This window comes from Sphaerisporangium sp. NPDC051011 (assembly GCF_040653595.1).
Classification (GTDB): Bacteria; Actinomycetota; Actinomycetes; order Streptosporangiales; family Streptosporangiaceae; genus Sphaerisporangium.
In genome coordinates this window covers 57,260-114,930 of sequence record NZ_JBFAGG010000014.1, presented here as the reverse complement: position 1 = coordinate 114,930, position 57,671 = coordinate 57,260, and the positions used below count along the sequence as shown (strand labels likewise).

The window sequence follows — 57,671 nt, the reverse complement described above, 5'->3', positions numbered from 1 at the left end:
TTGCCCGGCCCGGGGATGGAGATGTCGGGGGCCAGCACGGGCCCGTTGGGCGTGGACGGGGGGAAGCTGTACGCGCGCCAGGTTCCCGACCCGTCCACGTATCCCTGCTGGCCGGTGGAGTTGCGGGCGATGACATAGATGTACGTCGCGTCGCCGCGGCCGGAGTTGTTGGTGACGGTGAAGGGCAACTGCGTGACGGCGGCGTCGGCCGCCCGCTGGCCCGAGGCGATGAGAACCGCCTGGGCCAGCATCATGACGGCGGCCAGAAGGCGCCACCGCCGGGACGATACGTGCATACCTCGGCTCCTCTGGGACCTGCGCACCCGGCCGCCGTCCTCGCCGCGCAAGGCGGCGGGACAACGGCGGGGGCATCGGGGTGGGGGGTGAAGGGAGCGGGTGCGGCACGGCCGACTTCACCGGCCGTGCCGTCGAGCTGTCAGCCTCGGCGCCACTTCTGGTTGGCGCCGCCGTGGCACTCCCACTGGATCAGGGGGGCGCGGTCGTTCGGGTTCCAGCCGCCGATGTCGACGCACTTGTTGGACTGAGGATTGACCAGGTCACCCGCGCCCGACAGGACGAACTGCTGCGCGCCCGTGCCGTTGCACGTCGCGATCTGGATCGCGGCGCCGTTGTCGCGGGATCCCCAGGCCACGTCCATGCACAGGTTGTTCTGCGAGCGGAGCGTGCCGCCGGTGAACGTCCACTTCTGCGCGATGGTGCCGTTGCAGGTGTACATCTGCAACTGCTTGCCGTCGCTGAAGTTCGCGTCGGGCACGTCGATGCACTTGTTGTTGAGGCTGCTGATCAGCGAACTGGTGCTCCCGCCGGTGGTCGTCAGGGTGAGGCCGTACGCGCCGAGGATCTCGTTGACCGGCTGGTAGACGGTGATGCCGCCGCTGGAGCAGTTGCCGGCGACGCCGGAGGTGACGCCCTGGGCCTGGTCCCCGGATATGAACGCGCCGCCCGAGTCGCCGGGTTCGGCGCAGGCCGAGGTCTGGGTGAGCTCGTAGACGAGCTGCCCGGAGTAGTTGACGGTCACGTTCTTGGACTGGACCACGCCGCAGCGCCAGCCCGTGGTGCGCCCGGACCGGCAGATCGACGCCCCGACCGGCGCCTCCTGCGAGCCGGCCACCGAGACGACGCCGCCGCCGTAGTTGTTGACCCAGGGGCGCGGCGTCCAGTTGCTGTTGGTCCGCACCCAGGCGTAGTCGTTGCCGGGGAAGGAAGAACCGGCGAAGGTGCCCTGGCTGACATTGTTGTTGCCCAGGGTGGGGCTCCCGGTCTGGCCGCAGTGGCCGGCGGTGACGAAGCCGCCGTTGTCCACCGAGAACCCGACCGAGCACAGGGTGTTGCCGTTGATGACGTACTGGTCGCCGCCGCGGAGGTCGTACACGGGACGGAGCGCCTCCCCGATGGAGATCCGCACCGCGCCGCGGTCGAGGTTCCCGGCCTTGACCAGGCGCTCGGCGGCGGCGGTGTCGGCCGCCGACACCACGATGGCGTTGGCCGCCGGGTCGGCGTACCAGCGGTAGACGTCCGTGCCGGCCGCGCCGGCGGCCCGGTCGAGCGCCGCCTTCGCCTCCGTCAGCTGCTTCTCGGTGCGTTGCACCGTCACGGGCAGCGCGCCGGCCGCGCTGACGAGGGCGGCGTCGCGGGTGTCGAGCACGCCCACCTTGAGCCGCTGCTGGGCCGCATCGTACCAGGCGCCGGCGAACCGGTCGGCCAGTCGCGTGCGCAGCCCCTTCTCGACGATGGCCGCGGCCGCCTCGTGGGCCTGGCGGATGTCCGCCTGCGCGGGGGTGAGGTTGAGGTCGCGTTGGAGGGCCTGCTGCTGGGTCACCGCCGAGGCGGCCGGGTCGGGGGAGGGGGCGGCGTAGGCGGTTACGGAGGGGAGGAGCGCGACGGCGAACACCGCCGCGCCGGTCAGCACGGTGAGTCTCACGACGATCCTTAGGGGGGGGTGGGATTGGCGTGAGAGCGCTCTCAATAAAGAAACTTTACAGTTCTACGAACGTCCGTCAACCCCTGAAAATCATCGAGATGCCGCCATGACCTGCCGGTTCGCCCGGCCGTCCAAGAATCGCCAGGTAGGAGACGGCGAGACTCTTACCGAAAACCGCGGCCCGTCCACGCGCAAATCGATTGCACTCCCGACAGCGCCTCCCGATCCGGGCACGCGGCGCGCGTCCGCCCCCGGCGGATGAGCCCGAGCCTGCGGCAACGGCGTGTGACGGCGCGTGTGCGCGGATGCTCGACGGCGGCCGAGCTGAAGCCGAGCCGTCACACGCTCGCTCACACACCGGTGCCGCAGAGTCGATGTCACGGGGGCCACCGGACGTGCCAGGGGCGGCGTGGAGCGCCGGCGGGTCTCGGCGGCCGTCGAGGCGCGATTACGCCAGGCCGCGGCCATGCTGCCGGCATCGGGGTCCGGTGAAGCACAAGCAAATGATCACGCACAGGGGGATGGGGACCTTGACCGCACAACCCGCGCAGACCGCGCGTCTCGCCGTGGACGACCTGAGAGAGGAGTTATCGAAGCCGATATTCAACCATGTACTGAAGACCTTCGTGGGGGAGGGGAAGCTCGACTACGAGCTGTACCTGAAGACCTCCGACCTGTTCACCCTGCAGTCCGGCACGGACGAACTCAGCTGCTCCGAGGAGCTGATGTTCCAGATCGTGCACCAGGTGCAGGAAATGTGGCTGAAGCTGCTGACGCACGAACTCACCGAACTGGTCGGGGAACTGGACGGAGACGCCCTGTGGGACGCGTCCGCCCGTCTTGAGCGGATCATCCGGATCAGCCACTGCCTGGGCGGCGAGTTGCACGTGCTGGACACGCTGACGCCCGACACCTACCAGACCATCAGACGGCACCTCGGCAACGGCAGCGGCCAGGAGTCCCCGGGATTCAACCGGGTGCGCGTGGCCGCCGAATACGTGGCCGAGACGATCGACCGGCTCGTCGACCGCCGCGGGACCTCGATCTACGACGTCTACGCGGTGCCGGACCCGGCGCGGCTCGACCTCAAGCGCGTGCTCGAGTGCCTCGTGGACGTCGACCAGGCCTATCAGACGTGGCTCTTCAACCACTTCATGCTGGTCCGCCGGACGATCGGCGTCAGCAGGGGCACGGCGGCGCTCGACGGGGTCTCCACGCAGATCCTGGCCGGCCGGATGACGCAGCCGCTCTTCCGCCGGCTCTGGAAGGTCCGGGAGCAGATGACCGCCACCTGGAACCGCGGCGGCGGGTACGCGCCGGGGGCGGAACGGACCACGCGGACGGGGCTGTGATGGACCAGACGACGCTGCGCGCGCAGTTCCCACTGCTGGAGAAATGTCTCTACCTGAACAGCAACTCGACCGGAGCGGTGCCCCGGGGCGTCGAGACGGTCCTGCGGCGATATTGGGAGACGCTGGCCGGCTGGCGGGACGAGGCATGGTCCGGCTGGCTGGAGCAGATGTACGCCTACGCCGACGCCGTGGCCGGTTTCATCGGCGCGCCCGCCGGCTCGGTCGTCACCGACCTCAACCTCAGCACTCTTCTCGCACGCGTGGCGACCTGCCTCGATTTCCGGGGCGGGCGCCCCAAGGTGATCACGACCGACCTGGAGTTCCCGACGGTTCCGTTCCTGTGGCGCGGTTTCGCCCGCTACGGGGCCGAGCTGGAGGTCGTGCACGTCGAGGGCCATGACGTGAGCGCGCTGGAGGCCGCCATCGACGAGCGCACCACGTGCGTCTGCGTCTCGCACGGCGCCTACGCCACAGGGGCGGTCCTCGACCTGGAACGGATCACCGCGCGTGCGCACGCGGCCGGAGCGTACGTCATCGTGGACGCCTACCAGACCGTGGGCACCGTTCCGCTGGACGTCACCGCCCTCGGCGTCGACTTCCTCCTGGGCGGCGCGCACAAGTGGATGTGCGGGGCGTCCACCGCGTTCCTCTACGTGCGCCCCGACCTTCTCCCCGAGCTCCGGCCCGCGGCGACCGGCTGGCTCGCGGGGGAGGACCCGACCGGTTTCGGCCCGGTGGCAGGGTGGGCCCCGGACGCCCGCCGCCTGGCCGGGGGCACGCCCATGCCCCTCGGGCCGATGATCTCCCGGGTCGGGCTCGACCTGCTGACCCTCGTGGGCATCGACGCGATCAGGCGCCACTCGCTGGCCTGCACCGACCGCGTCCTGGAGCGCGCCGACGCCGCCGGCATCCAGGTGCTCACGCCGCGCGACCCCGGCGGACGCGGAGGCGTCGTCTGCCTGCGCTTCCCGGGAGCCGAGCAGGTCAAGAAGGCGCTGGCGGACCGCGGCGCCGTGTGCAGCTGGCGCGGCTCCCTGCGGGTCGCGCCGCACATCTACAACACGATCGAGGAGGTCGACGCGTTCATGGACGCCGTCGAGGCCGAGAGGAGGCGGGCCCGCAGATGACCGGTACGACGTTGTCGCCGCGGGCGCTCATGAGCCTCCTCGCCAACGGCGCCAAGGCCGTGGACGTCGTGCGCACCGCGCTCGACCTCGGCCTGATCGACGCTCTGGAGGAGGGCGAGACCTGTGTGGCCGAGCTCGGCGCCCGGTTGGGCGTCGTCCCCGGGCGCCTGTACAAGCTCCTGGACTGCCTGGAGAGCCTCGGCATGGTCCGCGGCGAGGCCACCGGTGACGACTTCGCCCTGACCCGCTACCGGGCCGTGCCGGGCCTGCGTGAGGCGGCGGGCGTCGCCGGCCCGGGTTCGCTGGAGCTCGACCGCGACCGCTACCCGTGGCGGCTGTTGCACGGCAGGCTCACGGACGTGCTCCGCGGGGAGACCTCGATTCCCGAGGATGACTTCGCCTGGCCGCCGAAGGGACCCGAGCAACTGGCCGGCTTCGAACGCAGCATGGCGGCGGGCCTCGCCCCGTTCGTCCAGACGTTCGCCGCGCACGCGGCGCTGCTGTGGAACGCTCCCGCGCCGCGCCTGCTCGACGTCGGGGGCGGCGACGGCACGCTCGCCGCCCACCTGCTGGCGGGGTCCCCGGGACTGCGCGTGGACGTCTACAACCTGCCGGAGGCGGAGCCGCTGGTCGGCCGCACCCGGTGCGAAAGCCCGCACGGACACCGGCTCGGGTTCGTCGGCGGCGACTTCCTCGGCGAAGCCCTCCCGGCCGGGTACGACGCCATGTCGTTCGTCCGGGTCCTGCACGACTGGCCGGTCCCCACGGCGGGCGCGCTGCTCCGCAAGGCCCACGACGCCCTCCGGCCCGGCGGCCGGATCCTGATATGCGAGGAGTTCCGCACCCCCGAACGGCTCGCCGCCCAGTTCTTCTGGTCGTACTTCCTCATGGGCGTCGACGCGTGCGTCAGCCGCCTCTACGACGTCGAACACTACGTACGCCTTCTGCGGCGGACCGGCTTCGGAGACGTCACCGTGCTCCCCGGCCCGGTCGAGCTCATCGTCGCGACGAAGGACGCACGGCCCCTCGAACCGGTGGCGGAGTCCACCACGAATCCGTCCCGACGCCCGCACATGCTGGAGGAAAGGTGACCTGTGACATCCCGTTACGCACGCTGGCGGAGGGCTTCGCCGGGGAGGTGATCCTGCCCGGGGACGACGGCTACGAGTCGGCCCGCCGCGTGTGGAACAGGTCGATCGACCGCAGACCGGCCGTGGTCGCCCGCTGCCGCACGGCGGACGACGCCCGCTCCGCGCTGGCCGTCGCCCGTGACGCCGGCCTGGAGATCGCCGTCCGCGGCGGCGGGCACAGCTTCCCCGGCTTCTCCACCACCGAGGGCGGGCTCGTCCTGGACCTCGGCCCGATGAAGCGCATCGTCGTCGACCCGGCGAGCCGGACGGCCAAGGTCGGCCCCGGGGTGCGGTGGGGCGAGCTCACCACGGCCGCCGCGCGGTACGGCCTCGCGCCGGTCGGCGGGCACGTGGCCGACGTCGGGACCTACCTTTGCGGAACTGGAGGCATGCACTACCTGGACCCGTCAGCATTCAGGAACCACTCGATCGAGATCCTCCCCTTCCAGGCACCCACGTCGGGCATCTGGATGCGTGCCCGCGAGTTGAGCGCCCTACATGCTCTGATGCTTGTCGGGCCGCATGTCGTGCAGCAAGAGCTGGCGGCGTTACGGGCACGAGTCCGGGAGGGGATCCCTCTACAGTAGCCCCTCCGGTCTACCTGCCCACCGTGGCGACGGTCTGATTAGCCACCCTGCCTTGCTCTGGTGCAGACGGAGGTGACTGCGGTCGGCTGTGACGTGGGTTGTTACTTGTGCCGGTTGCTTATCGGGTAAGCGTTGAAGGGTGGGAGCGCGGTGCTTGACCACGACGGAGCGGCACGGGTGGGTGAACGAACCTCAGCCGGTCTGGTTAAGAAGGACAGCGCTGCCGACATGGCGTCGGCTGGGATGAGCACGCGAACGCGTCTGTTGCGCGAATTCGTGTCCCGGGTACTGATGAAACTCGACCTCACCACCCGGGTTCAGGCGGTCGTCTTCGCCTACGAGAGCGGCCTCGTCCGGCCCGGCGACCACGACCGCCCTTGAGCCCGAGGCGGGCGGCTATCAGGCGTCATTCGCGCCAGGCGTCAGGAATTAATGGGCGCCGAAGGCGTACTTCAGCGGGGGGATCACGGCCTGGGCGTTGGCGCCGCTGAACCATAGGCCGATCATGAAGGCGGCTGTCGCTTCGAGCAGTGCCGCGCGTTCGAGGGCGCCTCCGTCGATCGGCTCGCATCCGAGGCCGGTCACCAGGGTTCGGACGAGCGCGAGCGCGTCCGGGTCGTCCCCGCAGAGCGGCACCGCCAGCTTGACGCCGTCGAAGACGGGTGGCGTCATGCGCCAGACGTCCTCGTGGCACAGGTTGAACGCCTTGACGACGTGCGCGCGCGTCGCCGCCGCGACGCGTTCGGCCATCGAGGGACCTCCGGCCGTTTTCAAGGTGAGTTTCTCCGGCACGACCGGGTTGGTGCAGTCGACCAGCACGCGCCCCTGTAGCGTGCCGTCGGCCGCGCCGGCCGCGGCCAGGACGTCCTGGACGCCGTCGTCGCGGATGGCGAGTAACACGGCGTCGCCGAAGGTCGCCGCCTCGCGGAACGTGCCGACCCGGGCGGCGGGACCGATTCGCTCGGCGAGGGCCGCGGCCTTCTCCGGGGCCCGCCCGCTGACCATCAGTTCGTGGCCCGCACGGGCCCACTGGGTTCCGAGAGCGTCCGCCATCCGGCCCGCCCCGAGGATGCCGATGCGCATCCGTCCTCCTTCGCTCGACAAGGTGTAGGACGAAGGTAGACATTCCGATGGGTACCGTTCGGTGCCCGACGGGGGAGCGATCCTGGAGGCTCGGTGGACGACCGTTCCGCGGTGAGCGAGATGTTCCTCGCCGACTGCCAAGCGCGGCTCGCGTTCGACCTGATCGCCAACACGTGGAACGCCGTCGTGCTGTGGGGGCTGCGGGACGGGCCGCGCCGCCCCGGTGACCTGCGCGAGCGCATCGGCGGCATCAGCGCCAAGGTGCTGACCGAGACGCTGCGCCGCCTCGAGTACAACGGCCTCGTCTCCCGCCGCGCCTACGCCGAGGCGCCGCCGCGGGTGGAGTACGAGCTGACCGGCCTCGGCCGCACGCTGCTGGGCCCCATCGAAGCCTTCGGGGAGTGGGCTTTCGAGCACGGCGATGAGGTTCTCCAAGCACAGGACCGCGCCGACGCGGCCCTGCCCACCTTCTCCGCCGACTGATGTGCCGCCGCCTGGACGGAGAGGTTATGCGTCCGGCTGGGGTATCCGGCCGTAGGTGACGGCTTCGCGAACGAGCGGCGGCACTTTCTCGACGAGCTCTTGATCGGGCCACGCTCCCAGCGCGTCGTTGACGGTGGAGAACGCCGTCCGGAACGCGATGAAGGTCGTCGCCTCGAAAATCTCCCGATCGCTGAAGCCGGCCTGGCGCAGCCTGTCGATGTCGGCCTGGCTCGTGGCGTTGGGGTCGAGGACGACCTGACGGGACCAGCGCGCCAGCGCGGCCTCCCGATCGGACAGGTTCGCGTCACCGCCGCGCAGCACCGTGGCGGCGGTCTCCTCGTCGCTCAGCTCGGCCAGCCTGGCGCCCCATGCCAACGAGCAGTAGGCGTCGCCGCGGGCGGCGGCGGTGGCGGCGACCATCACGGCCACCTCGCGGGTCGACAGGCTCGAATCGGCCGCGAGCTCGGCGCGCAGGTTCTGGAAGGACGTGAGCACGTCAGGACGCCAGCACCAGACACGCGTGAGGTTGTTGACGTAGCCGTCGGAGGTGACATCGGCCTCGTAGGCGGCCGTCACGGAGGGGTCGTCGGAGGGCGGGTCTGCAAGGAACGCAGCGGGACGTTTCATGAGCGTTAGTGTGTCCAACCCCAAGGCCACGCGCCATACCGGGCGGAACCCGGCGCTGCGGAGGGCGAGGCTAGGTGGAGGCGCGGAGGTAGGCGAGGGCGGCGAGGACTCGGCGGTGGTCTTCGTCGGTGGCGGGGAGGCCGAGTTTGGACAGGATGGAGCCGATGTGGGTTTCCACGGTTCGGTCGGTCAGCCAGAGGCGGCGGGCCACCGCCTTCTGGCACCGTGGCGCGTCCTACTGCCTGGAGATGGCGGCGGCCTGGCCGGCGGACGACGAGAACCCGCGCAGGCACGTCGACTGGGCCGACCGGTTGTGGGAGGCGACACGGCCGTGGGCGGTCGGGGCCGAGGTCAACCACCTCGCCGACGAAGGGCCCGAGGGGGTTCGCCGGGCCTACGGCGGCAACTACTACCGGCTGGCCCGGCTCAAGCGGATCTGGGATCCCCAGAACGTCTTCCGGCTGAACCAGAACGTCCCACCGGCGGCCGCCCGCGGAGCCGGCGCGTCACACCGTCACGGCCGGCCTCCAGCGGGGCCTTGGCCAGTGGGCCCGTCACCCGGCCGGACGACCGGGTGACGGGCCCACCGTCTCACTACGTCAGGCCGGTCAGTTCGCCATGTCCGGGAGGATATCTCCGCTGTTGGCGGTGATCCCCTCGGCGGACGCCTCGCCGCCCAGGCGGACGATCAGGGCGTCCGCGTCCCGGACCAGCACCGCCCGGGCCGCCGGGTCGGCCACGCCGGTCGCCCTGTCCCGGAACTTGCCCAGGTGGTGGAGCGCCTGGTCGGTGTGGCCCTTCTCGGCGCTGCTACGTGCCGACTCCAGGAAGTTGCGGAGCTGGCTCCCGAGCGGGCCCTGGACGTCGAACCTGTCGAGCAGGGTCGCGACATCGCCGAACGACGTGGTCACCCTCAGGTTCCGCGTCTGCTCGGTCGTGTTGCCCGCCTTGTCCTTGGCGGTCACCTTGAGGGTGTGCGTGCCGAGCGCGACGGACGTGAGGTCGAGCGCCGTGCCGAGCTGCAGTTCCTTGCCGTTGAGCGTGGCGGTCACGGTGTCGATCCCCGAGCCCGCGTCCTTACCCTCGGCGGTGACGGTGATCTGGGCGCTGTCGCCGTACTTCCCGTCGGCGTTCAGCCCGCCGACGGTCAGCACGGGCTTGGTGGCGTCCAGCTTCAGCGTGACGTTCTTGGCGTCCTCCTGGTTGCCCGCCTTGTCCTTGGACCGGAAGGACACCGTGTGGGTGCCGTCGCCGCCGACCGTGAACGGCCGGGTGTAGGCGGTCCACTGGCCGCCGTCCACCTTGTACTCCGTCGTGGCGACCCCGGAACCCTCGTCGGTGGCCGAGAGGGTGACCGTCACCGGCGCGGTGTACCAGCCGGTGGGCCGCTCCGCCGGGTCCAGGGCGGCCTTGGTCACCGGCGCCTTGGTGTCCTTCGGGACGCGGACGAGCGTGAAGTCGTCCACGTCGAAGTCCGACCCGGTGAACACCAGGTAGAGCCTGGCGCTCCCGGAGGGCACGTTGGTCAGCGGCGTGTAGGCGTCGGCGTAGGTCTCCCATCCGCCGGTGTTCGGAACGGTGATGGTGCCGAGCACGGGCCCGGACGGGGAGCCGGTGCGGATCTCGAAGCCGCCGGACGGGGTGGGTGAGGCCACCCGCGCCGTGAAGCCGATGACGCCGGTGAGGTCCACGTCGTCGTAGGCCGCCCAGTCGCCGGGGTTGACGAAGCCGAGAACCGTGCCGCCGTGCGCCGGGGTGTGCCAGTAAGGCTGCACCCCGTTGGCGTCGGTCCAGGCCTCGGCCTGGACGGTGACGTCACCGGTCGCGGCGCCGAGTTCCTTGATCCGGATGTTCCGGAACGCCACCTCGTCGCCGTCGCCGTGGTTCTGGATGCCGATGTACCCCTGCTGCAGGGACCGGACGGGGTCGGTGTTGGTGAAGTCGTTGATCTTCACGCCGTTGAGGATGACCTGCAGGCGCTCGCCCTCCACCCGGATCTCGTAGGTGTTCCACTGCCCCGGCGGGTTGAGCGCGGCGTCGCGGGCCGCGAGATCCGCGGACTTGAAGCCGTAGACCGCGCCCGTGGTCTTCTCGGGCGCGTCCGTGGCGTCGATCTGGATCTCGTAGCCGTTGTTCACCGCCGACCACGGGTCGTCGGAGGCGGGGAAGCCGACGAAGACACCGGAGTTGTCGTCGCCGCGCATCTTCCAGTCCATCTTCAGCGAGTAGGAGTTGTACTCCTTCGCCTTGTACCACAGCATGCCGAGGCCGCCCTGCGAGGTGAGGGTGCCGTCGGCGTTGGTGAAGCCGCCGGGTCCGGCCTGCGACCAGCCCGTGGTGGAGCCGTTGTAGATCGTGGTGTAGCCGGTCTCGGGACGGCAGTCCGCCTTGACGTCGCCCACCGCGTAGCTGATGCCGCCGAGCAGGTGCCTGCGGAACTCCGGTTCGGCGAAGGAAGCCGCGGTGTGCCCGCCGCCGGTGTAGAACGACCGTCCGCCCTGGTAGGTCTTGCACCAGGCGATGGGGTGGTCCTTACCCATGCCGCCGCCGGAGTAGGACGACTCGTCGAGAGTGGCGAGCACATGGGCGGTGGTGCGGGCGTTGGTGCGGAAGTCGTACCACTCGTCGGTGCGGTTCCAGGTGGGCCCGAGGTGGGCGGTGGCCGCGTGGGCCCGGTCCTCGACCTTGACGGTGGCCGGCTGGATCGCCGGGTGGGAGGCGAACCACGCCCCGACCAGGCCGCCGTAGAACGGCCAGTCGTACTCGGTGTCCGCCGCGGCGTGCACGCCGGCGTAGCCGCCGCCGGCCTTGATGTAGGACTCGAACGCGGCCTGCTGAGCGTCGTTGAGCACGTCGCCGGTGGTGCTGAGGAAGACCACCGCCTTGTACTTGGCGAGGTTGGCGGTGGTGAAGGCGCCCGGGTCCTCGGTCGCGGTGACCTTGAAGCCGAGGTCCTTGATCGCCTGGATGCCGGCCGGGATCGAGTCGTGCCGGAAACCGGCCGTACGCGAGAAGACCAGGACCTCGGCGCCGCCGGTGCCGCTGGACGGCATCGTCCACTTCTGCGCGGCGCTGCCGTCACAGGTCTTGATGACCATCTGCCCGGCGTTCGAGCCGTCGAGGCACTTGCCCGACTGCGGGTTCTTCAGCGTGCCGTCCTCGCCGATGGTCCACACCTGCGCGCCGACGCCGGCGACGCAGTCCCAGATCTGCACCCGGGTGCCGTCGGCGGTACGGCCGCCGTCGACGTCCAGGCACTTGTTGAGCGACCGGATCGTGGATCCGTTGACGCTCCAGACCTGGGCTCCGGTGTCGTTGCAGGTGTAGAGCTGCACCTTGGTGCCGTTGGCCGGGTCGGCGTTCGAGACGTCGAGGCACTGCCCGCCGGTGCCGGTGATGGGGCCGATGACGGGGCCGCCGCTCGGCGGCGCGGCCGTCAGCGTGAAGTCGTCCACGTCGAAGAGCGCGCCGTCGTTGCCCTTGAAGTACAGGTAGAGCTGCGTCATCCCGGCCGGAGCGATCGACAGCGGCGCGGAGACGTCGACGAACGTCTCCCAGCTGGGGGTCACCGGCACGCTCAGCTTGCCCAGCACAGGGCCGGTCGCGGAGTCCGCGCGTACCAGGATGGTGCCGCCCTTCCCGCCGGAGGAGACGCGGGCGGTGATCCCCCTGGCGCCGGTCAGGTCGTACGGCTTGAACGCGATCCAGTCGCCGTTGTTGATGTCCCCGACGGTCCTGCCGCCGTGCGCGGTCGACTTGCCGATGGGGTTGACCCCGAACGAGGTCGAGTAGTGCTCGGCCTGCCGGTGCCGCGGCTGGAGGATGTGCTGGGCGTGCGTGGTCAGGCCGCCCTTGTCGGTGTACTCGGCGTCGAACACCGCGAAGATGTTCGCGGCCTCGTCGTGCTCGCCGTCGAGCGGGATGGTCAGCGCGCCCGAGCAGCCGTTCCTGGAGGTGATCTGGTGGCCGTGGCTGTCGTGGCCGAGCACGTAGGTCAACGTGACCTTCGCGCAGTCGATGGCGCCGTCCTCCGCGTCGGTCACCTTGATCGTGTAGGGGACGGTGTCACCCCACTGGAACAACCCACCGTTGCCGGGCGTCTCCACGGCCACGGCGGGCGCCGTGTTGCCCGCGTTGATCACTACGCTCGCGGTGCCGGTGTTGCCGGCGGGGTCGCTCACGGTGAGCTTCGCGCTGTACCGGCCCTCGGTCGTGTACGTCTTGACCGGGTTCGGCTCGGTGGAGGTGGTGCCGTCCCCGAAGTCCCAGGCGTAGGTCAGCGCGGCCCCCTCCGGGTCGGCGGAGCCGGCCGAGGAGAACGTCACGGTCAGCGGGATCTTGCCCGAGGTCTTGTCGGCCTTGGCGGCGGCGATCGGTGAACGGTCGCGGCCCTTGATGTACTCGTAGCGGTACAACGCGGAGTTCGCGTCGCCGCCGAAGTAGCCCGAGCCGTAGTCGAGGACGTACAGCGCGCCGTCGGGGCCGAACGCCAGGTCCATGATCTGGGTGCCGGTCCACGGGAAGTTGCCGATGGCGCCGGGCGTCCCGTCGGCGTTGATGGCGATCGGCTTGATCCAGCGGCGGCCGAACTCAGCGGCGAAGAACTGGCCGTCCAGGTCCTGGGGGAACTTGACCGCGGACTTCAGGTCGGGGTCGTAGTGGTAGACCGGCCCGGCCATCGGGGACTCCGAGCCGCCGCCGAACTCCGGCGGGGAGCCGGCGTCACCGCCGTACCTGATCCAGGCGGGCTGGGCGGGCGGCAACCGGCGCAGGCCGGTGTTGCGGAACGAGTCGTTGGTCGGCCCGCCGGCGCAGTCGTACTTCGGCCCCGAGGGTCCGGAGGGGAAGGTGAAGCGGTTGTAGGTCTCGGCGGGCGTGTTCGTCCCCGTGCAGTACGGCCAGCCGTAGTTGCCGGGGCCGGTGACCCGGTTGAACTCGACCTGGCCGCTCGGCCCGCGGTTCGGGTCGCTGCTGTTCGAGTCGGGGCCGTAGTCGCCCACGTAGACGATGCCGGTCGGCTTGTCGACGGTCAGCCGGAACGGGTTGCGGAAGCCCATGGCGTAGATCTCGGGCCTGGTGTTCGCGGTGCCCGGCGGGAACAGGTTGCCCTGCGGAATGTCGTAGGTCCCGTCCGGCTTGACCTTGATCCGCAGGATCTTGCCGCGCAGGTCGTTGGTGTTCGCCGAGGAGCGCTGGGCGTCGTAGGAGGGGTTGCGGTCGGTCCGCTCGTCGATCGGCGAGTAACCCGCCGAGTCGAACGGGTTGCTGTCGTCGCCGGTGCTCAGGTAGAGGTTGCCCGCGGCGTCGAAGTCCATGTCACCGCCCACGTGACAGCAGATGCCCCGGTCGGCCGCCACGTCGAGCACCTTGACCTCGCTGCTCATGTCGAGCGTCCAGTCGGGCTTGACCGTGAACCTGGAGAGCCGGTTCACCCCCTTCCACGCGGAGAAGTCCGTGGCGGTGAGCGGGGCGTCGCCGCTGGGGGTGTTGAGGCGAGGCGCGTAGTAGAGGTAGATGAACCGGTTGGTGGTGAAGCCGGGGTCGGCGGCGACTCCCTGGAGCCCCTCCTCGTCGTGGGAGTAGACGTTCAGGACGCCCACCATGGTGGTGTCGCCGCGCGCGTCGGTGCGCCGCAGCGTCCCGTCGCGTGAGGTGTGCAGCACCGACAGGTCGGGCAGCACGGACATGGACATCGGCTCGCCCATGTCGGCGGCCCCTTTGGCCATCTCCACGCGCTGGTAGTCGGCGGGGTCGACGGCCGCCGCCTGGGCGGGGGTGGCCAGCACGGTCAGGCCTGAGAGGGGAATGAGTAAGGCGCAGATCTGCGCGATCCATCTGCTGGTGCGAGCGGTCAGCCGCCTGGGGGGCATGGCGGACCTTCCTTTCCTGTGGTGCCTTACGGCCCGGCGTTGGATCGGCCGGGCCGAGTGCGACGAGCCTCGGGTCCGCACGGGGCGGCCCAGGCGGGTCACGGCCGGGCGGCGGTGCCGTGCCGCCCGCGCGGAGGCCGGTCTGATCCGGCCTCCGTCCGCCGTCCGTGACGTGGGTCGTCTCCGCTCATCCGGAAGTCGCTGGTGGGATGGGCTTTCGCTTCACAGCTCCTCCATAGAGGCGGTGATTGCCCAGAACATAAGGCACTTTTGGTGAGATGTGAAGATATTTAGCCGCAAGCCATCGAAACTTCTGTCACTGGCGACGAAAGTCTGATCATCGTGTGCGCCGCTGTCACGGGATGACGGGGTAGGAGCGCCTGGTGGGGGGCTCGCGGAAATATGGGGGCATCGCCCCCATGTGGGGGCTGCGCGAAGGTCGCCATACTTAACGCCTGTGACCCTAACGAGCCCCCCCGCCGTCGCGCCACCCGGAGCCCGGGACGCGACGCGTCCCTCCGTCCGGGCGGCCGTGCACGGCGCGGCTCGTGAAACGGAGCGTCCCGTCGCCGGAGCCGGCGTGTTGGAGGCCGTTGTGGACATGCCCGGCGTCTCCCCGGTGCGGGACGCGACCCTGTCGGACGCGGTGCTGCCGCTCGTCCGGCAGGCGGTGGAGCAACTGGCCGGCGCGGCTCCGCTGGACGGCGGGCCCGTGCCCGCCTCGGTCCGGGAGCGCTTCGCGGCCGACCTGACGGCCCGGCTCACGCGCATCGCCGCCCGGATCCTGGTGTTCGAGCTGAACGCCCGGCGAGTGCGGGGGGACCTGTCCGGCGCCACGCCGGCCGAGCGGTTCGCGGACTTCGTCCGCCGGATCGGCACGGACGAGGGCCTCGCCGGGCTGCTGGGGGAGTACCCGGTTCTCGGTCGCCTGCTGCGCCAGGCGGCCGACCAGGCGGTGGAGGCGGGGCTGGAACTCCTGGCCCGCTTCGCCGCGGACCGCGAGGATCTCCGGGAGTTGCTGGGGGGCGCCCCCGGAGGCCTGGTGGAGTTCTCCGCGGCCGGCGACACCCATCTCCGTGGGCGCGCCGTCACCGTGGTGACGCTGACCGGCGGCGCGAAGGTCGTCTACCGGCCGCGGCCGGTCGAGGCGCACCTGCGCTTCGCCGAGGTGCTCGGCCGGCTCAACGAACGCGTCCCCGGCCTCGGCCTGCGCACCCCGCGCGCGTTGCGGCGGGAGGGCTACGGCTGGACCGAGTTCGTGCCGGCCGGGCCGTGCGCGGACGCGGCCGAGGTCGAGCGGTTCTATGTGCGCGCCGGTGCGCTGCTGGCCCTGCTGTACGCGATGAACGCCCTCGACGTGCACTACGAGAACCTCATCGCCTGCGGGGCACAGCCGGTGCTGGTCGACGTCGAGACGCTGTTCCACCCGGCGCTGCCCGCGGAGGCGTCCGCGGACCCGGCGCTGAACGCCCTGCGGGACTCGGTGCAGCGCACCGCGTTGCTGCCGAAGATGATGGTCGGCGAGCAGGGCGCGCTGGACGTCTCCGGACTGGGCGGGGACAAGGACGGGGTGTACCCGTTCCTGTCCGCGCAGTGGGAGGAGGCCGGGACGGACACGATGCGGCTGGTGCGCGGCGTCGCCCGTTTCACCGGGGCGGCCAACCGCCCCACGCTGGACGGGGTGGACGCCGACCCGGCCGACCACGTGCCGAGCCTGCTGGCCGGTTTCCGCCGGGCCTACGACGCCATCGCGGCCGGGCGCGAGGAACTGCTGCGCGGGCCGCTGGCGCGGTTCGGCCAGGCCGAGATCCGGGTGCTGCTCCGGCCCACCCGCTTCTACGGGGAACTGCTCATCGAGTCGACGCACCCGGACGTGATGCGGTCCGCCGCCGACCGGGACGGGGTGTTCGACCTGCTGGACGCCGTGTCGGCCGGCGACCCCGCGCGGTCGGCGGCGGTGCCGTCGGAACGGGCCGAGCTGTGGGCGGGGGACATCCCGTACTTCAGCGCGACCCCGGGGGAGCGGGAGATCCGCGCCGGTGACGGCGCGGTGCTGCCGTGGCGTCCGGAGCGGAGCGGGCTGGACCTCGTGGCCGCCAAGCTGGCCCGGCTGGGCGCCGCCGACCGGGAGAACCAGGAATGGATCATCGAGGCGTCGATGGCGGCGCGGGTGGCGAGCGGGCGGCACGCGCCCGGCGAGCCGTCCGCGGCGCCGCTGCCGGTCACGGTGCCGCACCCGGAGGCCCTCGTGGCCGCCGCGCGGGGCATCGCGGACCGGCTGTGCGCCACCGCGCACCGCGACGGCGACACCGTCAACTGGCTGGGGCTGGAGCCCGGGGAGGACGGCCGGTGGACGATCATGCCGCTCGGGGCGGGGCTGGCCGGCGGGTATCTCGGCGTCGCGCTGTTCCTCGCGCAGGCGAGCCGTGCCACCGGGATCTCCCGCTATCTGGACTTCGCCCGGATGGCGGTGCGGCCCCTGCCGGGGCTGCTGGAGCGGATCGCCGCGCACGAGGTCCTGCTGCACGCCGTCGGCTGCGGAGGGTTCGGCGGCCTCGGCGGCATCGCCTACGGCGCCTCCCAGCTCGGCGTGCTGCTGGACGACGCCGAGGTGGCGAGCTGGGTGGAGCCCGCGGTCGAGGCCGCAGGCCTGGCGGTGACCGACCGGTCGCCGCTGGACGTCCACGACGGCCTGGCCGGGTGCCTGGCCGCGATGCTCGCCGTCCGTCAAGGCACGGGGTCGGCCGCGGCCGGTCGTGTGGCGGCGGCGTGCGCGGAGCGCCTGGCGGCGGCGGTGCCTTCGGCGGCGGACCTGCCGCCGGGGTTCGCCTTCGGCGCCGCGGGTGTGGGGTGGGCGCTCGTCAGGCAGGGGCCGAGCCAGGACGGCGCCCGCCTGCTCATCGAAGCCGCCGTACGGGCGGAGGAGGGGGACACCTGGTGCCATGGCCGGGCGGGAGTGCGCCTGGCCCTGTCCGATGCCGCCCTGTCTGGCGCAACCCTGTCCGACGCCGCCCTGCCGGGGGATGCGGCGGCGTCCTTGGTCTCCGACGTCCCGCTGGGGGGGCACGGCCTGTGCCACGGCGAGACAGGACGTCTGGAGGCGCTGAGCGCCCTGGCCCGGCGAGGCGACCCCGCCGCGCAGCGGTCACTGCGCCGCCACGCGGGCAGGCTGCTGGCCTCGCTGGACACTCATGGAGCGCGGTGCGGCACTCCCCGCCACGCGCCGACACCGGGCCTGCTGGACGGCCTGGCCGGTATCGGCCACGGCCTGCTCAGGCTGGCCCTACCCGAGAAGACATCGTCGGTGCTGCTGTTGCAGGCCGTTGGAGAAGGAGAGAACCGTGGAGTCTGAGAACCGTTTCACCGCCGAGGAATCCGTCGCGTCGCCGAACCCGGCCGGTGCCATTCTGATCAGGCTGGCCGGGGTGTCCCCGGTGACCCGCGCGCTGGTGCTGGCCGGGCTGACGGCCGGGGCGACGATCGCGTTCGGCTCGCCGGACACCGCGGCGCACGCGGTGCTGGCCGCGGGCGGGGACGACACCGTCAACCCCGTCACCATCAGCACCTGCTGAAACGCCGCATTTCGCCGGCACCCCTGAGGTGCCAATAAATCGTGACATGACGGCAGTTAATCTGTCGTCATGTCATTCACCTCCCCCGTTCTCGTCGGGCGCGAGCGGGAAATCGAGCAACTCGACCGGCGCCTGGCCGCCGCGCGAGAAGGCCGAGGTGGCGCGGTATTCCTGCTCGGCGACCCGGGAATAGGCAAGTCCCGCCTTTCCGCGGAGTGCGAGTACCGCGCGTTCGACGCCGGGATGACCGCGTTACGCGGACGGGGCGGAGGCGTCAGCGCGGACATCCCGTTCAAACCCCTGTGCGAGGCGCTGCTCTCCTACACCAGGACCAAGGAGCCGCCGGACGACCCGGCCCTGGCGCCCTACCTGCCCGCACTGACCAAGCTGGTCCCCGAGTGGCGGCGGGCGGGGGTCGCCGACCACCTGGAGTCGGTGATGGTGCTCGCCGAGGCCGTCCTGCGGCTGCTGGCCGCCATCGGCCGGGACGGCGGCTGCCTGCTCGTCCTGGAGGACCTGCACGAGGCGGACGCCGACACGCTCGCCGTCGTCGAGTACCTGGCCGACAACCTCCCCGGCGTGCCCGCCTTCCTGCTGGCCAACATGCGCAGCCACGCCGGGCCGGCCCGGTCCGTCGCCGAGGCCAGCGCGCAGCGGCGCACCGCGGCCCTGATCGACCTCGCACCCCTGCCGCCCGAGCAGCTCGTCCGGCTCACCGCCGCCTGCCTGGACACATCCCCCGACGACCTGCCCGAGCAACTGCTCACCCGTTTGGAACGTGACACGGCAGGCGTCCCGTTCGTCGTCGAGGAACTGCTCGCCGCCATGGCGGGCGTCGGCGCCCTGGAGCGCGACGGCCGTCGATGGCTGCTGAACGGCGACCCCGCGATCGACGTGCCCACCACGCTCGTGCGCAGCATCACCCTGCGCGCCGCGCAGCTCAGCGACACCGCCCAGGAACTGCTGCACACGGCGGCGGTCTTCGGCTCCCGCTTCCCGATCCCGGTCATCCAGGAGGCCACCGGCCTGGACGACCGCGAGGTCATGGACTTCCTGCGCGCCGGGACGGGCGCGCGGCTCATCCTGCCGGACGACTCCGCCAGCGACTGGTACGCCTTCCGCCACGCGCTGATGGCCGAGGCCCTGCGCTCCTCGCTGATCCCCGCCGAGCGCGCGATGATCGCGCGCCGCGCCGCCGACGCCCTGGAGCGCCTGCACCCCGGGCTGCCCGGCGAGTGGTGCCAGATCGCGGCCACCCTGCGCCTGACCGCCGGGGACGCCCTCGGCGCGGCCGGCCTGCTCGCCGGCGCCGGCCGCCGCCTGCTGGACGACGGCGCCGCCGACCTGGCCGTCATGCTGCTCGAACGCGCCTACGCCATGCTCGGCCAGGCCCCCGCCGACCTGCGGGCGAGCACCCTGCAGGGCCTGCTGCACGCGCTGACCGAGAGCGGCCAGGCCGACCGCGCCTTCGCCCTGGCCAAGGACCTCCCGATCACCGGCGACCTCGCGATGACGATCCCGCTCGAGATCGACCTGCGCACCAAGCTGGCCTGGGTCGCCGCAGAGATCGGCGGCACCGCCGACGGCCTCGCGCACGTCGCGTCCGTCCGCAGGCTCCTGCGGATCAGCCCGGACGAGGCCCGCACCGCGGCCATCGACGTGATCGAGGCCCAGCTCATCGTCCCCGACCACGGGGTGCTCCAGCAGAGCCCCCAGCGGATGGCCGCCGCCGAGGCCCTCGTGCGGCACGCCGCGGAGGTCGCCGAGCGCGTCCCACTGCCCGAGGTGGCCTGCCAGGCGTGGGAGCGGATGGCGCTGTACTCCCGGACCCGCGGGTTCGACGAGCCGGACCGCTGCCTGACCCGGGTGGTGTCCATCGCCGAGGCCCACGGCCTGAAGCTGTGGAAGCTGCGCGCGATGCTGCGCCTGGCCGCCAACCGCGCCCTGCGCACCGGAGAACGGCAGCCGCTGGAGGAGGTCGGCAGGGCGGCGGCGCGGGCGGGCGCGATCAGCCTCGTCCACGCCACCCAGGCGTCGCTGGTCATGACGGCGGTCCTGCGCGGCGAGTACGGCGACGCCCACGAGATCGCCGTCCCGTGCGTCGAGTCCACGATCCGGTTGGGCCACACCGCCTACACCCAGTACATCCTGCTCGCCCAGGCCACGCTCGCCGCCCACCAGGCCAGGCGCGCCGACATGGACCGCGCTCTGGAGCGGTTCCGCAGGTGGGGCGGGGAGAGCAGCCTGCACATGCCAGTGGTGTACGGCCTGTGCCAGGCGATGTGCGCGCTGCTGGAGGAGGACCGCGACCTGTGTGGCGAGATGCTGACCAAGGCGCGGGAGTGGGAGGACGACAACCCGACCATCTACTACATCACCGGCAGGTACGGGCTCGGCGTCCTCATGGAGGTGCTGGCCGGGCGGGCGGGCGCCGCCGAGTGCGACGCCGCGGAGACCACCTCGGCCGCCGAACTGGAGTGGAACCGCACCTTCCTCCACCTGGCCAGGGCCGTGCTGCTGGGCCGCCAGGGCGACCCGGACGGCGCGCTCGCCGCGTTCGGCAGGGCCGCCGACGCCGCCCGTCCCTTCCCCCTCGCCCACCACCTGGGACTCCGGCTCGTCGCGGAAGCCGCCCTGGCGGACGGCTGGGGAGAGCCCCTGGTCTGGCTGCGCACCGCCGAGGAGTACTTCCACCAGGCGGGCATCCCCGCCGTGACCGGGGCCTGCCGGGCGATGCTGCGCGGGGCCGGCGCCGCCGTGGCGCAGCGCCGCAGCGGACGGGAACAGGTGCCGAGCCTGCTGCGCGGCAAGGGCGTCAGCGTGCGCGAGTACCAGGTGTTCGCCCTGCTCGCCGAGCGGCGCAGCAACGTCGACATCGGCAAGCGGCTGTTCATCTCGCCCCGCACCGTGGAGAAGCACGTCGCGAGCCTGCTGCAGAAACTGGCCCTGCCCGACCGGAACGCCCTGTACGAGCACGCGGCCGAGCTGATGCGCCCGAGCTGATGCGCCCGAGCTGAAGTGACGCGTCCAGCCGGATGCGGCCGATGCCCCCATGACGCCGTCGGCGCCCCTATGACGCTCAGGTAAGCCCGCGCAAATATGGGGGCGCCGCCCGCATGTGGCGAAAGCCGCCGATCGGCAGAGTTCTTGCCATGAGCGGAGACGGAATCACCCCAGGAGCGGCCCCCGGGCTCGACGCGGCGTGGTGGGCCGGCGGCCTCACCCTGGCGGAGCGGCTGGACCGGACCGGCGGAGACATCCCCGCCGCCCGGTCGCCGGAGTCGGTCGGCGAGACCGCGCGCTGGCGGCTGCGGGAGTGGCAGAGCGCTCACGGGCTGCTGAAGACCGGGCAGTTCGACCGGCGGCTCGCCGCGGCCGGGCTGACCCTCGACGAACTGGCCGCGCTGCTGGACGAGGAGCCCGCCGCGCTGGCGGGCCGCGTCGCCCGGCCGGACTGGGCCGCGCACGCCACCGAGGCGATCGCCGTGGCGCACACGGTGCCGGCAGAGACCGGCGAGGGTTTCGCGGCCATCATGGCGCCGTTCGCCGAGGGCGCGCTGCGGCGCCTGGCCGGCGCGCTGGACGACTGCGGCCCCGCCGTCGACGCGGACGGCCTGCTCGCGGCCTGGGGCGTCGAGCTCCGGCAGCGGCTCGCGTCGCTGGCGTCGCGCACACTGGTGCTGGAGCTCAACGTCATGCGCGTCTCGAAGCGGCTTTCCGGGGAGACCCCCGAGGAGCGGTTCGCGGACTTCGTCCGGTGGTACGGGCGGCCCGGCGCGCTCGCCGCCCTGTGCGAGGAGTACCCGGTGCTGGCCCGGCTGCTCGCCGAGACGACCGGCCGGTTCGCGGACGGCCGGAGCGAGATGCTCGCCCGCTACGCGCAGGACCGTCCCGAGATCGTGCGGACGCTGCTGGGCGGCGCCGACCCCGGCCCGCTGACCGCCGTCACGGGCGGCGGCGACACCCACCAGGGCGGGCGCGCGGTCAGCGTCCTGGCCTTCGAAAGCGGCGCGCAGACGGTCTACAAGCCGCGCTCGCAGGCCGTCCACCGGCACTTCAACGACGCCCTGGCCTGGCTCAACGCGCGCGTGACAGGCCTGGACCTCACCCGGCTGACCGTCCTCGACCGCGGGCCGTACGGCTGGGTCGAGTTCGCGCCCCACCTGCCCTGCCAGGACCGGGAGCAGGTCGCCCGCTACTACCACCGGCTCGGCGCGCTGCTCGCGCTGCTGCACGCCCTGGACGGCTCCGACTTCCACTGCGAGAACCTGATCGCCTGCGGCGAGCAGCCCGTGCTGGTCGACCTGGAGGCCCTGCTGCACCCGCTGGTGCCCGGCGCGGGGATCGAGCGCCTCCTGGACGACCCGGCGGCCATGGCCCTGGAGTCGTCGGTGAGCCGCAGCGGCCTGCTGCCCGAACTGATGGTCGGCGAGAACGGCGTGATCGACCTGTCCGGCATGGGCGGCGACAAGGACGCCGTGCTGCCGATGAAGACCCCGTCCTGGACCGGACAGGGCACCGACGAGATGCGGCTGGTCCGCGACCACGTGGCATTCCCCGGCGTGCGCAACCGCCCGCGCCTGGGCGACGAGGAAGCCGACCCCGCCGACCACCTCGACGACCTGCTGGCCGGCTTCGGCCGCGGCTACGAGGCCATCGTCGCCGACGGCCCCTCCCTGGTCCGGCTGCTGACCACGTTCTCCGCCGACGAGATCCGCGTCGTCCCGCGCGCCACCCGCACGTACGGCAAGCTGATGATGGAGTCCACCCACCCGGACGTGCTCCGCCACGGCCTGGACCGCGACCGCGTCCTCGACTACCTGTGGGCCATCACCCGCGGCGACCGCTCCCGCGAGCGGCTGATCGCCTACGAGGTCGAGGACCTCTGGGCGGGCGACATCCCGATCTTCACCACCCGGCCCGGCAGCCGCGACCTGTGGACCTCCGGCGGCGTCCGCGTCCCGGACGTCCTGCCCGAGCCCAGCCTGAGCCGCGCCGTCCGCAAGGTCCTCGGCGCGGGCCCCGCCGACCGCGCGCGCCAGGAATGGGTCATCCGGGCGTCCATGGTCACCCGCGACCGCTCCGGCCTCGCCGGCGTCGCCGTCGGCACTGTTCCGTCACCCGCCGCCGTCCCCTCCGCCACGGACGGGCCGGACCAGGCACGGCTGGTCGCCGCCGCCCGGGACATCGCCGACCTCGTCGACCGCCTCGCCTGCGCCTCCGGCCCCGGCGGGCGCGTCAACTGGCTCGGGCTGGAGCTGGTCGAGGAGAAGTACTGGTCGCCCCAGCCGCTGGGCTGGAGCCTGTACGGCGGCTACACGGGTGTGGCGCTGTTCCTGGCGCAGTGCGCCGCCGTCACCGGCGAGGAGCGGTACGCCGACCTGGCCCGCCGCGCGGCCGTCCCGCTTCCACGGCTGGTCGAGGACCCGCCCGAGGAGGGCGTCATGGGCGCCTTCACCGGACTCGGCGGCGTCGCCTACGCCCTGGTCCACATGGCCGATCTGCTGGACGACCCGAGCCTCGCGCGGCCGGTCGAGGGCCTGGTCGAGCTGTGCGCGAAGGCGGCCGGCCAGGACGAGGCGCTGGACGTCATCGGCGGCGCCGCCGGCACCCTCGCCACGATGCTCGCGATCCACCGGGCCACCGGGTCACCCGCCGCCTGGCGTACCGCGGAGGCGTGCGCCGAGCGCCTGCTGACCACCGCGGCCCCCGCCGGAGCCGGAGTCGCCTGGCACACGCCTCTCAGCGACGACCTGCCGCTCACCGGCTTCTCCCACGGCGCCGGCGGCATCGGCTGGGCGCTGCGCCGCTACGCCGAGGCGGGCGGCGACCCGCGCGCCCGCGACACGGCCCTGGCCGCCTTCGCCTACGAGAGCGAGCACTACCGGCCCGACCTGCGGGGCTGGCCCGACTACCGGCAGGGACACGGCGCCGACGACACGCTCCACGCCTGGTGCCACGGAGCCCCCGGCATCGGCCTGTCGCGCGCCGGCGGCCCGGCGTCCGAGGACCTCGACCGCGCGCTCGCCGCCGAACTGGAGCGCGGGCCGATGGCCAACCACAGCCTCTGCCACGGCGAGCTGGGCAACCTCGAACCGCTCCTCCACCTGCGCGACCGGCCGGAGGCGGCGCAGCTGCTGGCGGCCCGCACGGCCCACCTCCTGGACGACCTGGCCCGCCGCGGCCCCCGCTGGGGCGCGCCCGGCGCGGCCCCCACGCCCGGCCTGATGAACGGGCTGGCCGGCATCGGGCACGGCCTGCTCCGGCTCGCCCTGCCCGAGCGCGTCCCGTCCGTCCTGCTCCTCGACGCGCCCCTCGGGAGTGACCGCTGATGGCCAGGGTCCCGCTACGACACCAGCTCACCTCCACCGAATGCGCTGCGGCCTGCCTGGCCATGATCGCCAGCTTCCACGGCCGGGACACCCGGGTCGCCGAGTGCCGGGAGATGCTCGGCATCGGACGAGACGGCGTGTCCGCCGCCCACCTGATCGCCGCCGCCCCCCGCATGGGCCTGCACGCCCGGACCGAGCGGACCGAGCGCCTCGGCCCCGTCGAGGAGCCGGCCATCGCCTACCTGGCCGACCACCACTTCGTCGTCGTGGAGAAGGTCACCACGCGGCGCGTCCGCGTGGCCGACCCGGGCGGCGGCCGCCAGTGGCAGAGCAGGGAGGACTTCGACCGGCGCTTCGGCGGCGTGCTGATCCACGTGTCGCCCGGCCCGGAGTTCGTCCCCCGGCGCACCCCCATGCGGGAGTGGCTGATGCTCCGCTACCTGAAGGACTTCGTCGCGATGCCCGGCAGCCGAGGCCTGCTCGCCGCCGTGCTGGCCACCGCGACCGTGCTGAAGCTGCTGGCCCTGGTGCTGCCGCTCGCCACCCAGCAGGTCGTGGACACCTTCGCCCCCGACCGGCGGACGGACATCCTGCCGATGTTCGCCGCCGTCGTGCTCGGCACCACCGTCCTCGCCTGGCTGACGACCCTGCTCAGGGAGAAGGCGGTGCTCGCCCTGCGCATCCGGGCCGAGGCGACGCTCGGGCGGCAGCTCATCCGCCACATGCTGCGGCTGCCGCTGTCGTTCTTCATCCAGCGCCGCAGGGGAGACCTGCTCGCCCGGCTCGGCAGTGTCTCCACCACGCGCGAGACCGTCACGCAACGGCTGATGATGCTCGTGCTGGACGCCGCCCTCCTGACCGGCTACCTGATCGGCCTGGCCCTGCTCGCCCCCGGCTACGTGCCGGTCGTCCTCGCCCTGGGCGCCGCCCACGTGCTGCTGGTCGTACGGGTCTCGCCGCGGGTCGCGGCCGTCTACCAGCGGGAGCTGTCGGCCAAGGCCGAGGAGCAGAGCTACCTCACCGAGACCCTGGAGGCCGTGGTCCCGGTCAAGGCCAACGGCGTCGAGGGGCGGGCCGAACAGCACTGGGGGCGGCTGTTCGACACCTATCGCGGCGCCCTGGTCGTCCGCGGCCGGATCACCGCCGGCCTCGAAGCACTCCACCAGGCCCTCGCCACCGCGGCCCCGCTGCTCCTGCTGCTGACCGGGCTGGCGCTCGTCCTGAACGGCGGCATGACGCTCGGCACCGCGCTCGCCGCCAGTACCGTAGCCCTCGCCGTCCTCGCCCCGCTCCAGTCGCTGGCCGGCGCGGGCCAGAGCTACCCGATGCTGCGCAGCCAGATCGAGCGGGTCTACGACATCGTCGACGCCGACGAGGAACCCGCCGGCCACGTACGGCTCCCCGCGCACACCGCGAGCGGCATCGAGGTCGAACGGCTGGTCTTCCACTACCAGGCCGACGCCCCTCCGGTGCTCGACGACCTCACCTTCGCCGTCCCGCCCGGCGCCAAGCTCGGCATCGTCGGCCGCACCGGCTCCGGCAAGAGCACCATCGCGCTGCTGATCCTCGGCCTGCTGCGCCCCACCGCCGGGACGGTGCGCCACGACGGGCACGACCTGGACGACCTCGACGTCCACGACCTGCGGTCACGCTGCGGCGCCGTCCTGCAGGACCTCAACCTGTTCAACGGCACGATCAGGGACAACCTGACGCTCGGCCGCGAGGACGCCACCGAGGCCGAGGTCGTGCGCGCCGCCCGCGTCGCCGGGCTGCACGACGACGTGGTCGCCATGCCCATGGGGTACGGCACCCTCGTCGGCGAGGCCGGCGCCGCGCTGTCGGCCGGGCAGCGCCAGCGGGTCGCCCTGGCCCGCGCCCTCGTCCACAAGCCCCGCCTGCTGATCCTGGACGAGGCCACAAGCCACCTCGACCCCGAGACCGAGCGTCGCGTGGACGCGGCGCTGTCCGGGCTCGAGGTCACGCGGATCGTCATCTCGCACCGGCTGAGCGCGATCCGCGACGCCCACCAGATCCTCGTGCTCGACCGCGGCCGCATCGTCGAGCGCGGCACGCACGAGGAGCTCGTCGCACGAGAGGGGACCTACCGAGAGCTGTTCGCGCACGACGCGGCGCCCCGGCAGCGCGCCGAGGCACTGAACGCGTGAGGCGCGCCGGGTCCCGCCGGCGCGCCCCATGGACCGAGTCCGATCACGATCCACCAAATCTCAATCCAAGAGGAGAGTACGTCATGTCCGACAACGAGCTCATTCGTCAGTGGAAGAACCCGCAGGCCCGTACCGCCGAGATCGCGCACCCCGCCGGGGACATCGCCCTGGACGACGCCCGCGTGGTCGGCGGCCGTCCGCCGGTGACCGAGTACGCCTTCTCCCTGGGCTGCTGCCCCACCGACATGTTCTGCGGCGGCGGTTTCTGAGCCTCGGCCGCTTACGCAAAGGAGTTCGCGAAATGTCTGACAACGAGCTGATCCGTCAGTGGAAGAACCCGCAGGCCCGTACCGCCGACCTCGTCCACCCGGCAGGGGAGATCAGCCTGGACGAGCTGGTCGGCGGCCGTCCCCCGGCGACGGAGGGCATCGCCTCCTGGGGCTGCTGCCCCACCGGCGTGTACTGCGGCTGACCCGCGTACACCAGGGAGATGTCCGACAACGAGCTGATCCGTCAGTGGAAGGACCCCCGGGTCCGTACCGCCGACCTGGTCCACCCCGCCGGTGAGATCGACCTCGACGAGCACCTCGCCCGTGTCGTCGGGGGCATGCCGCAGGAGACCTGGCCTCCGGTGATCTCGCACAAGTGCTGCACCGTGGACCTCTGCTAGGCCCGGACCGGCCGGTCCGCGGGAAATGGCCCGCCCGGCCGCCGCGCCGGCCGGTCCGACCCGAGCGCCACGAATCTCAACGAAGCCCAACTCGAAACTCGACCAAGGAGCATGTGATGTCCGACAACGAGCTGATCCGTCAGTGGAAGAACCCGCAGGCCCGTACCGCCGAGATCGCCCACCCCGCCGGGGAGATCAGCCTGGACGAGCTGGTCGGCGGACGGCCGCCGCAGACGGAGTCCTTCATCAGCATCGGCTGCTGCAACACCAGCACGCTCGCCTGCCCTGTGTAGTCCCGGTGTAGTCCCGTCCCGGCGGCAGGAGCGCTTCGGCCCGGTCCGGCCGGGCCGGAGCGCCCACCACCGAAATCTCATCGAACCCGCATCTAGCCAAGGAGTCGCGAAATGTCCGACAACGAGCTGATTCGTCAGTGGAAGAACCCGCAGGCCCGCACTGCGGAGATCGCCCACCCCGCCGGGGAGATCGCCCTGGACGAGCTGGTCGGCGGCCGCCCGCCGGCCACCGAGGGCGCCTTCACCTGGGGCTGCTGCCAGCCGAGCTGGAGCCTCTGCTTCTAGTACGCCCTGACGCCTCCGGCGCCGGCATACGGCGACGAAGCCGATGAACCCTGGCACGGAAACCCGGCAGAAGAACCCCGTGGCCACCGCACAGCCCGTGCGGTGGCCGCTTTCTTTCACCCGGTGCGTGAGCGGTCCCGCCCTCTGTCGGCTCCGGTGATCGAAAGCGGACTAAAGCGCAAGCGCATGTCGTAAACCTTGGCCGATGCGCATCATCGTTTGGAGGGTGAGGTCCCCCAGGTCACGTCGTAGATCCATAAGTAGGCGAGGTCGCGGGCGACGACATCGTTGGTGCCCTAGGCTCGCTTCAGGCCGGTCTGTAGCGCGCTTTCGCCCCTGGGGCCGGCTGTGGTGCGCGTCTCGCTGTCACCTGCTCGCGAACGTCGATGCCGTAGGTCTGGATCTTGCGGTAGATCGTCGCTCGCGAGATACCCAGGAGGGTCGCCGCCCTGGCTTTGTCGCCGGCTGCTTCGATCAGCGCGCGGGCGATGGCGTCACGCTCGACCGCTTCCAATGAAGTCAGGATCCGGCGCGTGATCGCGTGGCACCGCTCGGGCAGGTCACCGACCTGGATCTGCCCTGCACGGCGTCTGAGCAGGGCGGCCCCGAGCACACGGTCGAGTTCGGCGACGTTCCCCGGCCATGCCATGCGCAGCAGCACTTGCATCGCCTCTCCTGAGCAGGTCACACGCCGTTCGCGTTGCCGTCGCTGGAGTAGTGCGGGAACGAGCTCGCGAAGGTCGTCAATGTGGTGACGCAGGGGCGGCACGGCCACGGTAACCGGGAAGAAGTCCTGAAGCTCCAGCACCGCGGCACTGGTCTCGTCCGTCGCGGTCGCGGTCACCCATGCCCCGGATCCCGCGACCCCGGCCTCCTCTTCCAGCGTCAGGGTGAGCAGCCGTGTGGTGGCGTGATCCAAGCGATCGACATGACGCAGGATGACGGTCGCACAAGGCTCGCGCAGGTGGGAGCGGAGCAGGTCCAGCCAAGCGGGAACGTCCGCCTCGCAGTCGGAGGCGTCCAGCACCGCTACGTGAGACGAGGAGAAGCAGCGGCGGTGGGCGGCTTCCGCGATCGCCAGCTTTCCCACTCCGGGCTCACCGAGAAGCAGCGTCCAGGTACGCGCGCGGCATCGGGTCTCGACCTGCTGGCAGACGTTGAGCCAGGAGGGATGCCGGCCGGCCAGGCCGCCCCAGGGAGCCTCAGGCCGTGGCGGAACACGGATGCTCTGGCCCGGTTCGTCGTTGAGATTGATCTCGATCACCGCCCCCGCGGCGACCGTGCCCACCTCGATCGGCCGGTAGCGTACCCGCGCCACCTGCCCGCTGGACAGGACGATGCTGTCCACCGTGTCTCGTCGCGAATCCAGGAGCTCGAGCGCGCGGTCGCGGAGCGTTACCTGGTCGTTCGGCTGAAGAAGGCGTGCGGCGGCTGGGTTGGTGATGACGAGCTGGTCGCTCACGGTCACGACGGGTCTGCCGGCCCTTCTCGTCGCGGAGAGGAACTCGGCCAGCAGCGCCCGCTCCCGCTCGGTGCTGTCCTCCAGTAAGCGGTGCGCGATGTCGGCCGCGGCCTCCTGGACGAGTGCGGTCATCAGCGGGCTGGCGTGAGCGGAGCGGCAGGTGAGGTCGATGACCCCTTCGACGCGGCCGCTGAGCGGATGCCGGATGGGCGCCGCCGCGCACGACATCCCCTGCAGACGGGCGGAGTAGTGTTCGGCGCCGAAAACGTGGGAGGCCCGCTTGTCCTCCAGTGCCGTGCCGATGCCGTTGGTCCCCACATATTCCTCGGCGTAACTGAATCCGACGGCCAGACGGATGCGGTCGAGGAGCTTGTTGAGCGACTCCTCTCCCGCTCTGCGCGCGATCACGCGCCCACGCGCGTCGGTGAGGATCACGGTCATCGGTGTTCCGGTCAGTGCCGACTCGAGCCGGTCCAGGGCAGGCCGCGCCGCCAGGCTGAGGGCTGTGCCGGGATCCACGTCCGGCCGGTACGGGGGATCCAGCTTGTCCACATCCACGCCGAAGAACTGGGAACGGCGCCAAGAGACCTCGATTGGTTCGCGTATGCGCCCACCAGTGAAGTCGCCTGCTTCGATGAAGCGTTCTCGTGCTTGGGCGATCAGCCTCGAGGCACCCATTACCGACATCGCCTCCCTGGAGCGCCGGACCAAGGATTCAAAATGTGACACCGAAGTTACGCCGAGGCTACGCCCTGGTTGACCCCAACGGTAGAGGGAGTGCCGTCACCCTGCCCGTCTCAAGATGAGACGCCGCGTCGTCTCCGTCTCCGCTGTCATGGCCGTGTCGTGATTCCGACCGGAAAGCAGGGAGACGACGTGAGCCGACAGAGTCTCACCAAGGCGCACCAGAAGATCACCGAGCTCTCCTGGGAGCCGACCTTCGCGACGCCAGCCACGCGTTTCGCCACCGACTACAGGTTCGACAAGTCCCCCAAGAAGGACCCGCTCAAGCAGGTCCTGCGGTCCTACTTCCCGATGGAGGAGGAGAAGGACAACCGCGTGTTCGGGGCGATGGACGGGGCCATACGCGGCAACATGTTCCGCCAGGTCCAGCAGCGGTGGATGGAGTGGCAGAAGCTGTTCCTGTCCATCATCCCGTTCCCGGAGATCTCGGCGGCGCGGGCCATGCCCATGGCCATCGGGGCGGTGCCGAACCCCGAGATCCACAACGGCCTGGCCGTACAGATGATCGACGAGGTCCGGCACTCGACGATCCAGATGAACCTCAAGCGGCTGTACATGAACCACTACATCGACCCGGCCGGCTTCGATATCAGCGAGAAGGCCTTCGCCAACTGCTACGCGGGCACCATCGGGCGGCAGTTCGGTGAGGGGTTCATCACCGGAGACGCGATCACCGCGGCCAACGTCTATCTGACCCTGGTCGCCGAGACCGCGTTCACCAACACGCTGTTCGTCGCGATGCCGTCGGAGGCGTCGGCCAACGGCGACTACCTGCTGCCCACGGTGTTCCACTCGGTGCAGTCGGACGAGTCGCGGCACATCAGCAACGGCTACTCGATCCTGCTGATGGCACTGGCCGACGAGGAGAACCGGCAGCTTCTGGAGCGCGACCTGCGCTACGCCTGGTGGAACAACCACTGCGTGGTCGACGCGGCCATCGGCACCTTCATCGAGTACGGCACGAAGGACCGCCGCAAGGACCGCGACAGCTACGCCGAGATGTGGCGGCGGTGGATCTACGACGACTACTACCGCAGCTACCTCATCCCGCTGGAGAAGTACGGCCTGAAGATCCCGCACGAACTGGTCGAGGAGGCCTGGAACCGGATCTACAACAAGGGCTACGTCCACAAAGTCGCGCAGTTCTTCGCCACGGGGTGGCCGGTGAACTTCTGGCGGATCGACGGGATGACCGACGATGACTTCGAGTGGTTCGAGCACAAGTACCCCGGTTGGTACAACCAGTACGGCCGGTGGTGGGAGGCCTACAACCGGCTGCGCTACCCGGGGCGGAACAAGCCGATCGCCTTCGAGGAGGTCGGATACCAGTACCCGCACCGCTGCTGGACCTGCATGGTGCCCTGCCTCATCCGCGAAGACATGATCGCCGACGAGGTCGACGGCCAGTGGCGCACCTACTGTTCGGAGACCTGCCACTGGACCGACAGCGTGGCCTTCCGGCCCACCTACGAGGGCCGGGACACGCCGTCCATGGGCCGGCTGACCGGCAAGCGCGAGTGGGAGACCCTCTACCACGGCTGGGACCTCGCCGACATCATCAAGGACCTCGGCTACGTCCGCGACGACGGGAAGACGCTCGTCCCGCAGCCGCATGTGGATCTCGATGACCCGAAGAAGCTCTGGACCCTCGACGACGTCCGCGGCCTGCCGTTCCCGAGCCCGAACGTCACGCTCAACGAGATGACCCCCGAGCAGCGCGCGGCGCATCTCGCCGAGTATCGCGCGAACCCCAACGTAACGCGGGTCTGACCCGGAGGCGGGGGCGCGGAACCGTCGCGGGATCTGCCGCGCCCCCGGTCAGGAAGCCCACGAGGGAGAAGACCACATGGGAGACAAGCACCGGGTCCGGTTCGAGCCGGTCGATGTGGAGATCGAAGTCGAGGAGGAGGAGACCATCCTCGACGCGGCCTTCCGCCAGGGCGTCATGCTGATGCACGGCTGCAAGGAGGGTCAGTGCTCGTCGTGCAAGTCCTTCCTGCTCGACGGCGACCTGCAGATGGACCGCTACTCCACGTTCGCGCTCGCGGACTACGAAAGCGAGGAGGGCTATGTCCTGCTGTGCAAGGCGCACGCCTACAGCGACCTCCAGATCGAGCTGATCAACTACGACGAAGAGATGATCCACGCCGGGGTGCCCCCCAGGCTGGTGGACACCGAGGTCGCTGAAATCACCCCCCTCACCCACGACATCACCGCTCTGCGGCTGGTGCCGGCGGAAGAGGTGCCGTTCACCCCCGGGCAGTACGTCGACGTCCGGATCCCCGGCGCCGACGAGTGGCGTTCGTTCTCCATGGCGAATGTCGGGAGAGACCACCTCGACTTCATCATCAAGTGCTATCCCGGTGGAAGGTTCTCCGGACTGCTGCGGGAAGGCCTTCGCCCGGGTGACACGCTCCAGGTGAAGGGCCCGTACGGCACGTTCACCCTGCGGGAGAAGTCGGACAGGGACATCGTCTTCGTCGGCGGCGGCGCCGGCATGGCGCCGATCCTCTCCCTGCTCACCCAGATGCGCGAACAGGGCATCCGGCGTGGAGCGCGGTACTACTACGGGGCCCGTACGGCGCGCGACCTGTTCCACCTGGACCTCATGGCGGGGTTCGAGAGCGACCTGCCGGGCTTCAGGTTCGTGCCCGTGTTGTCGGAGGAGGGCGGCGGGCTGGTCACCGAGGCGCTGGACCGGGCCGAAGACGACCTGTCCGAGGCCGACGCCTACCTGTGCGGACCTCCGCCAATGATCGACGCGGCGATCCCCGTGCTGGAAGGCAAGGGCGTGCCGCGCGAGCGCATCTACTTCGACAAGTTCACCACCACCGCGGGATCGCAGTGACGGCCCGCGGCCGTACCGAGCAGAACAGGAGCACAGCCGTGGCGACTCCTACCGAGCAAACGTCCCGCAGAAGCTTCCCCAAGCCGGAGCTCACCGACGCCGAGGCCGGGGCGTTGACCTTCCCCAGTTCCACCAGCCGGGCGTTCAACTACTTCAAGCCGAAGAAGCTGCGCGCGTCGATGTACGAGGACGTCACCTTCGACGTGCAGCCCGACCCTGACAGGCACCTCACCCAGGGCTGGATCTACTCCTTCGCCAACGGCGACGCCGGCTACCCCCAGGACTGGACGGCGCTGCGGTCCGGCAATTGGCACGCCTTCCTCGACCCGAACGAGGAATGGGAGCAGACGATCTACCGCAACAACTCGAGCATCGTGCGGCAGACCCAGCTCAACCTCGACAACGCGCGCCGGGCCGGTGCCTACCGTGCGTGGACGCGGAGCTGGACCACGTTCGTCGAACGGCACGTGGGCGCCTGGATGCACGCCGAGAACGGGCTCGGCATGCACGTGTTCGTGTCGACCCAGCGGTCTGCCCCCACCAACATGATCAACACCGCGCTCGCCGTCAACGGCACGCACAAGCTGCGCTTCGCGCAGGACCTCGCCCTCTACAACCTCGAGCTGAGCGAGAACCTCCCGGACTTCGACGGGACGGCGCACCGCGACGTCTGGCACACCGACCCGATCTGGCAGGGGGTGCGGGAGAACGTCGAGCGGCTGACGGCGATCGAGGACTGGGCCGAGGCCGTCTTCGCCACCAATTTCGTTTTCGAGCCCCTCGTGGGCGAGTTGTTCCGCAGCCATCTGGTGATGCAGATCTCCGCCAGGAACGGCGACTACGCCACGCCGACCGTCATGGGGACGGGCGAGCATGACTACGACCGCGACCTGCGCGCGTCCCGCACGCTCTTCTCGCTGCTGCTGCGCGACGAGCGGTACGGCGCGGCCAACGCCGAGGTGGTCGCCGGCTGGCTGACCCGGTGGGTGCCCGTGAGCCTCGACGCGACGCGGCGGCTCCAGCCGCTCTGGTCGCAGCCGGCGGAGAAGGTGCTGCGCTTCGAAGAGTCCCTTGACCGGGCCAAGGACCGTCTCCGCGGCCTGCTGTCCGACCTTGGTCTGAACGAGCCGAAGGAGCTGAACCAGTGAGTGCGTTCGGTGCGGCGAACCCGACGTCGTCCAACAGGTGCGGCGTCACGCTGATGAACAACCAGAACGGCCACGTCGTGGCGGACGTGATGCGCGGCAAGCCCGGCGTCACGGTCAGCGAGTACCCCTCCATGATCCGGGTGGACGGCGAGGGGAAGATCGAGTTCGACTTCGACGAGATCTCCGACGCCATCGGCTTCGAGTTCGGCCCCGCCGACTTCGAGGAGATCATGTCCACCCACTATGGCCGCATGGTGCATCTCGACGACCGCACCTTCCTGTTCGCCAACCCCGAGGACGCGGCGGAGTACATCGACTTCGACCTGCGCCCGGTCCAGTGAGGAGCCCGGCATGTATCACAAGGACGGCGTGAGCTACTACGTGGTGGACGGCCACGTCCACTACTGGAACGCCAGCCCGGAGAACCGCAACCGGTACGGCGAGGGCTTCATCGAGTGCTTCTACAACTACCAGACGAGCCTCAGCCCGGCCGAGTGGGTCTGGCCGTTAGAGAAGTTCTGCAAGTACACCGAGGAGGACCTGATCCACGACCTGTTCGAAACGGGCTACGTGGACATGGCCATTTTCCAGCCGACCTACCTGCGCGACTTCTACCCGGGCGAGGGCTTCAACACGACCGAGCGCAACGCCGTAGTGAAGGAGCGGCACCCGGACCGGTTCGTGCTGAACGGTTCCTTCGACCCGCGCGACGGCGACGAGGGCCTGCGTGTGCTGGAGCAGAAGGCCGAGCGCTACGGGCTCAAGGGCGTCAAGCTCTACACGGCCGAGTGGAAGGGGGACTCCAAGGGGTACAAGCTCTCCGATCCCGAGGCGTACCGCTACCTGGAGAAGTGCCGAGAGCTCGGCATCGTCAACATCCACGTGCACAAGGGCCCGACGATCTGGCCGCTGAACCGCGACGCCTTCGACGTCGCCGACATCGACGATGTGGCCACCGCCTTCCCTGACCTGAACTTCATCGTCGAGCATGTGGGGCTGCCCCGCCTGGAGGACTTCTGCTGGATCGCCAAGCAGGAGCCCAACGTGTACGGCGGGCTCGCGGTGGCGATGCCGTTCATCCACTCCCGGCCCCGCTACTTCGCCCAGATCATCGGCGAACTGCTCTACTGGCTCGGCGAGGACAGGCTCGTGTTCGGCAGCGACTACGCGATCTGGAGCCCGCGCTGGCTCGTGGAGCAGTTCGTCGACTTCCAGATCCCGGAGGACATGCAGGGCGAGTACGGCACGCTCAGCGTCGAGGCCAAGAAGCGGATCCTCGGCCTCAACGCCGCCCGCCTGTACGACCTCAAGGTCCCCGCCGAAGCGCAGCTCGACTCCGTGCCGGCGGGAGCCGCGCCCGGGGGCCGATCGTGATCAGCCGCCAGGCTGCCTGGGCGGCGCTCGGCCAGGTCCGCGACCCGGAACTGGACGAGCCCATCACCGACCTGGGGTTTGTGCGGATGCTCCGCGTGGACGGCGGCGCCGTCCACGCGGAGCTTCGGCTCCCGACGTACTTCTGCGCGCCCAACTTCGTCTTCATGATGGTCGGCGACGCGGACGCCGCGCTTCGGGCACTGCCCGGAGTCACCGAAGTGCGGGTCGATCTCGCCGACCACTTCACCGCGGGCGAGATCAGCGAGGGGGTGGGCCACGGGTTCGAGGCGACGTTCCCCGGCCTGACCGACGGGGACCTGACCGAACTGCGGAGCGTCTTCCGGCGCAAGGCCTTCGTCGCGGCGCAGGGCCGCCTCTGCCGTGATCTGCTCACCCAGGGGTGGACCACGGCCGACCTGACCGGCCTCAGGCTCGGCGACCTGCCTCCTTCCGCCCTCGTGGCCGCGTACGAGCGGGCCCGCGCCGCGATCGGCCTGCCGGCCGGTCCCGACGCGTGGATGCTCACCGATCCGGACGGGGGCAGGGTCCCCGCCGAGCGCGTCGACCAATACCTCCGCTTCGCCAACGCCCTTCGGGTGAGTGCCGAGGCCAACGCCGAACATTGCCGGGCGCTGCTGGCCGCCCGCTACTCAGATGATCTAGGAGGTGCCGCTTGAAGGCCGTAAGACTGCATGGTTACCACCGAATCCCCCAGGTGGAGGAGGTGCCGGAACCGGAGATCACCGGCCCGCTCGACGTCGTCGTACGTATCGGGGGCGCGGGCCTGTGCCGTACGGACCTGCACATCGTCGAGGGGCAGTGGCGCGAGAAGTCCGGCGTCGCCCTGCCGTACACGCTGGGGCACGAAAACGCCGGATGGGTGCACGCGGTCGGGCCCGCCGTCGACAACCTGGCGGTGGGCGACCCGGTCATCCTGCACCCCCTGATCACCTGCGGCCTCTGCCCCGCCTGCCGGGCGGGCGACGACGTGCACTGCGCGGCCTCGGCCTTCCCCGGCATCGATACGGATGGCGGGTTCGCCGAGCTGCTGAAGACCAATGCCCGGGCGGTGGTCAAGCTGGCACCGTCCCTGGAACCGGCGGCGGTCGCGGCGCTGGCCGACGCCGGGCTCACGGCCTACCACGCCGCCCGCAAGGCGGCACGGTTGCTGTCGCCGGGACAGCGGGTGGTGGTCATCGGCGCCGGCGGGCTCGGGCACATCGGAGTCCAGGTTCTGAAAGCGCTCAGCCCGGCACAGATCATCGTGGTCGACCGGTCCGCCGAGGCACTCAAACTCGCCGCCGGCCTCGGCGCCGACCACGTGGTACAGGCCGACGGAGAGCAGGTCCAGGCCGTCAGGGATCTGACCGGCGGCCTGGGCGCCGAGGTGGTCCTGGACTTCGTCGGCGAAGGCGGCGCGATCGCGGACGGCGTCGCGATGCTCCGGCGGGCGGGCAGCTACCTGGTGATCGGGTACGGGGGTGTGCTGTCCGTGCCGACGATCGACATCATCTCCACCGAGATCAACTTCGTCGGCAACCTGGTCGGCTCGTACACCGACCTGGCCGAGCTCATGGCGCTGGCGGCCGAGGGCAAGGTCGCGCTGCACACCACCACCTATCGGCTGGAGGAGTTCGGCGAGGCACTGGACGACCTGGAGCACGGCCGCATCCGTGGCCGCGCGATCCTCGTTCCCTGATCCGGAGGAGTGAGATGGCGAAGCTACTGCGATTCGACACCGAGGCGCGACACCTGCTGGAGACGGGGGTCAACGCTCTCGCCGACGCGGTCAAGGTGACGCTCGGCCCGAAGGGCCGCAACGCCGTACTGGAGAAGCTGACCGGCCCGCCCACCATAACCAACGACGGCGTGACCATCGCCCGGGAGATCCAGCTCGGCGACCCGTTCGCGAACATGGGCGCCCAGCTCGTCAAGGAGGTGGCGAGCAAGACCAACCTCGACGTCGGCGACGGCACCACCACCGCCACCGTCCTGGCCCAGGCCATCGTGCGCGAAGGGCTGCGCAAGGTGGAGAAGGGCGGCAACCCGATGCAGCTCAAGGCCGGAATCGAGCAGGCCGTCGACAGGGCGATCGCCGTGCTCCGGCATTGGGCACGCCCGGTGACCAGACCGGAGGACCTGCTGCACGTGGCCTCCCTGTCGGCCAACAACGACGTCGTGATCGGTGAGATCATCGCCGACGCCATCGCCCGCGTCGGGCCCGCCGGCGTCGTGACCGTGGAGGACTCGCCGTCGCTCGGCATGGACGTCGAGTTCGTCGAGGGACTGGAGTTCGACAACGGCTACATCTCGCCGTACATGGTCACCGACCAGATCCGCATGGAGACGGTCTTCGAGAACCCCTACATCCTGCTGACCAACGAGAAGATCTCCAAGGTCCAGGAACTCATGCCGGTACTCGAGCAGGTCATGCGCAGCGGCTCCCCATTGGTGATCATCGCGGAGACCGTCGACGGGCCGGCCCTCGGCATGCTCGTGGCCAACTCCGTGCACGACACCTTCAGATCGGTGGCCATCAAGGCCCCCGGTTTCGGCCACCGCCGGCTGGCCCAGCTCGACGACCTCGCCGTGCTCGTCAACGGCGAGGTCGTCACCGCCGACCGCGGAACCGGCCTCGCCACCGTACGGCTTGAGCAACTCGGCAGGGCGGCGAAGGTGACGGTCACCGAGCGGAGCACGACGATCGTGGGCGGCGCGGGATCCGGCGAGGACGTCACTGCTCGGATCGAGCAGCTCAAGGCCGAACTGGCCCGCGCTCAGAACGAGCACGACGTGGACAAGCTCCAGGAGCGGATCGCCCGGCTCTCCGGCTGCGTGGCCGTCATCAGGGTCGGCGCCGCCACCGGCGTCGAACTGAAGGAGAAACAGCACCGGGTCGAGGATTCTCTGGCGGCCACGCGGGCCGCGGTGGAGGAAGGCGTCGTCCCCGGTGGCGGCACCGCGCTCCTGCAGGCCAGGGCGGAGCTCTTCGAACTCGACCTCGAGGGCGACGCCTCCGTCGGGCGCGACATCGTCGTCATGGCGCTGGCCGAGCCGCTGCGCTGGATCGCCATCAACGGCGGATACTCCGGGGACGACGTCGTGGGCAAGGTCGAAGAACTGGAGCCCGGGCAGGGCTTCGACGTGCTGCGCGGTGAATACGGCGACATGTTCGCCCGCGGCATCATCGATCCGCTCAAGGTCACACGCTGCGCCCTGCAGAGCGCGGCCTCGATCGCCGCGCTCATCCTCACCACCGAAACCCTCATCGTGGAGGAGGTGATGCGGAATCCGGGTGCGATCGTCGCTCCGGGATTCGGCGACCTCGCCGAAGGCCTGCCGAGACCATCGAACATCGCGTGAGTATCGCGTGAGTTCAGCCCACGGGGACGGGTCAGGCCCGTCCCCGTGCTCCCCTTGAAGGCGGTGACGTGAAGCCCTCGCTCGAAGTCTCGTCCGACACCATCCCCGTCCCTCCGCCCGGCGGCATGAAGCAGCGCATGGTCGCCCTGATGGGTCCCGCCTTCGTGGCCGCCGTCGCTTACGTCGATCCGGGGAACTTCGCCATCAACGTGGAGAGCGGCGCCCGCTTCGGCTTCCTGCTGCTCTGGGTCGTCCTGGTCGCCAACGCCGTCGCCATGCTGCTGCAGTACCTGTCGGCCAAGCTGGGCCTCGCCACCGGCCGGAGTCTGCCCGAACTCTGCCGTGACCACTATCCGCGGCCGGTCGTGCTGGGACTGTGGCTGCAGGCGGAGGTCGTGGTCATCATGACCGACCTGGCGGAGTTCATCGGCGGCGCCGTCGCACTGAACCTGCTCTTCGGCCTGTCGATGCTGCAGGGCGGAACCATCATCGCGGTCGCCTCCTTCCTCGTCCTGGCCGTCCGTACAGCCAGGCAACGAAGGTTCGAGGCGCTGATCAGCGGCCTGCTGGCCGTGGTGGCGGGCGGATTCCTCTACCAGACACTCCAGGTCACGGTGCCGCTGAGCGATGCGGCAGCCGGTCTCGTCCCACGTTTCGACGGTGCCGCCAGCATGCTGCTCGCGGCGGGGGTGGTCGGCGCCACCGTCATGCCCCACGCGGTCTACCTGCACTCGGCCCTCACCCGGGAGCGCTTCGATCCAAGCCATGGGCTCCCGCGCCGCACGCTGATCCGCGCCCAGCGGGTGGACATCGTTCTCGCCATGGGCGTGGCCGGACTGGTCAACGTGGCGATGCTGGTGGTCGCCGCCGCCATGCTGCACGGAACGGCCGCCGAGCCGACGCTCGCCGGTGCGCACGCCCAATTCGCGCAGAGCGCCGGCTCGCTGACCGCTCTGCTGTTCGCCATCGCGCTGCTCGCCTCGGGGGTGGCCTCCTCCAGCGTGGGCGTCTACGCGGGACAGGTGGTGATGCAGGGCTTTCTCCGGCGCCGAATTCCGCTTTATGTGCGAAGGTGCCTTGCCGTGGTACCGGCCTTGGCCGTCCTCGCCTTCGGCGTGGAACCCACCCAGGCGCTCGTGTTCAGCCAGGTGGTGCTGTCCTTCGGCATCCCCTTCGCCCTAGTTCCGCTGGTCCTGCTGACCAGACGCCCGGACGTGATGGGCGACTGGGCGAACCGAAAGATCACCACCACCGCAGCCGCCTCCGCAAGCCTAGTGATCATCCTCCTCAACGCGGCACTGGTCATCGTGACTCTGGCGCCGTAACGACGACCCCCTCGCCGGCGGCTTATGAGAAGTTCGCGGAGACCTGCTCGGCGAGGTCCTCGGGACGGTCGGTGCCGCACAGGTGCAGCTCTGGGTAGGCGGTGGGGCGCGTTTGCGGCACCTTCGCCGGCGTCGTCTGCAGGGCTTCCACGAAGGTGTCTGCCGGCTCACCGGACCGAAAGCCCCTGCCGCTCCGGGAACGGCAGGGGCGCGGTCGGCTTTCCTTTAGTGGAACCTCTCCCACGGGCCGACCGTCGTGGCGCGGGCGCGCAGCATGCCGACTCTGTCGCCGCTGTAGCCGAGCTCGGCGGAGACCAGTCGGTCGTTGGCCAGCGAGCGGATCGTCACGCAGCCGCTGCCGCAGGACGCGATGCGGAACTTCTCCCACGGGCCGAGGGCGGTGTCGCGGGCGCGCAGCATGCCGTAGTCGTCGCCGCCCCGGCCGAGCTCCGCCGAGACGAAATCACCGGTCTCCAGCGACTGGATCGTGTCAAAGGAACCGCCGAAACAGACGTAGAACTTCTCCCACGGGCCGACCGCCGTGGCGCGGGCGCGCAGCATGCCGTAGCCGTCGCCGCTCCAGCCGAATTCGGCGGAGACCAGCCGAGAGTTGGCCAGCGAGGTGATGGTGACGGTGTCGCACACCGCCGCCGCCGCGGAAACGTCGCCCCGCGCGCCGACAACGTCGGAAAGCGACGGGACCGGGTCGGCGGCCGATGTCGACGCGCTCGCCGGGAGCGACGTCAGGATCATGGTCGCGCAGGTTAGGAGGAGTGCCGCAGTCGAGATGATCTTCTTCATGGTAAAGCTCCTTCTGATCGCCGTGATGGAAACGGACACCTAATTCGCCTGATCAGGCCAAATCGAGAGATGGCCCCCCTGTCTGCTTTGGGCATGTGCAACCCATCCGTCGAGGTAGCACTGATTTCCAGGGATAGATATAGTCGAGGCGGGGTTGTCCAGACGGGGAATGCTGGACTTTTCAATCAATGATCGGACTGCACGGGGGTGGCAGTGGGACGACCGGAACGTGCGCTCGACCCGAATGCGGACTTGATACAGCAGTTCGCACATGGTTTACGCGCCTTACGTGAAGTCGCGGGGAAACCCGGATATCGGGAGTTGTCCAGACGGGCCCACTATTCGGCGACGGCGTTGTCCGAGGCCGCCGGGGGCAAGGTGTTCCCGACACTCGCCGTGACCCTGGCCTATGTACGGGCATGCGGCGGCGACCCGGCCGAGTGGGGGCGGCGCTGGCGGGAGACGGCCGAGCGACTTGCCGCCGGGGATGCCCCGGGCTCCGTCGCCGAACCCGGCGCATCGGCGCGGGACGCTCCGTACCGGGGGCTGATGAGATTCGAGCCCGAGGACGCCGCCCGGTTCTTCGGCCGGGAGAAACTGGTGGCCGAACTCCGTGTGTACGTAGCGGGTAATCCATTTCTTGGGATTTTCGGACCTTCTGGAAGCGGAAAGTCGTCTTTGCTGCGTGCGGGCCTTATCCCCGCGCTCCTGGAGGAAAGCGCCGGAGGCGAGGTCGAATGGTTGCCGTCTCTGCTCACGCCGGGTCAGCACCCGGTCGAACAGCTCGCGATAAGCCTGGCGAACCTTCAGGGAATCTCCGCCGGCTCACTGCACGCGGACCTCATGGACGATCCCGCCAACACGCGCCTCGCCATCGGCCAGATTCTGGCCCGTCCGCCGAAAGACGCGCGCGTCGTCATCGTCGTGGACCAATTCGAGGAGGTCTTCACCCAGTGTGAGGACGAGGCCGAGCGCGTCCGCTACATCGCCTGCCTGCTCGCGGCTCTGGAGGGGAACAGCGACCGCGTACGGCTCGTCATCGCCGCCCGCGCGGACTTCTACGCCCGCTGTGCCGAATATCCGGCGCTCGCGACCGTGCTGCGCGACGCGCAATGGCTGATCGGCCCGATGGACGAGGCCGACCTGCGGAGCGTGGTGACCGGCCCCGCCGAGGTGGCCGGGCTGCGACTTGAGTCGGCGTTCGTCGAGACCATCCTGGCGGACGCGCGCGGCGAGCCGGGAGCGCTGCCGCTCATTTCCCACGCCCTGCTGGAGACATGGCGGCGCCGCAGGGGAAACACCTTGACCCTGGCGGAGTATCGCGAGGCTGGAGGCATCCACGGAGCGGTCGCGCGGACTGCGGAACGGGTTTACGGAGCGCTGGACGGCGCCCTTCAGGAGCTGGCCAGGGACATGTTCCTCCGGCTGACCGCGTTGGGGGAGGGCACGGGCGACACCCGCAGGCGGGTCTCGCTCGCCGAGCTGCTCGCCGGGCCCGACGACGACGCCGTGCGCGACGTCCTCGCCCGGTTGACTGAGGCCAGGCTCCTCACCGTGGACACCGACAGTGTCCAGGTGGCCCACGAGGCCATCATCCGATCCTGGCCTCGGCTGTCTGGATGGCTAACCGAGGACCGCGAGCTGCTACGCGCGCATCGCCGCCTCACTGACGCGGCCCTGGAATGGAAGCACCACCGGGCCGAGGAGAGCCTCCTGTACACCGGCCATCGGTTGGCGGCATGGGACGGCAGACCGCTGGACTGGCTCAACCAGCTGGAGCGCGGCTTCCTCGCCGCCAGTCGCAAGCGTCATGCGCGCGAACGGGCGGCGGTCCGGCGTCGTACGCGCGTTACGCTCTCCGGCCTGGCGATCACGCTCCTGCTGGTGAGCTCGCTCGCCTTCGGTGCCGTCCTGAACGCCCGCCAGTTACGAGTCGAGCGCGACACGGCCCGGTCCCGGCAGCTCGCGGCGAACGCCCGAGGCCAGTTGCCGCTGGATCCTGAGCTGAGCGTGCTCCTCGCCAGGCGGGCGCTGGAAGTCAGCCCCACCCGAGAGGCCGATGCGGTACTGCGCCAGGCGGTCGTCGAGTCCCGGGTACGCCTCACCCTCCCCGTCGGGCCGGGCAAGGTGTGCGGCGTAGCGTTCAGCCCGGACGGACGTCACCTGGCCGCCAGCGGCGAGGACGGCACCGTCCGGGTTTGGCGGACCACCGGCGAGGGCCTGACGGCCAGCGATCCGATCACCCTGCGGGGACACCAGGGCGAGGCGTGGAGCCCGGTCTTCAGCCCGGACGGGCGCCGCCTGGCCACTGCGGGCGTGGACGGCACGGTCAGGGTGTGGAAGTGGGATGTCGGCGGCGAACCGGTGGTGTTACGCGGCCATCGCGACGCGGTGTGGAACATCGCGTTCAGCCCCGACGGACGGCGTCTGGCGAGCGCCGGCCAGGACGGCACCATACGGATCTGGGATGCAGAGGGCAAGGCCGAGCCCGTCGTGCTGCGCGGACACAAAGGACGGGCGCTCGGGGTCGCGTTCAGCCCGGACGGGCGTCATGTGGCCAGCGGCGGCGGCGACGGGACGGTACGCGTCTGGGATCTGCGCGGCGAGGCGCAGCCGCTCGTGCTGCGCGGGCACACGAACTCAGTGGAGGATGTCGCGTTCAGCCCGGACGGGCGGCGGGTGGCCAGCGCGAGCACCGACGGCACCGCACGGGTGTGGGACGTGGCCGGAGATGGGGACCCGCTCGTGCTGCGCGGGCACGACGGCACCGTGGAGGGCGTCACGTTCAGCCCCGATGGATACAAGATCGCGACCGTGAGCAACGACGCGACCGTACGGGTTTGGAGCTCGACCGACGCCCTCGACCCGCGCGTGTTGCGCGGGCATCGTGGCACGGTGTGGGCGGCGGCCTTCGGTCCCGCCGGCCGCACCATGGCCACGGCCAGCGACGACGGCACGGTGCGCATCTGGGACGTGCGGGGCCCCGAGGAGGTCGTGCTGCGCGGCCACGCCGGGCCGGTGTGGAGCGGCGCGTTCGACCCCGCCGGCCGTCATGTGGCCGGCGCCGGGGCTGACGGCACTGTCCGCCTGTGGGACTGGGCGAGTGGCCGCGACCCCGTGGTGTTACGCGGCCATCACGGCGAGGTGCTGGACGTGGTCTACGGTCCGGACGGCCGTCGCGTGGCCAGTGCCGGCGACGACGGGACCGTGCGCATCTGGGACGTCACCGGCAAGGCTGAGCCGGTCGTGCTGCGCGGGCACCAGGGAGCGGTCTGGAACGCCGCTTTCAGCCCCGATGGCCGTCGCGTGGTCAGCGGGGGCAACGACGGTACTGTCCGCATCTGGGACGTCGCGGGCGGGGCAGGGCCAGTGGTCCTGCGAAGCGGTCAGGGCGTAGTGCGGAGCGTCGCCTTCAGCCCCGATGGCCGTCGCGTGGTCAGCGGGGGCAACGACGGGACCGTGCGCATCTGGGACGTCACCGGCAAGGCCGAGCCCGTGGTGCTGCGCGGCCACCAGGGCCTGGTATGGACGGTCGAGTTCAGCCCCGACGGACGGTACGTGGCGAGCGGCGGCAACGACGGGACCGTGCGCATCTGGGACGTCACCGGCAAGGCCGAGCCCGTGGTGCTGCGCGGCCATCAGGGCATCGTGTGGACTCTTTCGTTCAGCCCCGACGGGCGGCTCGTCGCCACCGGGGGCAACGACAACAGCGTGCGGATCTGGCAGTCGGCCGGGGACGGCGAGCCGCTGGTCTTCCGCGGCCACGGCGCATCGGTCGAGAGCGTCGCGTTCGGCCGGGACGGGCGGCTGGTGACCACGCACGACGATGCGACGGTACGAGTGTGGCGCTGTGCGGTCTGTGGCCCCATTGAGGACGTGCTCACCCTCGCGAGTGCCCGCACCCGCAGAAGACTCACCGCAGAGGAGTCCAGACTCTATCGAAGCGACCCCTGACTCCAGTGTGGCGGTCACGGGGAGGCGGTCGCCGCCGGCGCGGCTGGGCTCACCGCGATGAGGGTGCCTGTCGCCGCGACCGCGACGATGGCCGACATGCGGATCCTGGCCGTGCTCCTGGCGATGATCGAGCCCATGTTGCCTACCTCCGTGTTGGTGCGGCGCCGTCTCGCCGCTGCCACAGACGCTCACGCCAGTCGTCATCGCCCCTATATCGGCGCGCTTATGGAAGGCCGGTTCTCCGCGGGAAACCCGGCGCTCTCCGATAAGGCCTGCGGCCGGCCCTCCCTGTTGGGATGTCCGGTCGATAGCGAGACGAAGCCGCCGGAACAGCGGGCCGAAGGCGCGGGGATAGTCGGCCGCGACAGCCTTGGCAGGGGGACCAGGTGGCGCGAGCAGGCGGCGGGTCACTCGGGTGGCCAATCCCTGCGGCGGGGCGGACCCGGCAACAGCGGTCTCAGAAGTCGGGATGCGATCGCCATAAATGCAGATGGAATTCTGGACAGGTGGCGATGGATGGGCATTGATGTGCAGGCGTTGGACAGCGTCTGCGGCCGGCCGGCCGCCGGCGTGGACGTGCGTCTGGACCGTGCCGACAATGGCCAGTGGGTGATCGATGCCCGAGCGGTGACGGATCACGAGGGACGCGTCAAAGAGTGGCGCGGGCACAAGCTCGACCGCGGCCTGTACCGCATTGTGTTCGGAAGTGATCGCTACTTCGTCGGCCTAGGTCTCAGCGCCGCTTATCCGGAGATCGTCGTCGTGTTCCGCATGATCGACGAAGCCTCTATGTACCAAATTCAGGTTCTGCTTTCGCCGCACTCCTATTCGGCCTATTTCGGGTCGTTCAACTGAGTATCGCGCGCGAGCAGTGAGGGGTCCGCCATGAAGATCAATCGCTATGCCGCATTTCCGACGCTCTCGCTCGACGACCGCTCGTGGCCCTCGGCCACGATCATCGCCGCGCCGCGCTGGCTCTCGACCGACCTGCGCGACGGCAACCAGGCGCTGGCCAGGCCGATGGACCCGGAGCGCAAGCTGGCCATGTTCGAGCTCCTGGTCAGCATGGGCTACAAGGAGATCGAGGTCGGTTTCCCGTCGGCCAGCCAGGACGACTACGACTTCGTCCGCCTCCTCATCGAGGAAGACCGCATCCCCGACGGCGTGCGCATCACGGCGTTCGTGCCGGCGCGCGACGAGCTGGTCGAGCGCACCATGGAGAGCCTGCGCGGAGCGGCCACGGCGACCCTGCACCTCTACAACGCCACCTCGCCGGCGATCCGGCGGCTGGTGTTCGGGATGGACCGCGAGCAGTGCCGGGAGCTCGCCGTCCACGGGACCCGCACGGTCATAGCGTACGCGGATAAACTCATCCCCGGCTGTGACCTGGCCTTCCAGTATTCCCCCGAGCACTTCAACGACACCGAGCCGGACTTCTCGCTGGAAGTCTGCGAGGCGGTCATGGACGTGTGGGAGCCGGGACCGGACCGGCCGATCATCCTCAACTTCCCCACGACGGTGGAGCGCTCGACGCCGAACGTCTTCGCCGACCAGATCGAGTGGATGCACCGCAACCTGTCCAGGCGTGAGCACATCTGCCTGTCGGTGCACCCGCACAACGACCGCGGCACCGGAGTGGCGTCGGCGGAGCTGGCCCTGCTGGCCGGGGCCGAGCGGATCGAGGGCTGCCTGTTCGGCAACGGGGAGCGGGCCGGCAACGTGTGCCTGGTCACGCTCGGGATGAACCTCTACACGCAGGGCGTCGACCCGGGCATCGACTTCTCCGACCTGGACCGGGTCCGCCGGATCGTCGAGAGCTGCACCGGCCTCCCGGTGCCGCCGCGCCACCCGTACGGCGGAGACCTGGTGTACACCGCGTTCTCCGGCGCCCACCAGGACGCGATCAAGAAGGGCTTCGACGCGATGGAGCGGGAGGCCGCGCGGACCGGGCTGCCGCCGTCGGAGCTTCCGTGGAACATGCCCTACCTTCCGGTCGATCCCAGGGACGTGGGGCGGACCTACGAGGCGATCGTGCGCATCAACAGCCAGTCGGGCAAGGGCGGCCTGGCGTACCTGATGAGCGCCAGGCACGGGCTCACGCTGCCCCGGCCGCTGCAGATCGACTTCGCCGAGGTCGTGCAGGCGCTGGCGGAGGCCGAGGGCGGCGAGATCCCGCCGGAGCGGATCAGGGAGGTCTTCGAGTCCACGTACGCCGTCGCGCAGGCGGCGCCGGCGATGGAAGGCGCCACCACCGAGCTGTACATCGACGGCCCGGAGTACGGCGCCGGCCCGGCCTGGGCCGCCGCTCTGCGGACGTTGCGCTCGGCGCTCGCCGCGAAGGGCTTCGACGTACGCGCGGTGCACCACATGGGCGGCTCGCCTGGCGACAGCGATGAGGTGGCCGTCTACGCCCGGTGCCGGATCGGCGACCAGGCCGCGTGGGGCGCCGGGATCCGGCGTGACGTCGCGGGCGCCGCGCTGGCGGCCGTCGGGTCGGCCGTCGCCAGGGCGTGGCCGGCGCCCCAGGCCGCCCGCGTGCGCCCGCCTGCCGACGCCGAATGCCGACGTCAGCGGCAGGTTCCCGCCTGAGCGCGGCGGATGATAGCCGGACGATAAGGAAGCGATGGTCTCCCGGACTAACGTTCCAAGCAAGCCGACGACGGACTGATACCCGAGGTGAGAATCATGAGGCGCAGGTGAGGAAGCCGAAGCCGCGCGTCCGCGGCGGCGGTTTCCGGTACTGGCTCGACCTTCGGACACCGTCGGGCCGGGTCCTGCCGACCTGACAGCGGAGGCAACGCGACAGGAGACGGCCATGGATCTGATCGAACGACAGGAGGAGCTGGCTGCTCTGGAGTCGCTCCTCGCCAACGCGGTGCTGAGCAGGGGCAGGATCGCCCTGGTCAGCGGGGCTGTCGCGACGGGCAAGAGCACGCTGCTGCGTTCCCTGGCCGAGCATGCCATCGAGCTGGGCGCGCTGGCCGTCTCGGCGACCGCCTCGGTCATGGAGCGGGACCTGCCGCTGGGCGTGCTGCGTCAGCTCATCCAGGACGCGCCGCTCGTGGAGGCCGACAGGGAACGGGCGATGGCGCTGCTCGAGGAGGGCACGCAGGCCGCGACCGTGGCCGGCGCGGACGCCGACCACCTCATCGACGCGCAGGTCGTCCACTCGCTGTGCACGGTCCTGCTGGACCTGTCCGAGCGGTGCCCGCTGGTGATCGTCGTCGACGATGTGCACCACGCCGACCGTACCTCGCTGCTCTGCCTGGCCTATCTGGCCCGCCGGGCCAGGAACGCCAGGATCGTGGCCGTGTTCGCCCACTCGGACCGGATGCGGGGCACCGACGCCTACGTTGAGACGGACCTGCTGCGGCAGCCCCACTGCCGTCGCCTGCAGCTGTCACCGCTGTCGCGCGAGGGCGTCGAGGAGCTGATGGCCGAGCGGCTGGGCGCGGAGGCGGCCGGGCGATTCGCCAAGGAGTGGTACGCGCTCAGCGGCGGCAACCCCTTGCTGGCCGACGCCCTGGCGGAGGACTACAGGGAGTACCTGCGCTCCGTGGGCGAGCCGCCACCAGAGCCGGTCGCCGGCGACCAGTTCGGCCAGGCCGTGCTGTCGTGCCTGCGGCGCGGCCACTCGCAGACCATGCGGGTGGCGCGCGGGCTGGCAGTGCTCGGCGAGAGCGACGGGCTCGACCGGCTGCTCGACATCTCGCCGATCGACATCAGCAGGGAGCTGCTCTCGCTCGGCGCCGCCGGACTGGTCGTCGGCCGCGAGTTCCGCCACCGGTCCGTCTGCCGCGCCGTCCTGGCGGGGACGGACCCGCAAGAGCGGATGGACCTGCACCGCAAGGCGGCCCAGATCACCCACGACGCGGGCATGACGCCCTGCGTGGTCGCCGACCACCTCCTGCAGGCCTCCAAGCTGGAGGCCCCCTGGGTGCTGCCCACCCTGGAGGAGGCGGCCATGAACGCGTTGCGCGGCGGCCAGGTCGAGTCCGCGGTCGCCTACCTGCGGCTGGCCTGGCGCGAGTGCACCGACGAGCCCCACCGCTTGAAGATCATGACGATGCTCGTAAGGGCGGAATGGCGCATCAACCCCGCCGCGCCCGCAGAGCACCTGGCCGAGCTCGCCGAGGCGGTGAACCGGGGCAGCCTGCGCGGCGGGGACATCATCGTCCTGGCGCGCGCCCTGCTGTGGCACGGCCGGTTCGACGACGCCCGCGACGTGCTGGAGCAGCTCAGCGACGAGACCGAGGGCGTCGACCACGAGACGCTGGCCGAGATCGTCGTCGCCCAGCTCTGGCTGCGCGTCACCTACCCGCCCCTGCTGACCGGCGTGCCACGCCCGACCGGCCGGCGCGCTCTGGCGGGCATGGTGTCCGTGGCCGTCAACCGGCGGGTGGAGGCCACGCTCGCCCTGGCCGAGGTCCTCACCTGCGGCCCGTGGGAGGAGAGCCTGAACGCCGTGGAACGCATCCTGGAAGACTCCCATCTCGACGAGATGTCGATGGACACCGTGGAGAACGCCCTGCTCGCCCTCACCTACGCGGGCCGCTTCGACTGCGCGGTCCCATGGTGCGACAAGTTCAGCGCCGAGGCGATGTCCAGGCAGGCCCCCAGCAGGCAGGCCAGGCTCGCGGCGATCCGCGCCGAGATCGCGTTCCGGCAGGGCGACATGCCCGCCGCCGCCCACCACGCCCACATCGCGCTCGACACCATCCCGATGAGCAGCTGGGGCGTCGCCATCGGCGGGCCGCTGAGCAGCCTCATCATCGCGCTGACGGCGATGGGCAAGTACGACGCCGTGCGCGAATACCTGGACCGGCCGGTGCCCGAGACCATGTTCCAGACCCGGTACGGCCTGCACTACCTGTACGCCCGCGGGCGCTACAGCATGGCCAACGAGTACTTCGCGCCGGCGCTGCGCGACTTCCAGCGCTGCGGCGAGCTGATGGTCACCTGGAACCTCGACACGCCCGGCCTGATCCCGTGGCGCGCCGACGCGGGCGAGGCCTGCCTGCGCATGGGGCACGTCGAGGAGGCCAGGGAGCTCATCGAGGCCCAGCTCGGCCTCTGCGGCGCCGACGCCCGCAGGGGAAGGGGCATCGCCCTGCGGCTGCAGGCCGCCGTCTCCGAGCCCGCGCGCCGCCCGGCGCTGCTCCGGCAGTCGACCGAGTACCTGCAGATGGCCGGTGACAGGTACGAGCTGGCCAGGGCGCTGTTCGACCTGGTCGAGGCGTACGACGCGCTCGGCGAGTACCGCCGCGCCCGCACGATCGCGGGCCGCGCCCAGGCCGCGGCGCGCGAGTGCCGGGCGGAGCCGATGATCAGCGCGCTGAGCCGGGCCGACGACCCGAGCGTCGTGCCGGCTCCGCTGCCGAGCGAGCTGATCGGCGTGCTGAGCGACGCCGAGCGGCGGGTGGCCGCCCTGGCGGCGGCCGGCTACGCCAACCGGGAGATCGCGGCGCGGCTCTACATCACGCTCAGCACGGTCGAGCAGCACCTCACCCGCACCTACCGGAAGCTGAACATCAGCCGGCGCGTCGACCTGCCCCTGGTCGCGGAGTTCGACAACCAGGTCGAGCACTGAGGCGGCCTGCCGACAGGCAGGGCATCCAACGCGATCAGCTCCCGTGGCCGTTCGCCGACGACAGCAGGTCGCGCAGGGCGAGCAGGACCGGCGGGTCGAACGAGCTCATGGGCTTGAGCCGGATGTCCGCGTGCTGCACCCCGCCGTCGGAGCCGACCACGATCGGCCCGGACCGCGCGATGCACAGCGCGTCGTCGCCGGGCGGCGGATGGTGGATGGCGTCCTCGCGGCCGGCGGCCACGGACTGCGCGATCAGGTGCCAGCGGCCCTCGGGAACGTTCTCCAGCAGGTAGGGTCCCGGGCGACTGATCACGGTGTAGCTGACCGGCCGCCCTTCGAGGATCTGGTCGGGGAACAGGCCGGTGAAGACCGGCTGGTCCTCCAGCGGAGAGGTGACGGTGCCGCTGAGGGTCATCGTCGTGGTGGCCGGCGGCGCGTCCCGCCCGGCCTGGAGTGCCTGCGCCGTGATGCTCATGTGCTGGCGGTACTTGCTGGGCGGCAGGCCCACGCTGTGCGTGAAGCGCGAGCTGAATGTGCCGACGCTGGAGTAGCCCACCTGGTGGCTGATGTTCGTGATGCTCAGCGACGTCGTGGCGAGCAACCGCTTGGCCTCGCGTAACCGCACCGCCGACAGGAACCGGCCCGGCGACAGCCCCGTGACCCGCTGGAAGACGCGGGAGAAGTGGAACTTGCTGAACATGGCTGTGCGGGCCATGTCGTCGATCGTGAGCTGCTCGCCGAGATTCTCCTGCATGCTCTCGATCACCCGCATGACCGCTCGCTCGATGACGTCGTCCATTTGTCCTCCCGGGTTGAGGAGGGGGTCGGGCAATCCCGGATAAGATCGCCCCCTTGTTTGGCGGCCGAATTCTTCTCCTAGATTGTGACGATTCCTCGATCACCCCTGGTGCGCATTCTTGGCATTCGCAATCGAATGGATTTCGGCTGCCTACTGCTACACGCGGCGGAGGTGGTGGAATGCTGCATGGGGACGTCAATTCATTCGAAAGAAATTTTGGGTGACCATATGGTCACTGTGGGTGAGTTCCTGGCGGTCGTCGAGCTGTTCACTGCGCGAGTTTACGTTCGCGCCGTCCGGCCAGACCGTCGTACACAGGAGAAATAGGGGTACGGCCCCGCGCAATAGGGGTGCCGTTGTGAAGTGGCCGTCGGAATGCGAAGCCGTGCACGTCGCAGGAGCGCCGGCCGCGGCTCTCGAGGCCGGGGCGCGAGAGCCGAACTTGTCGCCGCCGACCGTGATGCCCTGCAACCGCGTTCGCCGACAAGTGGACACGGTACCACCGGGACTTGCCCGATCGCCATCGCCTGATTATTGAATCTCTATTGCTCCGGGCGAGGAAAGAGGGGTCGCAGGAAGGCGAATATGGGTTGGGTGGTGAATAAGGGCACAGGGGCTGGCAAGGGGTTGTGACGCGCGTATGCGGAGGCCGATTTTGGGGAGGCTGGCAAACATTTCGAATGCGGCAATGCCGATGCGCCCGCGGGACGGGCCGGATCGGCGTCCTTGGAGTGTGGACAATGGCTGAAGCGCGAGAGGACGGGGATTTCGCGCGTTTCGTTCGAAGAACCAGACCGGCGCTGCGGCGCACCGCCTTCCAGCTGTCACAGGACTGGTACGAGGCCGACGACCTGGTCCAGCGCACGCTGATCGCGCTCCACAGGCACTGGGGCACCCTCGAAGGGCACGACAGGATCGGCGCCTACGCGCGGCGGGTCATGCGGCGGCTGTTCATCAGCGACCGCAGAACGTTGCGCTGGTCGCGCGAGGTCCTCAGCGGAGCGGTGCCCGAGACCGCCTCCACCGCCGACCCGTACTTCCTGGTGAGCGAGCGCATGGCGCTGATAGACGCGCTCGCCGGGCTCGGCCCGCGGCAGCGGGCCACCCTCGTCCTCCGCTTCTGGGAGGACCGCAGCGTCGAGGACGTCGCCCGCGTCATGGGCAACGAGTCCTCCACGGTCCGCAGCCAGACCGCCCGCGCGCTGAACGCTCTGCGCCAGGCGCTCGACGCTCCGGAGGCGGACGCCGCCGGCGTGGACGGCGCGGCGGCGACCTCCGATCACGACCGACGGCTCCGCCGTGCCGGGGGCGCTGACGGCGGCACGGGGCCAGCGTGCCCGGCGCCGTCATCCGGCTGAGCATCGTGGGCGCCCGTACGTGACCTCGACCCCGCGCTCCTGGCAGGGGCTGCTTCTTGGGGATTGCTGGATGGCGGGCCGAGCGTTGACGCCCCGGCCGACCTGCGACTGTACTGGGCATGGGTCAGCATCCGGAGGATCGCCCCGATGCTGGCCGGTGGGGAAGCTCGGCCCGCGGTCCGCCCATCACCGGACCCCCTCCGTTTCCGCCGGCGTGAGGCGGCCGCGGTGCCGATCACCCCCACGCCGGGCCTGCCCCGGCCGGGGACGAGCGGGGAGGAGACACGATGGGATCCACGCCTGCGGGCTCGCGGCCGGCCACAGCGGTGCCGGGGGTGGTGGCGGAGCTGGCCGACTGCCTCGGGGGCACCGTTCAGCTGGCGTACGCGCAGGCTTCCGGACTGGAAGCCGTCGTCGCCGGTTTCTCCCGTTACGAGGCGCAGACCAGGGCTCTCGCCCGGGCGACCGCACTCGACCGGTTGCACCGGCTGCCGTACGACTCGCCCGCCCGCCCAGACGCCCCGCGCGGCAGGGAGCTGCGGCTGGCCGACTTCGTGCCCGACCCCCCGGAGGCGGTGGGGCTACTCGTTCCCGGCACCGGCCTGGTGAGCGGGAACCGCTACCGGCTCCCTGCGGAGGTCGTTTGGCTGGGCGAACGTGAGACCCAGGTGGAGCCCGTCATGACCGGCGTCGTGGACCTCGGGGTCGCCGAGGCCATCGCCGAGATCACCGCCCACGACGTGGTCTCGCGCTGGTGGGCGAGCCCGCGCCGGCAGCCGCTCCTGAGGGTCTCGGCCCAGCTCGACCGCCTGCTCCCCGCCGGTGTGATGGCCGCGGCCTCCGGGCTGGGGCTGCGGGTGTCGGCGTTCGCGCTCACCGGGCCCGACGTCAGGATCGCCATGGTGATGGTCGGCGGTGAGGGCGACACGCTGGGGGTCGCGGCCGGCCGGACGGTCAGGAGCGCGGTCGGTGAGGCGTTCCTGCGGGCGATGGCGGCGAAGGCGCAGCCATGGACGGCGCTCGCGCTGACCGACGCCCTGCGCCGCTTCGCGGTCTGGCACCGTGAGGGCGACTACGCCGCGCACCTGGAGCGCCTGGGCGTGGACGCCGAGCCGTCGCTCATCGGTGAGCCGGGTGACCTGCGGCCGTCGAGCTGGCCGGAGATCGCCGCCCGCCGGTTCGGTCACGAGCCCGTGGCGGTCGAGTCCGGCGGCACCGGCGTGATCGTCAAGGTCGTGTGCCCGGGAGCCGCGTGCTACCGCGCCGTCCCCGCCAGGCTGCCGTGCCCCATTCCCTAGTGGCGGCAACCGCGTTATTGCTCAGTTGGGCCGCGGACGCCACAGCGCACGACACAAGAGGTTCCGCGCCCACTGAATGCAGATAATTGCCAATATGCGGGCTGAAGTCGGACAAAAGATCTAGCTTCCGCGGGAACGACATGTCGACTGCCGGGAGGTGGGCCATGGACCTTACAGTCATCGGTATCACTCCCGAACTGGAGGAGATCTACCGCTACTTCCTCCGGCACCGGGGTGAAGGCGTCGGCTCGCTGCCCGAAAGCCTGTCCATGGACCCCGACACCGTCGAAGCAGCCGTGGAGACGCTGGGCAAGCTCTCCATGCTCGACCTCACCGACGGGCACCGCGTCGTGGCCACCGAGCCGCGAGTCGCCATCGAGCGGCTCGTGGAGAAGCGCCTCGACGAGCTCAACGCCGAGATCCGCCGGGTCTTCGCCGCACGGGACGCCATCGCCGGCTTCCTCGAGGACATGCAGGAGGGCGAGCGCACCGGTGCGGCGCTGGACATCGAGCGCGTGGAGAACGGCGCGCGGGTCCGCCAGCGCCTGGACGACCTCGCCTTCTTCTCGTACAAGGAGACGCTCTGCCTGCACCCCGGCGCCCCGTTCAACAAGGTGATGATCGAGTCGGCGCTGCCGCTCGACACCCGCTCGCTGCGCCGGGGGCTCGCGATGAAGGAGGTCTTCCACCCCTCGGCGCTCGATGACCCGCACATGCTCTCCTACCTCCGCGAGCTGATCAGCCTCGGAGCGGAGATTCGCATCACCGAGCAGCCGATGGACCGCATGCTGATGTACGACCGCAGCGTCGCCGTCGTCCCGATCGACCCCAAGCAGAACTCCAAGGGCGCCCTGCTCGTACGGGAGCCCGGCCTGGTCTCCCAGCTCTACAGCTACTTCGAGGGCCTGTGGAACTCGGCCGTGGACGTGCGCACCTACATCGACCCGCCGGACGAGCAGCCGGTGCTGACGGAGATGGAGCAGCGCGTCCTGGAAGCGATGGCCACGGCGGACAAGGACGAGATCGCCGCCCGCGAACTTGACATCTCGGTGCGCACCTACCGGCGCTACGTCGCCGACCTCATGGCCCGGCTGGGAGCCGTCAACCGCTTCCAGGCCGCGCTGCGCGCCAAGGAGGAGAACTGGATCTGATCGCTTTCTTCGCTGTCCGCGCACAGCGTGAACCCCGCGACCGGTGGTCGCGGGTTTTTTGATTTCGATCCGCGTCTCTGTTGCTCATTTCCTGGGTGGTGTTCGATTGATTGAGATGTCGGTTGCGGTCACCTCCTTTTCTGTATTCAATTTCCGCAAATCGGGGAGTCAAGCGGCGTCAGGCGCTCGCGAGCTTCGGCCAGGTGTTGCCGTCGGGGTTCACAACCGGCCAGGTGTTGCCGTCGGCCACCGGCGCGGGCCAGGTGTTGCCGTCAGCGACCGGCGCGGGCCAGGTGTTGCCATTGGCCGCAGGGGCAGGCCAGGTGTTGCCGTCGGCCACCGCCCCGTTCCCGGTCAAGTTGCCCACTGCCTGGACGGCGGCGGCGCCCGAGGTGAGCACTGCGGCGACGGCGACAATTGCGACGGCCCACTCGGCAACGTTGTTGAACATCGTCTGGATAATCGTCTTGTTCGCCATCACACTGCCTCTTTCTTCAGGGGCGAGTTTTTGTTCTGCGTTTTCCTTCGCACCTCCAACTTTGCTAGGCGGCAAGGGCTCGGACCAGGCTTTTCGCAGGCAGCAAGCTGCACGCCGGTTTCCGCTTCCTGCCACGGCCCCCGTGTCCCCCCGCACAGCAGGAGGTGACAGGAAACGGCCACTGACCATTGACTGGAGGCACTGAAGAGGGATCCGAGGGAGGGAAATCATGAGCATCTCGGAACTCGACACGGCCGCGATGCCGTCCGTGGAAGCCCTTGACGAGGCGGTCCAGTCGCCGCCTCCGTCCATGAACCGGCTGCGTGAGGAGCGCGAGCGCCTGCGCGAGGCGGTCGCGCAGGGACGCCCGCAGGCCGTGGCCCGGCAGCGCTCGCTCGGCAAGCGCACCGCGCGCGAGCGGCTGGAGCTGCTGCTCGACGAGGGGTCTTTCTTCGAGCTCGACATGCTCCGCCGGCACCGGGCGCAGGGGCTCGGCATGGAACGGCAGCGTCCCCACACGGACGGGGTGATCGCCGGATCGGGCACGATCGACGGCCGCCGGGTGTTCGTCTACGCGCAGGACTTCACCGTCTTCGGCGGCTCGCTCGGCGAGGCGCACGCGTTGAAGATCCAGAAGGTGATGGATCTGGCGCTGTCCACCGGTTCCCCGTTCATCGGGCTGAACGACAGCGGCGGCGCCAGGATCCAGGAAGGGGTGATGTCGCTCAACGGGTACGGGGGCATCTTCCAGCGCCACGTCGAGGCATCCGGAGTGATCCCCCAGATCAGCGTCGTGCTCGGCCCGTGCGCCGGAGGGGCGGCCTATTCGGCGGCCCTGGCCGACTTCACGTTCATGGTGCGGGACACCGCGCAGCTCTACCTGACGGGGCCGGACGTGGTGGAGGCGGTCACCGGCGAGCAGGTCTCCCATGCCCAGCTCGGCGGCGCTCAGGTGCACGGCGCCCGTTCCGGGCTGGCCGCGTTCGTGCACGACGACGAGGAGAGCTGCCTGGCCGACGTCCGCTACCTCGTCTCGATGCTGCCGAGCAACAACATGAGCCGCCCGCCGGCCCTGCCGTCGCGCGGCGCCGTCGACGACCTGCGGCCCAGGCTGGCGGAGATCGTCCCCGTCGAGCCGAACAAGCCCTACGACATGCGCCAGGTGCTGGCAGAGCTCGTGGACGACGGCGACTACCTGGAGGTGCACAGCGCCTGGGCGCCGAACGTGATCTGCGCGTTCGCCAGAATCGACGGCGAGGTCGTCGGCGTCGTCGGCAACCAGCCCATGGTGCTCGCAGGCGTGCTGGACGTGGCCGCCTCGCAAAAGGCCGCGCGCTTCGTCAGGATGTGCGATGCCTTCGGCATCCTGTTGGTGACGCTCGTGGACGTGCCCGGCTTCCTGCCCGGCACCGACCAGGAGCACGCCGGGGCCATCAGGCACGGGGCCAAGCTGCTGTACGCCTACTGCGAGGCGACGGTCCCGCGCATCCAGGTCATCGTCAGGAAGGCGTACGGGGGGGCGTACATCGTGATGGACTCCCGCTCCATCGGCGCGGACCTGTCATTGGCGTGGCCCACCAACGAGATCGCCGTGATGGGCGCGGAGGGCGCGGTGAACGTCATCTACCGCAGGGAGCTGGCCGCCGCGAGCGATCCCGACATGCTCCGCGCGGACCTCGTGGCCCGTTACACCAGCGAACTGGTCAACCCCACGTACGCGGCCGAGCGCGGGCTGGTCGACGACGTGATCGACCCCGTGGAGACGCGCTCGGTCGTCGCCCGCGGGCTGGCCATGCTGCGCGACAAGCGCAAGCACACGACCCCGCGCAAGCACGGGAACGTGCCCTTGTAGAACACCGGCGACGCCACTCGGAGAGCCCCGCGGGCCGCGCCCGCGGGGCTTTCGCATGGTGTGCATCAGGCGGTGCGGGTCGCGCGGCGGGCGATTGATGACGGTCTGAGGTGGGTCGTGGATGTTGATCTTGACCGGTTCTTCGACCGGGTCGACTTCGACATCTTGATGGCGCGGGTGGCGCGCAAGGTCACCGATCGCAAGATCCTCAAGCTTATCCGGGCGTGGGATGACCTGGGTTTGCTGGGGCTACAGAATACCTGGCGCAGGCTCAGAACCACGGCTTGACGAACCGCCGGATGCGAGCCCGCATGTCGGGTGGTGTGAGAGGAGGGTGAGGTGACCTCACCCTCCATACTCGATTCCGGGCGGCGTTGACAGCATGCGGCTGTCGGGGCGGCGTTGACAGCATGCGGCTGTCCACGTGCAGCTTCCTGACTCGCCGAGCTCTGGTTCGCCTGCCGCGCGGGTCGCACAGTGGGAAGTGCGACAAACGGAGGCCATCGCTAGGAGGTGGAACACGAACAGCATGGCCGACAACGCGGAACCCGCGCTTCCCGGCACGTTCGCCAAGGGGAGCGCGGGGGAGCCCGCGAGGACGGAGTTCC

At 70.5% G+C, this 57,671-nt stretch carries 43 protein-coding genes and 1 pseudogene (1 of these 44 cut by a window edge); 35 read left to right on the top strand and 9 right to left on the bottom strand.

Annotation, left to right across the window (positions count from 1 at the left end; translation table 11 throughout):
* Both AB0H21_RS29370 and AB0H21_RS29365 read right to left on the bottom strand, forming a co-directional pair.
* Positions 1-296, bottom strand: partial view of a beta-1,3-glucanase family protein gene (locus AB0H21_RS29370; protein WP_358522835.1) — the 5' end (the start) only. 1,723 nt of this gene lie to the left of the window's left edge; the window shows 296 of its 2,019 coding nt (coding positions 1-296); its start codon is at positions 294-296; its stop codon lies beyond the left edge, outside the window.
* A 140-nt stretch (positions 297-436) separates the two neighbouring features.
* On the bottom strand, positions 437-1,942 hold the full coding sequence (locus AB0H21_RS29365) for a ricin-type beta-trefoil lectin domain protein (protein ID WP_358522834.1): 1,506 nt from the start codon (positions 1,940-1,942) through the stop codon (positions 437-439).
* 530 nt (positions 1,943-2,472) lie between these two features.
* Here AB0H21_RS29365 and AB0H21_RS29360 point away from each other — a divergent pair.
* The 5 genes and pseudogenes from AB0H21_RS29360 to AB0H21_RS29340 all read left to right on the top strand — a co-directional run.
* A complete protein-coding gene (locus tag AB0H21_RS29360) occupies positions 2,473-3,294 on the top strand; it encodes a tryptophan 2,3-dioxygenase family protein (RefSeq protein ID WP_358522831.1) in 822 nt (273 codons plus the stop codon).
* Positions 3,294-4,421 carry an aminotransferase class V-fold PLP-dependent enzyme gene (locus tag AB0H21_RS29355; protein WP_358522829.1) on the top strand — a complete coding sequence of 376 codons (1,128 nt, stop codon included), beginning with the start codon at positions 3,294-3,296 and terminating at the stop codon, positions 4,419-4,421. Before AB0H21_RS29360 ends, AB0H21_RS29355 begins: the two co-directional genes overlap by 1 nt.
* Positions 4,418-5,512, top strand: a complete 1,095-nt coding sequence (locus AB0H21_RS29350; protein WP_358522827.1) for a methyltransferase — start codon at positions 4,418-4,420, stop codon at positions 5,510-5,512. The genes AB0H21_RS29355 and AB0H21_RS29350 overlap by 4 nt, the downstream gene beginning before the upstream one ends.
* The gene (locus AB0H21_RS29345) at positions 5,509-6,138 is read left to right on the top strand and encodes an FAD-dependent oxidoreductase (protein ID WP_358522825.1); all 630 of its coding nucleotides are present in this window, start codon (positions 5,509-5,511) and stop codon (positions 6,136-6,138) included. Before AB0H21_RS29350 ends, AB0H21_RS29345 begins: the two co-directional genes overlap by 4 nt.
* Positions 6,139-6,420: 282 nt before the next feature.
* A pseudogene (locus AB0H21_RS29340) lies at positions 6,421-6,519 on the top strand (DNA-binding response regulator); the annotation flags it as partial.
* A 48-nt stretch (positions 6,520-6,567) separates the two neighbouring features.
* On the opposite strand, the gene AB0H21_RS29335 reads toward AB0H21_RS29340, so the two are convergent.
* On the bottom strand, positions 6,568-7,221 hold the full coding sequence (locus tag AB0H21_RS29335; protein WP_358522823.1) for an NAD(P)-binding domain-containing protein: 654 nt from the start codon (positions 7,219-7,221) through the stop codon (positions 6,568-6,570).
* A 93-nt stretch (positions 7,222-7,314) separates the two neighbouring features.
* Here AB0H21_RS29335 and AB0H21_RS29330 point away from each other — a divergent pair, with 93 nt between their 5' ends.
* Positions 7,315-7,704 (top strand): helix-turn-helix domain-containing protein, encoded by a 390-nt coding sequence (locus tag AB0H21_RS29330; protein WP_358522820.1) that lies wholly within the window; start codon positions 7,315-7,317, stop codon positions 7,702-7,704.
* A gap of 24 nt (positions 7,705-7,728) precedes the next feature.
* On the opposite strand, the gene AB0H21_RS29325 is transcribed toward AB0H21_RS29330, so the two are convergent.
* A complete protein-coding gene (locus tag AB0H21_RS29325) occupies positions 7,729-8,331 on the bottom strand; it encodes a hypothetical protein (RefSeq protein WP_358522818.1) in 603 nt (200 codons plus the stop codon).
* A gap of 164 nt (positions 8,332-8,495) precedes the next feature.
* Here AB0H21_RS29325 and AB0H21_RS29320 point away from each other — a divergent pair, with 164 nt between their 5' ends.
* On the top strand, positions 8,496-8,909 hold the full coding sequence (locus AB0H21_RS29320; protein ID WP_358522816.1) for a BBE domain-containing protein: 414 nt from the start codon (positions 8,496-8,498) through the stop codon (positions 8,907-8,909).
* 30 nt (positions 8,910-8,939) lie between these two features.
* Here AB0H21_RS29320 and AB0H21_RS29315 read toward each other — a convergent pair whose 3' ends face one another.
* Positions 8,940-14,201 (bottom strand): ThuA domain-containing protein, encoded by a 5,262-nt coding sequence (locus AB0H21_RS29315; RefSeq protein ID WP_358522813.1) that lies wholly within the window; start codon positions 14,199-14,201, stop codon positions 8,940-8,942.
* A 580-nt stretch (positions 14,202-14,781) separates the two neighbouring features.
* Between AB0H21_RS29315 and AB0H21_RS29310 the strand changes: the two genes are divergently transcribed.
* The 10 genes from AB0H21_RS29310 (at position 14,782) to AB0H21_RS29265 (ending at position 27,518) form a co-directional block, all read left to right on the top strand.
* A complete protein-coding gene (locus AB0H21_RS29310; RefSeq protein WP_358522810.1) occupies positions 14,782-17,553 on the top strand; it encodes a type 2 lanthipeptide synthetase LanM family protein in 2,772 nt (923 codons plus the stop codon).
* The gene (locus AB0H21_RS29305; RefSeq protein WP_358522808.1) at positions 17,543-17,773 is read left to right on the top strand and encodes a hypothetical protein; all 231 of its coding nucleotides are present in this window, start codon (positions 17,543-17,545) and stop codon (positions 17,771-17,773) included. Before AB0H21_RS29310 ends, AB0H21_RS29305 begins: the two co-directional genes overlap by 11 nt.
* A 69-nt stretch (positions 17,774-17,842) precedes the next feature.
* Positions 17,843-20,776, top strand: coding sequence for an AAA family ATPase (locus AB0H21_RS29300; RefSeq protein ID WP_358522806.1), 2,934 nt, complete (start codon positions 17,843-17,845; stop codon positions 20,774-20,776).
* A gap of 149 nt (positions 20,777-20,925) precedes the next feature.
* The gene (locus AB0H21_RS29295; RefSeq protein WP_358522803.1) at positions 20,926-24,105 is read left to right on the top strand and encodes a type 2 lanthipeptide synthetase LanM family protein; all 3,180 of its coding nucleotides are present in this window, start codon (positions 20,926-20,928) and stop codon (positions 24,103-24,105) included.
* Positions 24,105-26,270, top strand: coding sequence for a peptidase domain-containing ABC transporter (locus tag AB0H21_RS29290; protein ID WP_358522801.1), 2,166 nt, complete (start codon positions 24,105-24,107; stop codon positions 26,268-26,270). Before AB0H21_RS29295 ends, AB0H21_RS29290 begins: the two co-directional genes overlap by 1 nt.
* Positions 26,271-26,353: 83 nt before the next feature.
* Positions 26,354-26,539 (top strand): hypothetical protein, encoded by a 186-nt coding sequence (locus AB0H21_RS29285; protein WP_358522799.1) that lies wholly within the window; start codon positions 26,354-26,356, stop codon positions 26,537-26,539.
* 32 nt (positions 26,540-26,571) lie between these two features.
* A complete protein-coding gene (locus tag AB0H21_RS29280) occupies positions 26,572-26,742 on the top strand; it encodes a hypothetical protein (protein ID WP_358522796.1) in 171 nt (56 codons plus the stop codon).
* A gap of 18 nt (positions 26,743-26,760) precedes the next feature.
* Positions 26,761-26,940: a hypothetical protein gene (locus tag AB0H21_RS29275; protein WP_358522795.1), complete on the top strand. Its 180-nt coding sequence runs from the start codon at positions 26,761-26,763 to the stop codon at positions 26,938-26,940.
* Positions 26,941-27,056: 116 nt separating this feature from the next.
* Positions 27,057-27,233 carry a hypothetical protein gene (locus tag AB0H21_RS29270; RefSeq protein ID WP_358522793.1) on the top strand — a complete coding sequence of 59 codons (177 nt, stop codon included), beginning with the start codon at positions 27,057-27,059 and terminating at the stop codon, positions 27,231-27,233.
* A gap of 111 nt (positions 27,234-27,344) precedes the next feature.
* Entirely contained in the window at positions 27,345-27,518 is a 174-nt protein-coding gene (locus AB0H21_RS29265; RefSeq protein WP_358522791.1) for a hypothetical protein, read from the top strand.
* Positions 27,519-27,825: 307 nt separating this feature from the next.
* Here the strand turns inward: AB0H21_RS29265 and AB0H21_RS29260 are convergent, their stop codons facing one another.
* Positions 27,826-29,658: a helix-turn-helix domain-containing protein gene (locus AB0H21_RS29260; protein ID WP_358522789.1), complete on the bottom strand. Its 1,833-nt coding sequence runs from the start codon at positions 29,656-29,658 to the stop codon at positions 27,826-27,828.
* Positions 29,659-29,856: 198 nt separating this feature from the next.
* Between AB0H21_RS29260 and AB0H21_RS29255 the strand changes: the two genes are divergently transcribed.
* From AB0H21_RS29255 to AB0H21_RS29215, 9 genes are all read left to right on the top strand, one after another.
* A complete protein-coding gene (locus tag AB0H21_RS29255) occupies positions 29,857-31,494 on the top strand; it encodes a hypothetical protein (RefSeq protein ID WP_358522787.1) in 1,638 nt (545 codons plus the stop codon).
* A gap of 76 nt (positions 31,495-31,570) precedes the next feature.
* Entirely contained in the window at positions 31,571-32,572 is a 1,002-nt protein-coding gene (locus AB0H21_RS29250; protein WP_358522785.1) for a 2Fe-2S iron-sulfur cluster binding domain-containing protein, read from the top strand.
* Positions 32,573-32,610: 38 nt separating this feature from the next.
* Positions 32,611-33,720, top strand: a complete 1,110-nt coding sequence (locus AB0H21_RS29245; RefSeq protein ID WP_358522784.1) for an aromatic/alkene monooxygenase hydroxylase subunit beta — start codon at positions 32,611-32,613, stop codon at positions 33,718-33,720.
* Entirely contained in the window at positions 33,717-34,061 is a 345-nt protein-coding gene (gene mimD / locus AB0H21_RS29240) for a propane 2-monooxygenase effector subunit MimD (RefSeq protein WP_358522781.1), read from the top strand. The genes AB0H21_RS29245 and mimD overlap by 4 nt, the downstream gene beginning before the upstream one ends.
* Before the next feature lie 10 nt (positions 34,062-34,071).
* Complete coding sequence (locus AB0H21_RS29235; RefSeq protein WP_358522779.1) at positions 34,072-35,094, top strand: amidohydrolase family protein; 1,023 nt, start codon at positions 34,072-34,074, stop codon at positions 35,092-35,094.
* A complete protein-coding gene (locus AB0H21_RS29230; RefSeq protein ID WP_358522776.1) occupies positions 35,091-35,771 on the top strand; it encodes an iron-sulfur cluster assembly protein in 681 nt (226 codons plus the stop codon). Before AB0H21_RS29235 ends, AB0H21_RS29230 begins: the two co-directional genes overlap by 4 nt.
* Entirely contained in the window at positions 35,768-36,793 is a 1,026-nt protein-coding gene (locus AB0H21_RS29225; protein ID WP_358522774.1) for an NAD(P)-dependent alcohol dehydrogenase, read from the top strand. Before AB0H21_RS29230 ends, AB0H21_RS29225 begins: the two co-directional genes overlap by 4 nt.
* 14 nt (positions 36,794-36,807) lie before the next feature.
* The gene (gene groL, locus AB0H21_RS29220) at positions 36,808-38,457 is read left to right on the top strand and encodes a chaperonin GroEL (protein ID WP_358522772.1); all 1,650 of its coding nucleotides are present in this window, start codon (positions 36,808-36,810) and stop codon (positions 38,455-38,457) included.
* 68 nt (positions 38,458-38,525) lie between these two features.
* Positions 38,526-39,782 (top strand): Nramp family divalent metal transporter, encoded by a 1,257-nt coding sequence (locus tag AB0H21_RS29215; RefSeq protein WP_358522768.1) that lies wholly within the window; start codon positions 38,526-38,528, stop codon positions 39,780-39,782.
* A gap of 225 nt (positions 39,783-40,007) precedes the next feature.
* On the opposite strand, the gene AB0H21_RS29210 is transcribed toward AB0H21_RS29215, so the two are convergent.
* A complete protein-coding gene (locus AB0H21_RS29210) occupies positions 40,008-40,583 on the bottom strand; it encodes a hypothetical protein (RefSeq protein ID WP_358522767.1) in 576 nt (191 codons plus the stop codon).
* 321 nt (positions 40,584-40,904) lie between these two features.
* Between AB0H21_RS29210 and AB0H21_RS29205 the strand changes: the two genes are divergently transcribed.
* The 4 genes from AB0H21_RS29205 to AB0H21_RS29190 all read left to right on the top strand — a co-directional run bounded on the left by AB0H21_RS29205 (position 40,905) and on the right by AB0H21_RS29190 (position 50,127).
* The gene (locus AB0H21_RS29205) at positions 40,905-44,537 is read left to right on the top strand and encodes a hypothetical protein (protein ID WP_358522764.1); all 3,633 of its coding nucleotides are present in this window, start codon (positions 40,905-40,907) and stop codon (positions 44,535-44,537) included.
* A 96-nt stretch (positions 44,538-44,633) separates the two neighbouring features.
* Entirely contained in the window at positions 44,634-45,392 is a 759-nt protein-coding gene (locus AB0H21_RS29200; protein WP_358522762.1) for a hydroxyisourate hydrolase, read from the top strand.
* Positions 45,393-45,422: 30 nt separating this feature from the next.
* A complete protein-coding gene (locus AB0H21_RS29195) occupies positions 45,423-47,126 on the top strand; it encodes a 2-isopropylmalate synthase (protein ID WP_358522759.1) in 1,704 nt (567 codons plus the stop codon).
* A gap of 226 nt (positions 47,127-47,352) precedes the next feature.
* Positions 47,353-50,127, top strand: a complete 2,775-nt coding sequence (locus AB0H21_RS29190) for an AAA family ATPase (RefSeq protein ID WP_358522757.1) — start codon at positions 47,353-47,355, stop codon at positions 50,125-50,127.
* Between the two features lie 34 nt (positions 50,128-50,161).
* Here the strand turns inward: AB0H21_RS29190 and AB0H21_RS29185 are convergent, their stop codons facing one another.
* Positions 50,162-50,926, bottom strand: a complete 765-nt coding sequence (locus AB0H21_RS29185; RefSeq protein WP_358522754.1) for an AraC family transcriptional regulator — start codon at positions 50,924-50,926, stop codon at positions 50,162-50,164.
* Positions 50,927-51,666: 740 nt separating this feature from the next.
* Here AB0H21_RS29185 and AB0H21_RS29180 point away from each other — a divergent pair.
* The 3 genes from AB0H21_RS29180 to AB0H21_RS29170 all read left to right on the top strand — a co-directional run bounded on the left by AB0H21_RS29180 (position 51,667) and on the right by AB0H21_RS29170 (position 54,733).
* Positions 51,667-52,284, top strand: coding sequence for a SigE family RNA polymerase sigma factor (locus tag AB0H21_RS29180; protein WP_358522752.1), 618 nt, complete (start codon positions 51,667-51,669; stop codon positions 52,282-52,284).
* 287 nt (positions 52,285-52,571) lie between these two features.
* On the top strand, positions 52,572-53,582 hold the full coding sequence (locus AB0H21_RS29175) for a hypothetical protein (protein ID WP_358522749.1): 1,011 nt from the start codon (positions 52,572-52,574) through the stop codon (positions 53,580-53,582).
* A gap of 164 nt (positions 53,583-53,746) precedes the next feature.
* Positions 53,747-54,733 (top strand): helix-turn-helix transcriptional regulator, encoded by a 987-nt coding sequence (locus AB0H21_RS29170; protein ID WP_358522747.1) that lies wholly within the window; start codon positions 53,747-53,749, stop codon positions 54,731-54,733.
* A 178-nt stretch (positions 54,734-54,911) separates the two neighbouring features.
* On the opposite strand, the gene AB0H21_RS29165 is transcribed toward AB0H21_RS29170, so the two are convergent.
* Positions 54,912-55,211: a hypothetical protein gene (locus AB0H21_RS29165; protein ID WP_358522745.1), complete on the bottom strand. Its 300-nt coding sequence runs from the start codon at positions 55,209-55,211 to the stop codon at positions 54,912-54,914.
* Positions 55,212-55,521: 310 nt separating this feature from the next.
* Here AB0H21_RS29165 and AB0H21_RS29160 point away from each other — a divergent pair, with 310 nt between their 5' ends.
* Together AB0H21_RS29160 and AB0H21_RS29155 are read left to right on the top strand one after the other, a co-directional pair.
* A complete protein-coding gene (locus AB0H21_RS29160; RefSeq protein WP_358523151.1) occupies positions 55,522-57,063 on the top strand; it encodes an acyl-CoA carboxylase subunit beta in 1,542 nt (513 codons plus the stop codon).
* A gap of 117 nt (positions 57,064-57,180) precedes the next feature.
* On the top strand, positions 57,181-57,351 hold the full coding sequence (locus tag AB0H21_RS29155) for a hypothetical protein (protein WP_358522742.1): 171 nt from the start codon (positions 57,181-57,183) through the stop codon (positions 57,349-57,351).
* Positions 57,352-57,671 lie beyond the last annotated feature (320 nt).

Excerpts from the sequence above, each read along its gene's own strand:
- AB0H21_RS29355 (WP_358522829.1), top strand. The coding sequence starts at position 3,294 with ATGGACCAGACGACGCTGCGCGCGCAGTTCCCACTGCTGGAGAAATGT.
- AB0H21_RS29350 (WP_358522827.1), top strand. The coding sequence starts at position 4,418 with ATGACCGGTACGACGTTGTCGCCGCGGGCGCTCATGAGCCTCCTCGCC.
- AB0H21_RS29335 (WP_358522823.1), bottom strand. The coding sequence starts at position 7,221 with ATGCGCATCGGCATCCTCGGGGCGGGCCGGATGGCGGACGCTCTCGGA.
- AB0H21_RS29325 (WP_358522818.1), bottom strand. The coding sequence starts at position 8,331 with ATGAAACGTCCCGCTGCGTTCCTTGCAGACCCGCCCTCCGACGACCCC.
- AB0H21_RS29320 (WP_358522816.1), top strand. The coding sequence starts at position 8,496 with ATGTGGGTTTCCACGGTTCGGTCGGTCAGCCAGAGGCGGCGGGCCACC.
- AB0H21_RS29315 (WP_358522813.1), bottom strand. The coding sequence starts at position 14,201 with ATGCCCCCCAGGCGGCTGACCGCTCGCACCAGCAGATGGATCGCGCAG.
- AB0H21_RS29300 (WP_358522806.1), top strand. The coding sequence starts at position 17,843 with ATGTCATTCACCTCCCCCGTTCTCGTCGGGCGCGAGCGGGAAATCGAG.
- AB0H21_RS29295 (WP_358522803.1), top strand. The coding sequence starts at position 20,926 with ATGAGCGGAGACGGAATCACCCCAGGAGCGGCCCCCGGGCTCGACGCG.
- AB0H21_RS29290 (WP_358522801.1), top strand. The coding sequence starts at position 24,105 with ATGGCCAGGGTCCCGCTACGACACCAGCTCACCTCCACCGAATGCGCT.
- AB0H21_RS29285 (WP_358522799.1), top strand. The coding sequence starts at position 26,354 with ATGTCCGACAACGAGCTCATTCGTCAGTGGAAGAACCCGCAGGCCCGT.
- AB0H21_RS29280 (WP_358522796.1), top strand. The coding sequence starts at position 26,572 with ATGTCTGACAACGAGCTGATCCGTCAGTGGAAGAACCCGCAGGCCCGT.
- AB0H21_RS29275 (WP_358522795.1), top strand. The coding sequence starts at position 26,761 with ATGTCCGACAACGAGCTGATCCGTCAGTGGAAGGACCCCCGGGTCCGT.
- AB0H21_RS29270 (WP_358522793.1), top strand. The coding sequence starts at position 27,057 with ATGTCCGACAACGAGCTGATCCGTCAGTGGAAGAACCCGCAGGCCCGT.
- AB0H21_RS29265 (WP_358522791.1), top strand. The coding sequence starts at position 27,345 with ATGTCCGACAACGAGCTGATTCGTCAGTGGAAGAACCCGCAGGCCCGC.
- AB0H21_RS29260 (WP_358522789.1), bottom strand. The coding sequence starts at position 29,658 with ATGGGTGCCTCGAGGCTGATCGCCCAAGCACGAGAACGCTTCATCGAA.
- AB0H21_RS29250 (WP_358522785.1), top strand. The coding sequence starts at position 31,571 with ATGGGAGACAAGCACCGGGTCCGGTTCGAGCCGGTCGATGTGGAGATC.
- AB0H21_RS29235 (WP_358522779.1), top strand. The coding sequence starts at position 34,072 with ATGTATCACAAGGACGGCGTGAGCTACTACGTGGTGGACGGCCACGTC.
- groL (WP_358522772.1), top strand. The coding sequence starts at position 36,808 with ATGGCGAAGCTACTGCGATTCGACACCGAGGCGCGACACCTGCTGGAG.
- AB0H21_RS29210 (WP_358522767.1), bottom strand. The coding sequence starts at position 40,583 with ATGAAGAAGATCATCTCGACTGCGGCACTCCTCCTAACCTGCGCGACC.
- AB0H21_RS29200 (WP_358522762.1), top strand. The coding sequence starts at position 44,634 with ATGCGGATCCTGGCCGTGCTCCTGGCGATGATCGAGCCCATGTTGCCT.
- AB0H21_RS29195 (WP_358522759.1), top strand. The coding sequence starts at position 45,423 with ATGAAGATCAATCGCTATGCCGCATTTCCGACGCTCTCGCTCGACGAC.
- AB0H21_RS29190 (WP_358522757.1), top strand. The coding sequence starts at position 47,353 with ATGGATCTGATCGAACGACAGGAGGAGCTGGCTGCTCTGGAGTCGCTC.
- AB0H21_RS29185 (WP_358522754.1), bottom strand. The coding sequence starts at position 50,926 with ATGGACGACGTCATCGAGCGAGCGGTCATGCGGGTGATCGAGAGCATG.
- AB0H21_RS29180 (WP_358522752.1), top strand. The coding sequence starts at position 51,667 with ATGGCTGAAGCGCGAGAGGACGGGGATTTCGCGCGTTTCGTTCGAAGA.
- AB0H21_RS29175 (WP_358522749.1), top strand. The coding sequence starts at position 52,572 with ATGGGATCCACGCCTGCGGGCTCGCGGCCGGCCACAGCGGTGCCGGGG.
- AB0H21_RS29170 (WP_358522747.1), top strand. The coding sequence starts at position 53,747 with ATGGACCTTACAGTCATCGGTATCACTCCCGAACTGGAGGAGATCTAC.
- AB0H21_RS29165 (WP_358522745.1), bottom strand. The coding sequence starts at position 55,211 with ATGGCGAACAAGACGATTATCCAGACGATGTTCAACAACGTTGCCGAG.
- AB0H21_RS29160 (WP_358523151.1), top strand. The coding sequence starts at position 55,522 with ATGAACCGGCTGCGTGAGGAGCGCGAGCGCCTGCGCGAGGCGGTCGCG.